This window comes from Micromonospora sp. NPDC048063 (genome assembly GCF_043202855.1).
GTDB lineage: Bacteria > Actinomycetota > Actinomycetes > Mycobacteriales > Micromonosporaceae > Micromonospora.
The window spans coordinates 904,370-960,606 of sequence record NZ_JBIDBG010000001.1 but is presented as its reverse complement, the minus strand read 5'-3'; the positions used below and the strand labels follow the sequence as shown (position 1 = coordinate 960,606).

General features: G+C 73.4%; 50 protein-coding genes and 6 pseudogenes (2 of these 56 running past the window's edge). 23 read left to right on the top strand and 33 right to left on the bottom strand.

Translation table 11 applies throughout. The features are described from left to right. The 3 genes from ACGFZ2_RS04305 to ACGFZ2_RS04295 all read right to left on the bottom strand — a co-directional run. Nucleotides 1–234 carry the 5' portion of a hypothetical protein gene (locus ACGFZ2_RS04305; protein WP_393261859.1) on the bottom strand. 225 nt of this gene lie to the left of the window's left edge, so only the first 234 of its 459 coding nucleotides appear in the window; the start codon lies at nt 232–234; the stop codon falls past the left edge of the window. 172 nt (nt 235–406) lie between these two features. Continuing rightward, nucleotides 407–1,054 carry a response regulator transcription factor gene (locus ACGFZ2_RS04300; RefSeq protein ID WP_350705562.1) on the bottom strand — a complete coding sequence of 216 codons (648 nt, stop codon included), beginning with the start codon at nt 1,052–1,054 and terminating at the stop codon, nt 407–409. After that, nucleotides 1,051–2,007: a HAMP domain-containing sensor histidine kinase gene (locus tag ACGFZ2_RS04295; protein ID WP_393450034.1), complete on the bottom strand. Its 957-nt coding sequence runs from the start codon at nt 2,005–2,007 to the stop codon at nt 1,051–1,053. The genes ACGFZ2_RS04300 and ACGFZ2_RS04295 overlap by 4 nt, the downstream gene beginning before the upstream one ends. Nucleotides 2,008–2,481: 474 nt before the next feature. Between ACGFZ2_RS04295 and ACGFZ2_RS04290 the strand changes: the two genes are divergently transcribed. From ACGFZ2_RS04290 to ACGFZ2_RS04275, 4 genes are all read left to right on the top strand, one after another. Beyond that, nucleotides 2,482–3,780 (top strand): SLC13 family permease, encoded by a 1,299-nt coding sequence (locus ACGFZ2_RS04290; RefSeq protein ID WP_393450031.1) that lies wholly within the window; start codon nt 2,482–2,484, stop codon nt 3,778–3,780. A 55-nt stretch (nt 3,781–3,835) separates the two neighbouring features. Beyond that, nucleotides 3,836–5,362 (top strand): potassium/proton antiporter, encoded by a 1,527-nt coding sequence (locus ACGFZ2_RS04285; RefSeq protein ID WP_393450028.1) that lies wholly within the window; start codon nt 3,836–3,838, stop codon nt 5,360–5,362. Next, nucleotides 5,362–5,847, top strand: a complete 486-nt coding sequence (locus ACGFZ2_RS04280; protein WP_393450025.1) for a cation:proton antiporter regulatory subunit — start codon at nt 5,362–5,364, stop codon at nt 5,845–5,847. Before ACGFZ2_RS04285 ends, ACGFZ2_RS04280 begins: the two co-directional genes overlap by 1 nt. Before the next feature lie 63 nt (nt 5,848–5,910). Next, the gene (locus ACGFZ2_RS04275; protein WP_393261874.1) at nt 5,911–6,282 is read left to right on the top strand and encodes a VOC family protein; all 372 of its coding nucleotides are present in this window, start codon (nt 5,911–5,913) and stop codon (nt 6,280–6,282) included. Between the two features lie 138 nt (nt 6,283–6,420). On the opposite strand, the gene ACGFZ2_RS04270 is transcribed toward ACGFZ2_RS04275, so the two are convergent. Beyond that, the gene (locus tag ACGFZ2_RS04270; RefSeq protein WP_393450022.1) at nt 6,421–7,419 is read right to left on the bottom strand and encodes a tyrosine-type recombinase/integrase; all 999 of its coding nucleotides are present in this window, start codon (nt 7,417–7,419) and stop codon (nt 6,421–6,423) included. Nucleotides 7,420–7,636: 217 nt separating this feature from the next. Between ACGFZ2_RS04270 and ACGFZ2_RS04265 the strand changes: the two genes are divergently transcribed. Beyond that, entirely contained in the window at nt 7,637–8,641 is a 1,005-nt protein-coding gene (locus tag ACGFZ2_RS04265) for a helix-turn-helix transcriptional regulator (protein ID WP_393450019.1), read from the top strand. 48 nt (nt 8,642–8,689) lie between these two features. Here ACGFZ2_RS04265 and ACGFZ2_RS04260 read toward each other — a convergent pair whose 3' ends face one another. From ACGFZ2_RS04260 to ACGFZ2_RS04245, 4 genes are all read right to left on the bottom strand, one after another. After that, nucleotides 8,690–9,121: an Hsp20/alpha crystallin family protein gene (locus tag ACGFZ2_RS04260; protein ID WP_393450016.1), complete on the bottom strand. Its 432-nt coding sequence runs from the start codon at nt 9,119–9,121 to the stop codon at nt 8,690–8,692. 70 nt (nt 9,122–9,191) lie between these two features. Continuing rightward, the gene (locus ACGFZ2_RS04255) at nt 9,192–9,704 is read right to left on the bottom strand and encodes a GNAT family N-acetyltransferase (RefSeq protein WP_393450013.1); all 513 of its coding nucleotides are present in this window, start codon (nt 9,702–9,704) and stop codon (nt 9,192–9,194) included. An 83-nt stretch (nt 9,705–9,787) separates the two neighbouring features. After that, nucleotides 9,788–10,306 carry a DUF2087 domain-containing protein gene (locus ACGFZ2_RS04250; protein ID WP_393450010.1) on the bottom strand — a complete coding sequence of 173 codons (519 nt, stop codon included), beginning with the start codon at nt 10,304–10,306 and terminating at the stop codon, nt 9,788–9,790. Between the two features lie 56 nt (nt 10,307–10,362). After that, nucleotides 10,363–10,860 carry a MarR family winged helix-turn-helix transcriptional regulator gene (locus tag ACGFZ2_RS04245; protein WP_393261891.1) on the bottom strand — a complete coding sequence of 166 codons (498 nt, stop codon included), beginning with the start codon at nt 10,858–10,860 and terminating at the stop codon, nt 10,363–10,365. 68 nt (nt 10,861–10,928) lie between these two features. Between ACGFZ2_RS04245 and ACGFZ2_RS04240 the strand changes: the two genes are divergently transcribed. Beyond that, nucleotides 10,929–12,149, top strand: a complete 1,221-nt coding sequence (locus tag ACGFZ2_RS04240; RefSeq protein WP_393450007.1) for an MFS transporter — start codon at nt 10,929–10,931, stop codon at nt 12,147–12,149. Between the two features lie 4 nt (nt 12,150–12,153). On the opposite strand, the gene ACGFZ2_RS04235 is transcribed toward ACGFZ2_RS04240, so the two are convergent. From ACGFZ2_RS04235 to ACGFZ2_RS04225, 3 genes are read right to left on the bottom strand one after another with little or no spacing between them, the layout of a single operon-like run. Continuing rightward, complete coding sequence (locus tag ACGFZ2_RS04235; RefSeq protein WP_393261895.1) at nt 12,154–12,549, bottom strand: cupin domain-containing protein; 396 nt, start codon at nt 12,547–12,549, stop codon at nt 12,154–12,156. 55 nt (nt 12,550–12,604) lie between these two features. Continuing rightward, nucleotides 12,605–13,237, bottom strand: a complete 633-nt coding sequence (locus tag ACGFZ2_RS04230; protein WP_393450004.1) for a response regulator — start codon at nt 13,235–13,237, stop codon at nt 12,605–12,607. Beyond that, nucleotides 13,234–14,433 (bottom strand): sensor histidine kinase, encoded by a 1,200-nt coding sequence (locus ACGFZ2_RS04225; RefSeq protein ID WP_393450001.1) that lies wholly within the window; start codon nt 14,431–14,433, stop codon nt 13,234–13,236. The genes ACGFZ2_RS04230 and ACGFZ2_RS04225 overlap by 4 nt, the downstream gene beginning before the upstream one ends. Nucleotides 14,434–14,612: 179 nt before the next feature. Between ACGFZ2_RS04225 and ACGFZ2_RS04220 the strand changes: the two genes are divergently transcribed. The 7 genes and pseudogenes from ACGFZ2_RS04220 to ACGFZ2_RS04190 all read left to right on the top strand — a co-directional run. Continuing rightward, on the top strand, nt 14,613–15,683 hold the full coding sequence (locus ACGFZ2_RS04220; RefSeq protein ID WP_393449998.1) for an ABC transporter permease: 1,071 nt from the start codon (nt 14,613–14,615) through the stop codon (nt 15,681–15,683). Further along, complete coding sequence (locus ACGFZ2_RS04215; RefSeq protein ID WP_393449995.1) at nt 15,680–16,360, top strand: ABC transporter ATP-binding protein; 681 nt, start codon at nt 15,680–15,682, stop codon at nt 16,358–16,360. The genes ACGFZ2_RS04220 and ACGFZ2_RS04215 overlap by 4 nt, the downstream gene beginning before the upstream one ends. Nucleotides 16,361–16,502: 142 nt before the next feature. Then, nucleotides 16,503–18,056 (top strand): ArnT family glycosyltransferase, encoded by a 1,554-nt coding sequence (locus ACGFZ2_RS04210; protein ID WP_393449992.1) that lies wholly within the window; start codon nt 16,503–16,505, stop codon nt 18,054–18,056. Nucleotides 18,057–18,195: 139 nt separating this feature from the next. Then, nucleotides 18,196–19,656, top strand: coding sequence for a hypothetical protein (locus tag ACGFZ2_RS04205; protein WP_393449989.1), 1,461 nt, complete (start codon nt 18,196–18,198; stop codon nt 19,654–19,656). A 150-nt stretch (nt 19,657–19,806) separates the two neighbouring features. Next, nucleotides 19,807–20,184 carry an SCP2 sterol-binding domain-containing protein gene (locus ACGFZ2_RS04200; RefSeq protein WP_393449986.1) on the top strand — a complete coding sequence of 126 codons (378 nt, stop codon included), beginning with the start codon at nt 19,807–19,809 and terminating at the stop codon, nt 20,182–20,184. Continuing rightward, nucleotides 20,181–22,214 carry a glycogen debranching N-terminal domain-containing protein gene (locus ACGFZ2_RS04195; protein ID WP_393449983.1) on the top strand — a complete coding sequence of 678 codons (2,034 nt, stop codon included), beginning with the start codon at nt 20,181–20,183 and terminating at the stop codon, nt 22,212–22,214. The genes ACGFZ2_RS04200 and ACGFZ2_RS04195 overlap by 4 nt, the downstream gene beginning before the upstream one ends. Before the next feature lie 226 nt (nt 22,215–22,440). After that, nucleotides 22,441–23,175: pseudogene (locus ACGFZ2_RS04190) on the top strand (class I SAM-dependent methyltransferase); the annotation flags it as partial. Nucleotides 23,176–23,407: 232 nt separating this feature from the next. Here ACGFZ2_RS04190 and ACGFZ2_RS04185 read toward each other — a convergent pair. Further along, a pseudogene (locus ACGFZ2_RS04185) lies at nt 23,408–23,680 on the bottom strand (endonuclease domain-containing protein); the annotation flags it as partial. Between the two features lie 75 nt (nt 23,681–23,755). Continuing rightward, nucleotides 23,756–24,043 (bottom strand): annotated as a pseudogene (locus tag ACGFZ2_RS04180) (hypothetical protein); the annotation flags it as partial. A 446-nt stretch (nt 24,044–24,489) separates the two neighbouring features. Between ACGFZ2_RS04180 and rox the strand changes: the two are divergent. Then, nucleotides 24,490–25,914: a rifampin monooxygenase gene (gene rox, locus ACGFZ2_RS04175; RefSeq protein ID WP_393450258.1), complete on the top strand. Its 1,425-nt coding sequence runs from the start codon at nt 24,490–24,492 to the stop codon at nt 25,912–25,914. 182 nt (nt 25,915–26,096) lie between these two features. On the opposite strand, the gene ACGFZ2_RS04170 is transcribed toward rox, so the two are convergent. Then, complete coding sequence (locus ACGFZ2_RS04170; RefSeq protein WP_393449980.1) at nt 26,097–26,873, bottom strand: TioE family transcriptional regulator; 777 nt, start codon at nt 26,871–26,873, stop codon at nt 26,097–26,099. Between the two features lie 88 nt (nt 26,874–26,961). Between ACGFZ2_RS04170 and ACGFZ2_RS04165 the strand changes: the two genes are divergently transcribed. Next, nucleotides 26,962–28,134, top strand: a complete 1,173-nt coding sequence (locus ACGFZ2_RS04165) for an erythromycin esterase family protein (RefSeq protein WP_393449978.1) — start codon at nt 26,962–26,964, stop codon at nt 28,132–28,134. A 177-nt stretch (nt 28,135–28,311) separates the two neighbouring features. Here ACGFZ2_RS04165 and ACGFZ2_RS04160 read toward each other — a convergent pair whose 3' ends face one another. After that, nucleotides 28,312–28,776, bottom strand: coding sequence for a DUF6194 family protein (locus tag ACGFZ2_RS04160; protein WP_393449975.1), 465 nt, complete (start codon nt 28,774–28,776; stop codon nt 28,312–28,314). A gap of 165 nt (nt 28,777–28,941) precedes the next feature. Next, the gene (locus ACGFZ2_RS04155) at nt 28,942–29,808 is read right to left on the bottom strand and encodes a nitroreductase/quinone reductase family protein (protein ID WP_393449972.1); all 867 of its coding nucleotides are present in this window, start codon (nt 29,806–29,808) and stop codon (nt 28,942–28,944) included. 291 nt (nt 29,809–30,099) lie between these two features. On the opposite strand from ACGFZ2_RS04155, the gene ACGFZ2_RS04150 reads away from it, so the two are divergent. Beyond that, nucleotides 30,100–30,675 (top strand): maleylpyruvate isomerase N-terminal domain-containing protein, encoded by a 576-nt coding sequence (locus ACGFZ2_RS04150; RefSeq protein ID WP_393449969.1) that lies wholly within the window; start codon nt 30,100–30,102, stop codon nt 30,673–30,675. A 6-nt stretch (nt 30,676–30,681) separates the two neighbouring features. Here the strand turns inward: ACGFZ2_RS04150 and ACGFZ2_RS04145 are convergent, their stop codons facing one another. Continuing rightward, a complete protein-coding gene (locus ACGFZ2_RS04145; protein ID WP_393449966.1) occupies nt 30,682–31,161 on the bottom strand; it encodes a DUF1992 domain-containing protein in 480 nt (159 codons plus the stop codon). A gap of 94 nt (nt 31,162–31,255) precedes the next feature. Then, a complete protein-coding gene (locus ACGFZ2_RS04140; protein WP_357698608.1) occupies nt 31,256–31,786 on the bottom strand; it encodes a GNAT family protein in 531 nt (176 codons plus the stop codon). A gap of 219 nt (nt 31,787–32,005) precedes the next feature. On the opposite strand from ACGFZ2_RS04140, the gene ACGFZ2_RS04135 reads away from it, so the two are divergent. Next, nucleotides 32,006–32,995, top strand: coding sequence for an NAD(P)/FAD-dependent oxidoreductase (locus ACGFZ2_RS04135; RefSeq protein WP_393449963.1), 990 nt, complete (start codon nt 32,006–32,008; stop codon nt 32,993–32,995). A gap of 38 nt (nt 32,996–33,033) precedes the next feature. Beyond that, complete coding sequence (locus ACGFZ2_RS04130) at nt 33,034–33,684, top strand: LysE family translocator (RefSeq protein ID WP_393261956.1); 651 nt, start codon at nt 33,034–33,036, stop codon at nt 33,682–33,684. Between the two features lie 67 nt (nt 33,685–33,751). Here ACGFZ2_RS04130 and ACGFZ2_RS04125 read toward each other — a convergent pair whose 3' ends face one another. Then, nucleotides 33,752–34,261, bottom strand: coding sequence for an NUDIX domain-containing protein (locus ACGFZ2_RS04125; protein ID WP_393449960.1), 510 nt, complete (start codon nt 34,259–34,261; stop codon nt 33,752–33,754). 105 nt (nt 34,262–34,366) lie between these two features. On the opposite strand from ACGFZ2_RS04125, the gene ACGFZ2_RS04120 reads away from it, so the two are divergent. Next, nucleotides 34,367–35,503 (top strand): hypothetical protein, encoded by a 1,137-nt coding sequence (locus ACGFZ2_RS04120; protein ID WP_393449957.1) that lies wholly within the window; start codon nt 34,367–34,369, stop codon nt 35,501–35,503. Between the two features lie 35 nt (nt 35,504–35,538). Here ACGFZ2_RS04120 and ACGFZ2_RS04115 read toward each other — a convergent pair whose 3' ends face one another. Both ACGFZ2_RS04115 and ACGFZ2_RS04110 read right to left on the bottom strand, forming a co-directional pair. Continuing rightward, nucleotides 35,539–36,456, bottom strand: coding sequence for a recombinase family protein (locus ACGFZ2_RS04115; protein WP_393449954.1), 918 nt, complete (start codon nt 36,454–36,456; stop codon nt 35,539–35,541). Between the two features lie 273 nt (nt 36,457–36,729). Beyond that, complete coding sequence (locus ACGFZ2_RS04110) at nt 36,730–37,326, bottom strand: TetR/AcrR family transcriptional regulator (RefSeq protein WP_393449951.1); 597 nt, start codon at nt 37,324–37,326, stop codon at nt 36,730–36,732. A gap of 124 nt (nt 37,327–37,450) precedes the next feature. Between ACGFZ2_RS04110 and ACGFZ2_RS04105 the strand changes: the two genes are divergently transcribed. Continuing rightward, nucleotides 37,451–38,650 (top strand): macrolide family glycosyltransferase, encoded by a 1,200-nt coding sequence (locus tag ACGFZ2_RS04105; RefSeq protein WP_393450255.1) that lies wholly within the window; start codon nt 37,451–37,453, stop codon nt 38,648–38,650. 358 nt (nt 38,651–39,008) lie between these two features. Here the strand turns inward: ACGFZ2_RS04105 and ACGFZ2_RS04100 are convergent. Beyond that, a pseudogene (locus tag ACGFZ2_RS04100) lies at nt 39,009–41,909 on the bottom strand (Tn3 family transposase); the annotation flags it as partial. A 470-nt stretch (nt 41,910–42,379) separates the two neighbouring features. Between ACGFZ2_RS04100 and ACGFZ2_RS04095 the strand changes: the two are divergent. Then, on the top strand, nt 42,380–42,970 hold the full coding sequence (locus ACGFZ2_RS04095; protein WP_393449948.1) for a pyridoxamine 5'-phosphate oxidase family protein: 591 nt from the start codon (nt 42,380–42,382) through the stop codon (nt 42,968–42,970). Between the two features lie 113 nt (nt 42,971–43,083). Here the strand turns inward: ACGFZ2_RS04095 and ACGFZ2_RS04090 are convergent, their stop codons facing one another. Then, a complete protein-coding gene (locus tag ACGFZ2_RS04090) occupies nt 43,084–44,565 on the bottom strand; it encodes a peptide MFS transporter (RefSeq protein ID WP_393449945.1) in 1,482 nt (493 codons plus the stop codon). Nucleotides 44,566–44,786: 221 nt separating this feature from the next. On the opposite strand from ACGFZ2_RS04090, the gene ACGFZ2_RS04085 reads away from it, so the two are divergent. Continuing rightward, entirely contained in the window at nt 44,787–45,128 is a 342-nt protein-coding gene (locus tag ACGFZ2_RS04085) for an RNA polymerase-binding protein RbpA (RefSeq protein ID WP_046564157.1), read from the top strand. 182 nt (nt 45,129–45,310) lie between these two features. Here ACGFZ2_RS04085 and ACGFZ2_RS04080 read toward each other — a convergent pair whose 3' ends face one another. The 4 genes and pseudogenes from ACGFZ2_RS04080 to ACGFZ2_RS04065 all read right to left on the bottom strand — a co-directional run. Next, nucleotides 45,311–45,835 (bottom strand): FxsA family protein, encoded by a 525-nt coding sequence (locus ACGFZ2_RS04080; protein WP_357698626.1) that lies wholly within the window; start codon nt 45,833–45,835, stop codon nt 45,311–45,313. Nucleotides 45,836–45,905: 70 nt separating this feature from the next. Beyond that, nucleotides 45,906–46,715, bottom strand: coding sequence for a polyprenol monophosphomannose synthase (locus tag ACGFZ2_RS04075; protein ID WP_393261966.1), 810 nt, complete (start codon nt 46,713–46,715; stop codon nt 45,906–45,908). Between the two features lie 8 nt (nt 46,716–46,723). Continuing rightward, nucleotides 46,724–48,419 (bottom strand): annotated as a pseudogene (gene lnt / locus ACGFZ2_RS04070) (apolipoprotein N-acyltransferase); the annotation flags it as partial. A gap of 342 nt (nt 48,420–48,761) precedes the next feature. Beyond that, a pseudogene (locus tag ACGFZ2_RS04065) lies at nt 48,762–49,007 on the bottom strand (winged helix-turn-helix transcriptional regulator); the annotation flags it as partial. A 234-nt stretch (nt 49,008–49,241) separates the two neighbouring features. Here ACGFZ2_RS04065 and ACGFZ2_RS04060 point away from each other — a divergent pair. Further along, nucleotides 49,242–49,943, top strand: a complete 702-nt coding sequence (locus tag ACGFZ2_RS04060; RefSeq protein WP_393449942.1) for an alpha/beta fold hydrolase — start codon at nt 49,242–49,244, stop codon at nt 49,941–49,943. A gap of 512 nt (nt 49,944–50,455) precedes the next feature. Here the strand turns inward: ACGFZ2_RS04060 and ACGFZ2_RS04055 are convergent. The 6 genes from ACGFZ2_RS04055 to ACGFZ2_RS04030 all read right to left on the bottom strand — a co-directional run. After that, nucleotides 50,456–51,793, bottom strand: a complete 1,338-nt coding sequence (locus ACGFZ2_RS04055; protein ID WP_393449939.1) for a glutamate mutase L — start codon at nt 51,791–51,793, stop codon at nt 50,456–50,458. Then, the gene (locus ACGFZ2_RS04050; RefSeq protein ID WP_350705426.1) at nt 51,790–52,182 is read right to left on the bottom strand and encodes a hotdog domain-containing protein; all 393 of its coding nucleotides are present in this window, start codon (nt 52,180–52,182) and stop codon (nt 51,790–51,792) included. The genes ACGFZ2_RS04055 and ACGFZ2_RS04050 overlap by 4 nt, the downstream gene beginning before the upstream one ends. Continuing rightward, nucleotides 52,179–52,880, bottom strand: coding sequence for an OAM dimerization domain-containing protein (locus ACGFZ2_RS04045; RefSeq protein WP_393262604.1), 702 nt, complete (start codon nt 52,878–52,880; stop codon nt 52,179–52,181). Before ACGFZ2_RS04045 ends, ACGFZ2_RS04050 begins: the two co-directional genes overlap by 4 nt. A gap of 89 nt (nt 52,881–52,969) precedes the next feature. Further along, nucleotides 52,970–54,532: a lysine 5,6-aminomutase subunit alpha gene (locus tag ACGFZ2_RS04040; RefSeq protein ID WP_393449936.1), complete on the bottom strand. Its 1,563-nt coding sequence runs from the start codon at nt 54,530–54,532 to the stop codon at nt 52,970–52,972. Nucleotides 54,533–54,599: 67 nt separating this feature from the next. Beyond that, complete coding sequence (locus ACGFZ2_RS04035) at nt 54,600–56,168, bottom strand: amidohydrolase (RefSeq protein ID WP_393449933.1); 1,569 nt, start codon at nt 56,166–56,168, stop codon at nt 54,600–54,602. 5 nt (nt 56,169–56,173) lie between these two features. After that, nucleotides 56,174–56,237, bottom strand: the 3' end of a protein-coding gene (locus ACGFZ2_RS04030; RefSeq protein WP_393450252.1) for a zinc-binding alcohol dehydrogenase. 986 nt of this gene lie beyond the right edge of the window; only the last 64 of its 1,050 coding nucleotides appear in the window; its start codon lies off the right edge, out of view; it ends in the stop codon at nt 56,174–56,176.

Genomic DNA, 56,237 nt, shown 5'->3' with positions numbered 1-56,237 from the left:
GGCGCAGAGCCGGTCGTACGCGCCGTCGGTGTCGCCCGCGGCGACGGAGCGCAGGAACCCGTCGGCGGTCTCCCGCACCGGACCACTGGCCTGCGTGACCACCTGCACGTTCCAGGCGCCCAGCCCGGCCACCCCGACGCAGCACAGCAGCACGGCGACGCCCGCGAACACCAGCCCGGTGCGCATCGGGCGGCGCCGCCGGGCCGGCCGGCTCCACGGCTGCTCAGCGCCCACCCGTCGACCGTAGAGAACCGGTGGGGCCGCCCGCAGGAAAAGCCGGCCCGGCCCGGACGGGCGCCCCGTCGTCCCTCCGTCGGCGCGTGCCCCGCGAGCCCGCCGACGCGCCCACCGTCGGCGCGTGCCCGCCGACGCGCCCACCCGGAAGGGCCCGCTCCGCCGGGCCGCCTCACGGCTCGATGAGGCCAGCCCGGATGGCGTAGCGGGTCAACTCGAGCCGGTCCCGGAGGCCGAGCTTCTGCAGCAGGTTGGCCCGGTGCCGTTCGACGGTCTTGACGCTGATGAACAGCAGGCGGGCGATCTCCTTCGACGAGTGGCCCTCGGCGACGAGCTTGAGGATCTCCTCCTCCCGTTCGGTGATGGCCCGCGCCGGCAGGCTCTCGCCCCGGGCGGTGCGTTCCAGATAGGTGCGGATGAGGGCGTTGATCGCGCCGGGATAGAGGAACGGCTCGTCGCGTACGGCGGCGCGGCAGGCCTCCACCAGGTCACGGTCGGCGACGGACTTGAGCACGTAGCCGTTGGCGCCGACCTTGAGGGCCTCGAAGAAGTACTGCTCGTTGTCGTACATGGTCAGGATGAGGATGCGCAGGTCCGGCTGCTGCCGGGACAGCTCCCGGGCCGCCTGCAGGCCGGTCATCCGGGGCATGGCGATGTCGAGGATGGCCAGGTCGGGGCGCTCGGCCTGGGCCAGGGCGACGGCCTCCGCGCCGTCGCCGGCCTCGGCCACGACCGTCAGGTCCGGTTCGCTGTCGAGGATGAGCCGGACCCCCCGGCGCACCAGGGCGTGGTCGTCGGCGAGCAGGATGCGGGTCGTCACGGCCGGCCGTCCCGGTCGGTCAGCGGCACCCGCAGCCGCACCTCGGTGCCGCCGGCCGGGCCGGGGGTCACGGCGAGCGGGGCGCCGATGAGCAGGGCCCGCTCGCGCATACCGCGGATGCCGGCGCCCTCGGCCGCGTCGCCGATGCCCCGGCCGTCGTCGCGGATCCGCAGCTGCACGTGGTCCGGCTGAGCGGCCAGGGACACCTCGACGGTGGTGGCCCTGGCGTGCCGGACGGTGTTGGTGAGGGCCTCCTGGGCGACCCGGTAGATCACCAGTTCGGCCTCGCCGTCGAGGGCCGGCAGGTCCGCGCCGAGGTGCAGGCGCACGGCCAGCTCGGTGTGCCCGGTGACCTCCGTCACGAGCGCCTTCAGGGCGCTGATCAGGCCGAGTTCCTCCAGCACCCCGGGGCGTAGCCGGCGGGCGATGCGGCGGATCTCGTCGAGGCTGTCGCGGGTGGTCTCCTGCACCTGGGCGAGCTGCGCGCGAACCGGGTCGGGCGCGTGGCGGGCGACCTGTTTCAGTTCGAGCAGGACCGCGGTCAGCGTCTGGCCGACCTCGTCGTGCAGCTCCTGGGCGATACGGCGGCGCTCGGCCTCCTGGGCGGACAGGGCGGCGGCCGCGCTGGTCGCCCGTTCCGCCTCCAGACGGTCGATCATGGCGTTGAAGGCGCGGATCAGCTCCGCGATGCCGGCCTGCCCGGCCGGGACCGGGCGCGGCTCGGGCTGGAGCAGGTCGATGGTGGTCATGGCCCGGGTCAGGCGGCGCAGCGGCGCCAGGCCGACCCGCAGCAGCGCGGCGTTGGCGACCAGCATCGCGGCGAGGCCCACGGCCAGGACGACGGCCTCGGTGAGCAGCACCGGGGTGGAGACCGTGACCGGGCCGAGCAGCAGCAACGTGGCGGTCACGAGCACCGCCGCGTTGAGCAGGAAGATCCGCCAGAACAGCGACACGACGACGCCTCCCCTCCCCGGTCCTGGTGCCCCGCCGGCCCGCGCCGACATCGGCAAATTGTTCGCAGGCCGGCGGGCGGTCACGCTCCGCAGCGGTCCCCTCTTCATGATCCAGCCTGCCCGGCGGCGCGCGTGGTGTAAATGCGTGCCCGCACCCATTTAGCCGCCGCGACCTGCCGCGACGTGCGCCGGGCGGGGCCGCCGGCGGGGCGACGGCGGCAAATGGGTGTCAGCCCCGATGTCGGCCCGCACCGGGCGAATGACCATGAAGACAGGCCCGGACGCCCGGGCCCCACTCCTGCGCACCCGGACGCACCGCCTGCCGGTGCGCTGCCCCGTTGCGCCGAACCCCTCCTGGGAGGACCCCGTGAACCGTCACCTGGTGCTGTCAGCACCCGTGCCACCGGAAGCCGCGATCCTCGCCTGTGGGCACCGGCCCACCAGCACGGAGAACGGCCCGCCGGGCGGGCGCCCGTGAGCGTCTGGCCCGCCCTGGCCGCGACCGCCATCTTCGTGGTCGCGTTCGTGTTCATCGCCACAGAGAAGATCAACCGGGTCGCGGTGGTGCTGGGCGCCGCCGGCCTGATGGCCCTGCTCGGGCTCGTGCCCGGGTCGCACGTGTTCTACGAGCAGCACGCCGGCATCGACTGGGACGTCATCTTCCTGCTCCTCGGCATGATGATCATCGTCGGGGTGATCAAACAGACCGGGGTGTTCGAGTTCCTGGCGATCTGGGCGGCACAGCGCTCGCGGGGGCGCCCGTACCGGCTGATGGTGCTGCTCATGGCGATCACCGCCGCCCTGTCGCCGTTCCTGGACAACGTCACCACCGTCATGCTGGTCGCCCCGATCACCATCTCGGTGTGCCGCCGGCTGGGCGTCCCCGCCGCGCCGTACCTGATCGCCGAGGTGCTCGCCTCCAACATCGCCGGCGCCGCGACCCTGATCGGCGACCCGCCCAACATCATCATCGGTAGCCGGGCCGGGCTGAGCTTCAACGACTTCCTGGTGCACATGGCGCCGGTCACGCTGCTGATGTTCCTCGCGTTCCTGGTGCTGGCGCGGGTCATGTTCCGCCGCTCGTTCGTGCACCACCCCGAACGGTTCGAGGCCGTACGTGACATGGACGCCCGCGCCGCCATCACCGACCCGAGGATGCTGGTCCGCTGCCTGGTCGTGCTCGGCCTGGTGATGGCCGGGTTCATGCTGCACACGGTGATCCACGTCGACGTGGCCGTCGTCGCGCTGCTCGGCGCCGGGCTGATGGTCCTGGTGACCCGGGCGGACACGTCGGCCTACCTCGCCGAGGTCGAGTGGCCGACGCTGGTCTTCTTCACCGGGCTGTTCGTGATGGTCGCCGGCCTCACCGAGACGGGGGTGATCGGGCTGATCGGGGAATGGGCCAGCGACGCCGTCGGCGACAACTACCTCACGGCGGCCACCGGCCTGATCTTCGGCTCGGCGGTGCTCGGCGCGTTCTTCGACAACATCCCCTACACGGCGACCATGGCGCCGATCGTGGAGAACCTCGTCGCCGGCGCCCCGGATCCCGTCACCGGCGAGGCGCTGTGGTGGTCCTTCGCCCTCGGCGCCGACCTGGGCGGCAACGGCACGGCCGTGGCGGCCAGCGCCAACATCGTCGTGCTGGGCATCGCGGCCCGCGCCGGCGAGCCGATCAGCTTCTGGCAGTTCACCCGGTACGGCATCGTCACCACGGTGCTGACCACGGTGATCGCCTGGGGTTACGTGTGGCTGCGCTACTTCGCCGCGTAGCCGGCCCCCCGGGCGGTCGCGACGACGCGCCCGGGGCGGGCGCGAGGGGGTCGACGTGAACCTCGGCGAGCTGTACGTGACGCTGGCCGTCGGCACCGGCGTGGTCCTGGCCAGCGTCGGCGCGGCCCGGCTGGCCACCCGGCTGGGCATGCCGGTCCTGCTGGCGTACCTCGGCGTCGGCCTGCTGCTGGGCCAGGACGTCGCCGGCTTCCCCTTCGACGACGCGGCCCTGGCGCAGGCCCTGGGCCTGGCGGCGCTGGCGGTCATCCTGGTGGAGGGCGGCCTGACCACCAGGTTCAGCGACGTACGCGGCGTGCTGGCGCCCGCGTCGGTGCTGGCCACCGTCGGCGTGTTCGTCAGCGTCGCGGTCACCGCGGGGGCGGCGTACCTGCTGCTGGACGTCGACTGGCGGATGGCGCTGCTGCTGGGGGCGATCGTGTCGTCCACCGACGCGGCGGCGGTGTTCTCCGTCCTGCGGTCGGTGCCGCTGCCCCGACGACTGACAAGCCTGGTGGAGGCCGAATCGGGGCTCAACGACGCCCCGACGCTGATCCTGGTGCTCACCTTCAGCGCCGCCACCCTCGACACCGTCGCCCCCCTGCCGCTGATCGGCACGATGGCCTACCAGCTGGTCGCCGGCGGCGCGATCGGCGTGGTGACCGGGGCGGCCGGCGTGTGGCTGCTGCGGCGGCTGACCCTGCCGACCTCCGGCCTGTACCCCATCGCGACGGTCGCCTGCGGAGTGCTGGCGTTCGCGGTCGCCGGCCTGACCCAGACCAGCGGGTTCCTCGCCGCCTACCTGGCGGGGCTGGTGCTCGGCAACGCCGGCCTGGCACACCGGCGAGCTACCCACTCGGTCGCCGAGGGACTGGGCTGGATCGCCCAGATCGGCCTGTTCGTGATGCTCGGCCTGCTGGCCACGCCCAGCGAGCTGCCCGCCGCGATCGTCCCCGCGATCGTGGTCGGCACGGCCCTGCTGCTGCTCGCCCGGCCCGCGTCCGTGCTGGTTTCGCTGGCCGCGTTCCGCATCCCCCTGCGCGAACAGGCCTTCCTGTCGTGGGCCGGGCTCCGCGGCGCCGTGCCGATCGTGCTGGCCACCATTCCGGTCGTCGCGGGAACTCCGGGCAGCGAGCAGGTCTTCAACATCGTCTTCGTGCTCGTCGTGGTGTTCACGGTCATCCAGGCGCCCACGCTGCCCTGGCTGGCGCGCCGGCTCCGCCTCGCGTCGCGCGACGTCGGGCCCGACCTGCAGATCGAGCTGGCGCCGCTGGACGCCATGGACGCCGACCTCATCCACGTCACCGTCGAGGCCGGCTCCCGCCTGCACGGCGTCTACCTGCCCGAGCTGCGGCTGCCGCCGCCCGCCGCGACCACCCTCGTCGTCCGCGGCGACGACACCTTCGTGCCCGACCACCACACCCGGCTACGCGTCGGGGACCAGCTCGTCGTGCTCACCACCCCACCCGTACGCGACGCCACCGAACGGCGCCTGCGGGCCGTCGCGCGCGCCGGGCGGCTGGCCACCTGGTTCGGCGAGACCGGCCAGGCGCACACCGCACCGTCCCAGGACAGGAGGCAATGATGCAGATCGAACGTGTCCCGCTGCCCGGCATCGGCGTCGGCTACACCGTGCACACCCGCGAGGGGCGGTTGCTCGGGGTCATCTGCCACCGCGGCGGGCGACGCGACCTCGTCCTGTACGCGCCCGGCGATCCGGACACCGTCGAGCGGTCGCTGTCGCTCAGCCCCGCGGAGGCGCAGGAGGTGGCCGAGCTGCTGCACCCGGTCGCCACCGTCGACCACGTCACGCACCTGGAGCGGCACCCCAAGGCGATCAGCGTCGCCGAGCTGCCGGTCACGGCCGCGTCGCCCTACGACGGCCGGCCCCTGGCCGAGGCCGTCGCGCGTACCGGCGGTGTGACCGTCATCGCCGTGCTCCGCGCGGGCCGGACGATCACGGCACCCGGGGACCGGCACGTCCTCGCCCACGGCGACGTGCTGGTCGCGGCCGGAACCCAGGAGGGCATCGGCGCGCTGAGCCGCCTGCTCGCCCTCGCGGACCCGTAGACCGCCGCGAGGTGGGCGCGTACCTGACAGTGGATGTCAGGTACGCGCGGCAGACTGTCGGGCATGACAGTCACCGCCGACCTCGCCATGGTCAACCTCGACAGCCCCGACCCCGTCGCCCACGCCGCGTTCTGGCAGCGCGTCCTCGGTGGGGAGATCACCCACAGCCAGCCGGAGTACGCGATGGTCACCGCCGGGGGCGTGGCCGTGGGCTTCGGCCTGGTCGAGGGGTACCGGCCGCCGTCCTGGCCGGACGAGGACGCCGGCAAGCGCTACCACCTCGACCTGTACGTCGACGACCTCGCGCAGGCCGAGAAGGAGTTCGTCGCCGCCGGTGCCACGAAGCCGGACTTCCAGCCCGGCGGCGACCGGTGGGTGGTGCTGACCGACCCGGCCGGGCAGCCGTTCTGCATCTGCCCCCGCCCGCAGGGCTGACCCAGTCCAGGCGGCGGCCACCCGCAGGGCGGCCGGGCCTTCCGTGCCCTCGTCCGACTGCGGCCCACGGCAGGCGCCCGGTGGTGCGGCGCGCGAAGGAAACGCCGCGCGGCACCACCGGGCGCGCAGACGTCGGTGTCAGCCGCGGCGACGGGCCCGGGCCGCCCAGATGGCGTACGCGGGGTCGCGGTCGAGGTTGTGCCGGTCCCGGTCGTAGCGGCGGGTGGTGCGCGGGTCGGCGTGGCCCATCGCGTCCTGCACGTCCTCCAGCGGGACCCCCTCGGCCCGGGCGGTGGTGGCGAAGGCGTGCCGCAGCGAGTGCGGCGACAGCTTCGCCCAGGCCGCGATGCCGGCCGCCCGGGCCAGCCGGCGCACCAGCCGGAACACGGCGTGCCGGTCCAGCCGGGCACCGGTCGCGGTGACCAGCAGCGGGCCGGTCAGCTCGTGCACCGCCACGCCCTGGGCGGCAGCCCGCTGGGCCAGGTACGCGTCGACCGCGTACGCGGTGCCGGGGGTCAGGGCGCGGCGGCGGGACTTGCCGCCCTTGCCGACGAACCGGACGCTGCGGTGGCCCCGCTCGGCGCCGAGGTCGGTCAGGTCGAGCGAGACCAGCTCCCCGACGCGCAGCCCGAGGTCGGCCAGCAGCGCGATCGCGGCACGGTTGCGGGCGGCGGTCGGCCCCGTGTCGGCCTCGGCGGCGGTGAGCAGCGCGTCCACCTCCTCCGGGCTGAGCCCCACCGTTGCCGAGTGGTCCCGGTCGATGCGGGGCCGATCGGCGCCGGCGACCGGGTTGGCGTCCACGGCCCGCAGCTTGACCAGGAAGTCGTACCAGCTCGACAGGGCCGAGAGCCGGCGGGCGACCGTGGCCGGGGTGAGCGGCTTGCCGCTGCGCGCGGCCAGCGTCGCCTCCAACCCCCGGGCGTACTCGTTGACGTGCAGGAAGTTCGCGTGCAGCGGGTCCAGCTCACGGGCGGCGCACCAGGCGAGCCACCCGGCGACGTCCCGCCGGTACGCGTCGCGGGTGTGCTCGGACAGCCGCCGGTTGCGCAGCCACGCCTCGGTGAAGTCGGTGGGCCCGACGGGCAGGGCCGGCGGGGGCGACTGGCGGGACCGCGCCGGGACGTTCGGGGACAGCATGTGAAAAAGGTTCCCAGCTCCGGCTGGCAAACGGGAGGAGGCGCGCCATACGTGATCGGCACCGCCGCCGGCTCGTCGACCATCCACCAGCGCCGGCGGAAGCCGACCGCCTCGGCGAGCCAGGCGCCGTTGCATGGCCATCACGAGGGTGCCCCGCCACGGCTCGACCGCCCCCGGCGACCGGTCTGCCGCCGCCCGGGGGCGGTACGGTCGGGCGGTGCGCGCGAGTCGGCTGGTCTCCCTGCTGCTGCTCCTGCAGACCCGGGGTCGGATGACAGCCCCGGAGCTGGCCGAGGCCCTGGAGGTGTCGGTGCGCACCGTCTACCGGGACGTGGAGTCGCTCGGCGCCGCCGGGGTGCCGGTCTACGCCGATCGCGGCCCCGCCGGCGGCTACCGGCTGGTCGACGGCTACCGCACCCGCCTCACCGGGTTGACCGCTGGCGAGGCGGAGGCGCTGTCCCTGGCCGGCATGCCCGGCCCCGCCGCCGAGCTGGGCCTCGGGTCGGTGCTCGCCGCCGCCGAGCTGAAGCTGCGCGCCGCCCTGCCGGCGGAGCTGGCCGACCGGGGCGGCCGGATCCGGCAGCGGTTCCACCTCGACGCCCCCACCTGGTTCCGGGAGCCCGAACCCACGCCGCACCTGGCCGAGCTGGCCCGGGCGGTGTGGGAGGACCGGCGCGTCGAGGTGCGCTACCGACGGTGGAAGGCCCCGCGGGAGGTGACCCGGACGCTGGCCCCGCTGGGTGTGGTACTCAAGGCCGGCCGCTGGTACCTGGTGGCCGACGCGGACGGGCAGGTGCGCACCTACCGGGTCGCGGCGGTCCTGGCGCTGACCGTCCTCGACGAACGGTTCGACCGCCCGGACGGCTTCGACCTGGCCCGCTGCTGGCAGGAGCACGCCGACCGGTACGAGCGCGGCGTGTACCGGGACGAGGCCCGGGTGCGGATGACGACGGCCGCGCTGGAGCTGGCGGCGCACGTCCTGCCGCCGGCGATGAGCCGGGCGGCGCGGGCGGCGGCCTCCGAGCCGGACCCGGCCGGCTGGGTGCACACGGCGGTGCCGATCGAGTCGGTGAAGCACGGCCACGTGGAGCTGCTCAAGCTCGGCGCGCAGGTGGAGGTGCTCGCGCCGGCCGAGCTGCGCGACCGGCTCACCGCCACCGCGCACGCCCTGGCCGCGCTCTATCCGCCCGCGGCGCGCCGCCCGGCCTGTCCCGGGTCGTGACGCGGGGGCGGGGCGGCGCGCGCCGGCCGCCCCGCCCCCGGCGGATGCTCAGGCGTTGATCTGCTTGCGGCCGTTGCCGTCAGCGGTGGCGGTGATGGTGACGCGGCGGGGCTTGGCCCGCTCCGCCACCGGGATCCGCAGGGTCAGCACCCCGTTGTCGTAGCCGGCCTCGAGCTTGTCGGTGTCGAGGGTGTCGCCGAGGAACAGCCGCCGGGTGAAGGTGCCCATCGGGCGTTCGGCGGCGACGAGCTCGACGGTGTCGCCGGTGGGCCGGTGCCGTTGCGCGCGGACGGTCAGCACGTTGCGCTCCACCGTGCAGTCGATGCTGTCCGGGTCGACGCCGGGCAGGTCGAACGCCGCGTAGAACCAGTCACCGTCGCGGTAGGCGTCCAGCGGCATGACCGCGGGGCGCGCGGCGGTGCCGAAGAACTGCTCGGTGAGCCGGTCGATCTCACGGAACGGGTCGGTGCGCATCAACATGGTCCTGCCTCCTCGGTTCTCCTGGCCGAAGGTCCTAAGTTGAGTCCTGGTGACTCAACTTGCCACTTCTCTATTTAGCGCGTGGCGCGGACGTCGTCAACTGGAGGACCTTCTCGAACCAGTGCTCGGCGTAGACGCCGTCGTTGTACGCCGGGATCTCCCGGTAGCCGTGCCGGGCGTACAGGGCTCGGGCCTCGACGAGGTCGCTGCGGGTGTCCAGCCGGATCCGGGCGACGCCGGCGGCGCGGGCCCGTTCCTCGACGGCGGCGAGCAGGAACGCGCCACCGCCGCGACCGCGGTGCGCGGGACGCACGTACACCCGGGTCAGCTCCGCCCAGTCCGGCCGGAACCGCAGCCCGGCGCAGGCGGCCGGGCGTCCGTCGCGGTGGGCGACGAGGAGGAACCCGGTGGGGGCGGTCAGGTCGTGGCTCGGATCGTCGGCCATCGCCGCCGCGACCTCGCCCGGGCGGACCGGCCGGCCGTGGTAGCGGCGGACCATCTCCTCGTAGTACGCCTCGAGTAGGACCGCCGCGTCCGGGTGGTCGGGACGGGTCGGGGCCACGGTCCAGTCTGTCGTCGTCACCCGTCGATCATCACGGGCCGGGCAAGGGAATATCCGCCGCCACGGCGGGTGGTCCGGGGGCAGACGGTTCGCGGCGCGGACGATCAGCCGCCGATGCGCCAGTAGACGCCCTGCTCCCGGGCCAGCAACTGCTCGTCGACCAGGTACCGCCGCAGCGTCACGTGGTCGGAACCCCCGCCCTCGCACCACCGCCGCAGCACCTCGTCCACCGCCCGCTCCGGATAGCGCACCCCTGGCTCGAAGGACGTCGCGACGTGCGCCAGCAGCACCCGCCGCCGGCCGCGCTGCGCCGGCAACCCGACCAGGGCGCCGTCGCGCAGGAACGTGCGCAGCACCCGGTCCGCGGGCTCCCCCGCCGGTCGGGGCTCCGCCGGCGTGCGGGCGGCCTCCCGCAGCCGGTCGGCGTCCACCCGCAGCTCGCCGTCGTCGTCGGCCACCAGGCCGGCGTCGACGAGCCGCCGGACCGCGGTGACCACCTGCCGGGCGGGCAGCCCGGTGCGCTCGGCCACCGCCGGGGCGTCGGCGCCGCCCAGCACGATCGCCGCGAAGACCCGCCGTCGTACGTCGTCGGCGAGCGCTCCCGCCAGAGCCTGCGCTGTCATGCCGGTCACCCTGCCAGCCGGCGTACGCCCGCCGCCACGGCATTTCCGCCCGCTGGTCAGTCGCCCGGGGCCTCGGCGCGCAGCACGACCCGGCGCAGCAGGTCGGACAGCAGTCGCCGCTCGTCCGGGGCGAGGGCGGCCAGCAGCCGGTGCTCCTCGGCGCCTCCGACGTCCATGGCCCCCCGCCAGGCGGCCCGGCCCGCCTCGGTCAGCTCCACGTCGACCCGCCGCCGGTCGGTGGTGGACGGGATCCGGTGCACGAAGCCGCGCCGGACCAGCGCGTCGACGCGGGCGGTGACGGAGGCGGGAGCCATCGCCATGTCACGCGCCAGGTCCGACGGGGCGGCCCGGCCCCCTCGGCCGGCCAGGGCGTGCAGGGTGTCGTACTCGTGGCCCTGCAGGTCCAGGTCGACGAGGGTCCGCTCCTTGACCTCGCGCAGGTGCCGGGTGAGGAACTGCATCCGCGTCACCGCGCCTTCGACGTCGGGGTCGAGGGTCGGCAGGATCGGCAGCCAGCGCTCGACGTGGCGGTCGACGCGGTCGTGGTCGGTCATGGACCCACCCTATGTCGCCGCCAAAATATTCGTTGTCGAAAGATTCGATGTCGAAGTATGGTGGTGCGGTGACTCATCCCCTCCGCGTACGCCCGTTCCGGCTGCTCTTCCTCGGCCGCACCGTCTCCGCCGTCGGCGACGCCGTCGTGCCCGCCGCCCTGGCCCTGGCCGTGCTCCGCGCGACCGGCTCGACCGGTGCCCTCGCCCTCGTGCTGGCCTGCGCGATGGTGCCCCGCCTGCTCCTGCTGCCCCTCGGCGGCGTGCTCGCCGACCGACTCGACGCCCGCCGCGTCGCGATCCTCGCCGACCTCGTACGCTGCCTCGCGCAACTCGTCGTCGGCCTCGAACTCCTCGGCCAGGCGTCGCTCGGCGTGATCGCGGTGGCCGCCGCCGCCGGCGGCGCCGCCGGCGCGTTCGCCCTGCCCACCGCCTCGCCCCTGGTCGCCGGCACCGTCGACGCGACGCAACGGCAACAAGCCAACGCGCTGATGGGCGTCACCGCCAATGCCAGCCGCCTCGCCGGGCCCGCCCTCGCGGGCGCGCTGATCTGGGCCGCCGGCCCCGGCTGGGCGTTCGTCCTCGACGCCGCGACGTTCGCGCTCAGCGCGCTGCTGCTCGCGGTCGTCCGGGTCCGCCACGTCCCGATGCCGAAACGAAGCATCCTCGCCGACCTGACCCACGGCTGGCGGGAGGTCCGCAGCCGCGACTGGTTCTGGACCAGCCTGCTCGGCCACGGCGTCTGGAACGGCGCCGCCGCCGTCCTGACGACCCTCGGCCCGGCGGTCGCCGTGGGACGCCTCGGCGGCGAGGGCGTCTGGGTGCTGATGCTCCAGGCCGGCGCGGTGGGCATGCTCGTCGGCTCGCTGCTCGCCGCCCGGATCCGCCCCCGCCGCCCAGTGCTGGTGGCCAATCTCGGCCTCGCCAGCTACGCCGCGCCGCTGGCCCTGCTCGCCGTCGCCGCCCCCGCCCCGCTGGTCGTCGTCGCCTACGGCGTCGCGCTGACCGCCCTCGGCTACCTCAACCCCGTGTGGGAGACCGTCGTGCAGGGGCAGTTCCCGCCCCACGTCCTCGCCCGCGTCACCTCGTACGACTGGCTGGTCTCCCTCGGCGCGATGCCGCTGGGTTACGCCCTCGCGCCGATCGCGGCGCGGGCCTGGGGCGAGGGCATGCCGCTGCTCACGGCCGGCGCGCTGGTCCTCGTCGCCTGCGCCGGCACCGCCGCCGTGCCCGGCGTACGACGACTCACCACGGCACCGCGCGACGGCGCCCTCGCGACCGCCGCGCGGTGAACGGTCACAGCGGGTGACCCGTCGTGGCGTCCACGTGGTCGGGGACCGGGTCGTGCCGGTCCCCGACGCTGGAGGTGCCCGACGGCTCGAACATCAGGATCGACGCGCCACCCGGCGACGACGGGCGGTGCTCCACCCCGCGCGGCACCACGTGCACCGCGCCCCGGGGCAGCACCACCTCCCGCTCGGCGCCGCCGTCGCCGTCGCGCAGGGCGATGCGCAGCTCTCCCTCCAGCACCAGGAAGAACTCGTCGGTGTCGTCGTGCGCGTGCCAGACGTGCTCGCCGGCGACCTTCGCGATCCGCACGTCGTAGTCGTTGACCCGGGTGACGACGCGCGGGCTCCACAGCTCGGTGAAGCTGGCGAGCGCGCTCGCCAGCCCGATCGGCTCGTTTCTCACCCGGTCATCCTCGCGGCGGCGGCGACTCCTGTCATCCCCCGACGTCGCCCGCCGGTCAGCGGCGGATCAACCCGCGGGCCCGGGCGGCGGCGACGGCGGCGGTACGGGAGTCGACCCCGAGCTTGCCGTAGACGTGGACCAGGTGCGTCTTGACGGTGGCGTGGCTGACGTGCAGCCGCCTGCTGATCTGCTGGTTGGACAGCCCGTCGGCGACGAGCTGGAGGACCTCGGTCTCGCGACGGCTCAACGCGGTGCCCGGGGCACGCATCCGGTCCATCAGCCGGTGGGCGACCGCGGGGGCGAGAGCCGACCTGCCGGCGGCGGCGGCGCGCACCGCCGCGGCGAGCTCCTCGGGCGGGGCGTCCTTGAGCAGATACCCCGACGCGCCGGCCTCGACCGCGGCGAGGATGTCGGCGTCCGTGTCGTACGTGGTCAACACCAGCACGACCGGGCCGCCCGCGCGCGCGGTGATGGCGGCGGTGGCCTCGGCGCCGTGCATGCCCGCACCGAACTGCAGGTCCATCAGCACCACGTCCACCCGGTCCGGTTCGGCGAGCACGACGGCCTGCTCTGCGGTGGCGGCCTCGGCGACCACCTCGAGGTCGGGTTCGGTGGCGAGGACGGCGCGCAGGCCGGCCCGGACGACCGGGTGGTCGTCGGCCAGCAGCAGCCGGATCGGATCGCTCATGCGCCCACCGGTGCCCCGTCGTACGGGTGGGCGAAGGCGACGGTCAGCGCGGTGCCCCGGCCGGGCGTCGACTCCACGGTCAGCGTGCCACCCAGTTCCTCGGCCCGCGCCCGCATCGCCGCCAGCCCGAACCCGCCGTCACCGCGACCGGCGACGGCGCCGGGGTCGAAGCCACTGCCGTCGTCGACCACGGCCAGGACGACGCCGTCCTTTTGGTATCGCAGCGTCACCTCGACACGGGTCGCCCCGGCGTGGTGCACGACGTTGGCCAACGCGGACTGGGCGATGCGCAGCAGCGCCACCTCGTGGGGAGTCGGCAGGCGCACCGCCGTCCCGTCGAGGTCACAGTCCACCGCCAGCCCAGAGCGGGCGGCGGTCGTGGCGCACAGCCGCCGCAGCGCCGCCGGCAGCGAGCCGCCGTCGAGCCCGGGCGGCGCCAGGGCACGCACGAACCGACGGGCCTCCACCAGGTTGTCCTGCGCCGTCCGGCGGGCCTGCTCGACGTGGTCGCCGGCGACGTCCACCCGCTCCGGCAGGGCCCGCTGGGCGGCGCGCAGCAGCAGTTGGATGCTGGACAGCCCCTGCGCGAGGGTGTCGTGGATCTCGCGGGCCAGGCGTTCGCGTTCGGCCAGGACGCCGGCGGCGTGCTCGGCGGCGGCCAGCTCGCCGCGGGTGGCGGTCAGCTGCTCGATCAACCGCCGGCGGTGTTCGCTCTCCCGGTACAACGCCTGGTAGCCCAGCACCGTGCCGACGGAGACGGCGGCGCCGAGGACCGGCCCGAGCACCACGCCCGGTGTGACGGCCCCCTGGTGGGCGACCACGCCACCCACCGCCGCCGCCGTCGTCGCCGCCACCGCGACGATCCCCCACCGGACCGGCAGCAGGTGCAGGTGCAGCAGGAACAGGGGGAACGCGAGCCACACCCCGTCCGGGGTCAGGCCGAGCAGCACCAGCCACCCGACGGTCAGCGCCGCCAGCCACGCCGCCGCCGCGCGACGGGACCGGCGGACCGGCGGCAACGCGGCACCGACGGCGTAGCCGACGGCCAGCGCCGCCGACACGGCGAGCACGGCGGCGCGGTGCGGGGCCTGCCCTGCCAGGGCACGTCCGGCGACCACCACGAGCAGACCCCCGACCAGCAGGTGCAGGCAGACGCGCAGCACGCGCAGCGGCCGGGTGAGCGATTCCGGGTTCACGATGACTCCAGGCTAGGGCGTGCACGGCCGCCGCCATCAACCAAAGGGTTGATCCTGACGTGCGCACTTCGACGCCACCGGCACGATCCGCAGCGCGATGCCGACCGGCGTGGATCGGGCGAGGGTTGGTGCCGGGCCGCCACCGCGGCCCCGCCCACCAACGGAAGGTTGCTGCGCTCGTGTTCGTCGCGTGGAGAGATCTGCGGTTCGCCAAGGGCCGGTTCGCCCTGATGGGAACGGTCGTGACGCTGATGACGCTGCTGGTCGTCCTGCTGTCCGGCCTGACCGCCGGGTTGGGCCGGGACAGCACCTCGGCCATCACCGACCTGCCCGCCGACCACCTGGTGTTCTCCGCTCCGGCCGACGGGCAGAAGCTCTCCTTCACCGAGTCGACCGTCACCCGGGAGCAGTGGCTGCGCTGGCGGGCCGTCCCGGGGGTGCGCAGCGCCGCCCCCCTCGGCATCACCACCACCAGGGTCAGCGCTGGCGACCGCACCGCCGCGCTGTCCGCGTTCGGCGTCGCGCCCGACTCGCACCTGGCCCCCGGCGCCGTCGCCGCCGGGCAGGCCGTGCTGTCCGAGGGGGCGGCCGAGGCCCTGGCCGCCCGGCCGGGCCAGGACGTGGTCGTCGGCGGTCGGCGACTGACCGTCGCCGCGGTGGCCGGCGACGCCTCCCACAGCCACACCCCGGTCATCTGGACCGACCTGGCCGACTGGCAGCACCTGGCCCCCGGCGCCGCCGACGACTCCGCCACCGTCATCGCGCTGACCACCGCCCCCGACGCCGACCTGGCCGACGCCGACCGGCAGCTGGACACCCGCACCGTGACCCGTACGGCGGCGCTGTCCGCGATCGGCTCGCACACCGCCGAGAACGGCTCGCTCCAGCTCATGCGCGGCATGCTGTTCGCGATCTCCGCCCTGGTCATCGGCGCGTTCTTCACCGTGTGGACCATCCAACGCGGCCCCGACATCGCCGTGCTGAAGGCGCTCGGTGCCACCACCGGCCACCTGCTGCGCGACGCCCTCGGGCAGGCCCTGGCGCTGTTGCTCGCCGGCACGGCCGTCGGCACCGGGCTCGCCGTCGCGATCGGCGCCGCGGCGGCCGGCGCCGTGCCGTTCGCGCTCACCGCCGGATCCGTCCTGCTGCCGGCCGCCGTGACGATCACGCTCGGCGCGGCCGGCGCCGCCCTCTCCGTCCGCCGCATCACCTCCGTCGACCCGCTGACCGCCCTGGGGAGTGCCCGATGAGCCTCGACCTGTCCGACGTCACGCTGACCTACCCCGACGGGGACACCCGCCTGACCGCGCTCGACCGGGTCAGCCTGAGCGTGCCGGCCGGCACCACCACCGCCGTCATCGGCCCGTCCGGATCCGGCAAGTCCAGCCTGCTGGCGGTGGCCGCCACCCTGATCACCCCCGACTCGGGCCGGGTCGTCATCGCCGGCACCGACACCACCGGCCTCAGCCGTCGCCAGACGACCGCCCTGCGACGCGCGAAGGTCGGAATCGTCTTCCAGCAGCCCAACCTCATCGCCTCGCTGACCGCCGCCGAACAGTTGCAGGTGATCGCCCACCTCAGCGGCGGTTCCCGCCGCGCCGGACGCGACCGCGCCGCCCGGTTGCTGGCCGCGGTAGGGCTGACCGGGCAGGCCGACCGCCGCCCGCACCAGCTCTCCGGCGGGCAACGCCAGCGGGTCAACATCGCCCGCGCCCTGATGAACGACCCGGCGGTGCTGCTCGTCGACGAGCCCACCAGTGCGCTGGACCACGAGCGCGGCGCGGCGATCATCAACTTGCTCACCGAGCTCACCCGGCAGCGCGGCACCGCCACCGTCCTGGTCACCCACGACCGGGGGCATCTCGACCGCGTCGACGAGGTCGCCGAGATGGTCGACGGCCGACTGCGCGTCCCGACGCGGACCTGACCCACCGCGGGAAGCCGGCGCCGCCGGGGGCGGATGCGGACCGCCGAGCGGGTACGGCCGGGTTCGACGAGGGCACGGACCCACGCGGGATCCACCCCCGACGGGGCAGCGCGGGCCGGCCGTGCGGGGCGATGATGTGCGGATGGCCGATCCCGTCGCCGATGTCGCCGCCCGGACACCCCGCCGCGCGACGCCCGCGGACGACCGTCCCCGCCCACGTGGTCCCCAGGCCACCGGCCCCTGGGCGGTCGCGGCGGCCACGACGGCAGTGCTCCTTCTGCTCTCCGGCCGCTACGGCTACCACCGCGACGAGCTGTACTTCCTGCTCTGCGGCCAGCACCTCGACTGGGGCTACGTCGACCAGGGCCCCCTGGTCCCGGCGCTGGCCCGGCTGACGGACACGATCGCCCCGGGCAGCCTGGTGGCGCTGCGCACCCCGTCGGCGCTGATCGGCGGCGCGGCGGTCCTGCTGGTCGCCGCGATCGCCCGCGAGTTCGGCGCCGGGCGAGGCGCGCAGACCTACGCCGCGTTTCTCGCCGCGACCGCCGGCATCGTCCTCGCCGGCGGTCACCTGCTCAGCACCACCAGCGTCGACCTGCTGGTCTGGTTGGCGGCCGCGCTGGGCACGGTGCGGATGCTGCGCACCGGGGACAGCCGTTGGGCTCTTGGCGTCGGGCTCGCGCTCGGCGTCGGCATGCTCAACAAGCTGCTGCCGGCCCTGCTCGCCGTGGGCCTGCTGGCCGGGCTCCTGATCGCCGGGCCGCGGCCGCTGCTGCGCGACCGGTGGGTGCTCGCTGCCGCGGCCGTCTTCCTGCTGCTCGCCGCGCCGACCGTGGCATGGCAGGCGGCACACGACTTCCCGCAGCTGTCGGTGGCCGCCTCGATCGCCGGCGGCGACAGCTCCTACAGTGGCCGGCTCGACGCGCTCGTCCTCCAGGTCGCCATCATCAGCCCCTTCACGGTGCCGATCTGGGTCGCCGGGCTGGTGACGCTGCTGCGCCGGCCGGCCTGGCGGGCTTACCGGGCCGTCGGGTGGGCCTGGCTGGTGGTGGTCGCCATCGTGCTGCTCGCCGGCGGCAAGGGCTACTACGACGCCCCGCTGCTGCTGGTGCTCACCGCCGCCGGGGCGATCGTCACCGCCGGCTGGGCCGCCCGGGGTCGCGTGCTGCCGCGCCGGGCCCTGCTGACCGTGGGCGCCGTGCTGACCGCTGTCAGCAGCGCGGTGCTGCTGCTGCCGGTCCTGCCCGCCGACCGGCTGCCCGGCTTCGTCGTCGCGGCCAACTACGACGCCGGCGAGACCATCGGCTGGCCCGCCTTCGCCGACTCGCTCGCCACCGTCCACCGTGGCCTCCCCGCCGACCAGCGGCAGCGGGCCGTCATTCTCACCGCCAACTACGGCGAGGCCGGCGCCGTGGCCCGGTACGGCCCGGCGCGCGACCTGCCGCTCGCCTACTCCGGCCACAACAGCATGGCCGCCTTCGGCCGCCCGCCGGAGACCGCGGACGTGGTGCTCGCGGTCGGGTTCACGCGGCCGGACCGGCTGCGCAGCTGGTTCTCCGAGGTCACCCTCGCCGGCCGGGTGGACCAGCGGGTCGAGGTCGACAACGACGAGAACGGCGGGCCGATCTGGGTCTGCCGCGGCCTGCGGCGTCCCTGGGCCGCGATCTGGGACACCGAGGTACGCCACCGCGGCTGACCGGCGACCGGGGCCCGCTCCGGCGACTCACGGCCCGTACGCCCGCGTCGGGCCCGCTCTGCGCCGCGCAACCGGGTAGGGCAGAGTGGCACCCGACGACCGAGGACGGCCCGACGGGCCGGGCGGAAGGATGGTGGCCGTGGAGGGTCCGACCGGGGTGGTGTTCCCCAAGACCGACGCGGGGCGCAGCACCTCCGCGCTCGGGCGGGCCGTCGTCGCCGACGCGCTGCGTGCCGTCGACGCGGTCGGCGCGCGCTCGGCCGAACACGAGACGAACTGGCGGCACGGATACCTCGGGCACTTCCGGCGGCTCGTCGAGGCCGGACTACTCTCCCGCGACGCCGCGGTCACCATCGCCCGGGACGGGCTCGCCGCGCTGCACCGCCGGATGACCGTGGTCCGCGCCGACGGCACCGAGATCGGCCTCGGCGAGGTGTTCACCACCGCCACCGACGTCGCGCCGCTGCACACCGCGACGGTCGCCGGCACCGGTGAGGTCGAGCGCGAGCTGTCCCTGCCGTACCGGGGCCAGCGGCTGCGCGGCGACGACCTGCGCCGCCGGCTCGACGCCTGGGTCACCGCCGGCGTCGTCGAGCCGTCCTGCGCCGAGGCCGTACGCGCCGTCATGGCGAACCCCGACTGGCTCGACCTGCGCGACCAGCGCATCGTGGTGCTCGGCGCGGGCGCCGAGATGGGCCCGCTGCCGTCCGTGCTGCGCTGGGGCGGCGACGTGATCGCCGTCGACCTGCCGCGGCCGGAGATCTGGCGGCGGCTGCTGCACACGACGCGCCGCTGCGGCGGCCGGCTCCACCTGCCCGTGCCCGCCGGGACCGGCCCCGACGACGAGGCGCTGGCCGCCCGCGCCGGCGCCGACCTGCTGCACAACCTCCCGCAGGTGGCCGACTGGCTGCTCGGCGTCGACGGCCGGCTCGTGCTCGGCAACTACGTCTACGCCGACGGCGCGACCAACGTCCGGGTCGCCACGGCCGTCGACGCGCTCACGCTGCGGCTGCAGGACCGTCGCGACGACGTGGCGCTCGCCTTCCTGGCCACCCCCACCGACGTCTTCGCCGTCCCCGGCGACGCGGTACGCCACGCCGAACGGGGCTACGCGGCGCGCGGGATCGTCCGCCGGTCGCTGCGGGTCGCCTCCGGGGGCAGGCTCCTGCACCGCAACTACCCGCCGGGCGTCGACCCTGGCGTCAACGACAGCCTCGTCCCCCAGCAGGGGCCCAACTACGCGCTGGCGAAGCGGCTGCAACGGTGGCGGGCGACGGTGGCCCGTGACGCCGGGTCGACCGTGTCGTTCGCGGTGGCGCCACCCACCCGCACCCGCTCGGTGCTGCGCAACCGCGCGCTGGCCGCCGCGTACGCGGGCGCGCACCGGTTCGGCATCGAGGTGTTCGAGCCGGCCACCAGCAACACGCTGATGGCCGCGCTGCTGGTGCACGCCCTGCGCACCGGCGGGCCGTCGCTGCCGCACCCGTGGCAGGACGAGGCGTACGCCGCGGCGCACGGCGGCCTGTGGCGGGTGCCGTACGCCCCGCGCAGCGCCCTGGGCCTCGCTGTCCTGCTGGGCTTCGGGGGCGCGCGCCCCTGACCGCTTCCCGCGGCGGCCCACCGCTCCTGGAACCGCGACCGCGAGCGGCGCGGGGAAATCATCCGATCCGGGTGATGCGGCCATGCCTCGCTCCCGGTCAGGGTGGGTACGCGGCTCATCCTGGCTCGGCACCACCGGAGGGAGGCGGACGTGTCGGATCCCACCACGAGCTTCTTTCAAGCGCTCGCCCGTCGCGGCCACGAAACCCTCGTCGAGGAAGCCACCGCGACCATGCGGTTCGACCTCACGCACGAGCACGGCGTCGACCGCTGGTTCGTGGCGATCGAACAGGGCGATGTCCACGTTTCGCGGGATGGGGGCGAGGCCGACTGTGTCTTCTACGGCAGCCGGGCCACCTTCGACCGGATCATCGATGGCCAGTTACAGATATACCCTGCGTGGTTGCGCAACGAGGTCAGAACGGAGGGCGATGTCCGGCTGTTCCGCATCTTCAATCGGCTCCTACCGGCACCGCCCGGAGCCCGTCACCCTCGGGATTTCGGCCGTGAGCGGAGACGTGCGGCATGAGCGACGGTCTCGTCCGGCTGCTGGACGGCAACACGTTCGTGGTCAGCGAGGAGACGGGCGACATCGACGCGTCCCCCACCTTCCCGACCGGTTTCTTCTCGTTCGACACGCGTTTCCTGTCGAAATGGATCCTGTCCATCAACGACGAGCGAGTCAAGGCGCTCACCGTCGAGGAGGTCGAATTCTTCGAGAGTCGAATGGTCGTCGTCCCGGCCCTCCCCAATCCGCTCGTCGACGTCGGTGTTTCGGCCGTTCGCGACCGCTCCATCGGTGGAAGCTTCACCGAGCGGCTGACGGTGATCAACCACGAACCCGAGCCCGTCGACCTGCGGATCCGGATCGACGTCGAGAGCGACTTCGCCGACCTTTTCGAGATCAAGGACGTGCGGAACAAGTCCGGGACGTACTACACCCGGGTTGATGCCGGGTGCCTACGTCTCGGCTATCAGCGGGAGGGGTTCTGCCGGGAGACCCTGGTCTCGTCCACTGTGCCGGCCCGACTCGACGAGCAGGGGCTGACGTACCACGTTCGCCTCGGACCCCACGGTCAGTGGACCACCGAGCTGCACGTGCAGGCGCTGGGCCTGGGCGGGCGCGACCTTCGGGAGAGCCTGGAGGGCAGACCCGGTCGGGCCCGAGCGGAGATCCGGCAGGACCTGGCCGACTGGCTCGCGGAGGCACCCCGCCTCACCTGCGACTCCCCCACGTTGGCGATGACCTACCGGCGCAGCCTGGCCGACCTCTCCGCGCTGCGTTTCGCGCCGCTGACCGCCGGCGCACATGCCATCCCCGCCGCCGGCCTGCCGTGGTTCATGGCGATCTTCGGCCGGGACAGCATCCTCACCAGCATCCAGGCGCTGCCGTTCGCGCCCGACCTCGCCGCCACGACGCTACGCATGCTTGCCCTGAGGCAGGGTGTCGTCCTGCACGATTTCCGGGAGGAGGAACCGGGGAAGATCCTCCACGAGTTCCGGTACGGGGAGACGACCGCGTTCGAGGAGCAGCCCCATTCGCCGTACTACGGCAGCGCGGACGCGACGCCTCTCTACGTCATCCTGCTCGACGAGTACGAACGGTGGACCGGCGACTCCGCCACGGTTCGGCGTCTCGAACGTTCCGCGAGAGCCGCCCTGAACTGGATCGACGAGTACGGCGACATCATGGGCGACGGCTACGTCTGGTACCAGCGCCGCAACGAGCTCAACGGGCTGGAGAACCAGTGCTGGAAGGACTCCTGGGACTCGATCTCGTTCCGGGACGGCCGGCTGGCCGGCCTGCCCCGGGCGACGTGTGAACTACAGGGCTACGCCTACGACGCCAAGATCCGCGGCGCCCGCCTGGCCCGCCAGTTCTGGCACGACCCCGCGTACGCCGACCGCCTCGAACAACAGGCGGCCGAACTCAAGGAACGCTTCAACCGCGACTTCTGGGTCTCCGACGGCGAGTACTATGCCCTCGCCCTCGACGGCGACGGCCGCCAGGTCGACGCCCTCTCCTCCAACATCGGCCACCTCCTGTGGAGCGGCATTGTCGACGGATCCCGAGCTGGAAAGATCGCCGAACACCTGCTCGGCCCCCAACTGTTCTCCGGCTGGGGCGTACGCACCCTCGCGCAGGGGCAGGGACGCTACAACCCGATCGGCTACCACGTCGGCACCGTCTGGCCGTTCGACAACTCCTTCATCGCCTGGGGGCTACGCCGCTACGGCTTCCACCGGGAGGCCGGGCACATCGCCGAGGGAATCATCGACGCTGCGGAACACTTCGACGGGCGGCTGCCCGAGGCGTTCGGCGGCTACGAGCGGACGTTGACCAGATATCCCGTGCTGTACCCCACAGCGTGCAGCCCACAGGCGTGGTCCACCGGCACCCCCCTGTTGCTGCTGCGCACCATGCTCGGCATGGAGCCACGCGGCGAGCACCTGGTGACCAGACCGGCCGTGCCCCCGAGCATGGGCCGGATCGAACTGCTCCACATCCCCGGGCGGTGGGGCAGAGCCGGTGCCCTCGGACGCGCCCACCCGAATTGACCCTGACCCGCGGCAGGGCGCCCGCCGGGCCGCCGCCGACGACAACGCCCGTGGCGCTGGTCGACACCCGCTACGTCGGGCTCACTCGACGCGCTGTCCGACACGCAGGACGCTCAGGTGACGGCGTGCTGCCCGGCGTCTATCGCTCTCGATCCAGGGCGGCGAGGCCAGACCACGCGCGGCGTGGGATGGTGACAGTCAGGGGGGCAGCGACATGTCCAGCGGGCAGTTGTACGACACCATCGGAGCCACTTACACCGTGACGCGGCGCACCGAGCCGCGGATCGCCGCAAGGATCTGGGCCGCGCTCGGCGATGCGCGGACGGTACTGAATGTCGGGGCCGGCACCGGCTCCTACGAGCCCCCCGACCGTGACGTCACCGCGGTGGAACCGTCGGCGCTCATGCGGGCGCAGCGCCCCGCCGGCGCAGCGCCGTGCGTGGCCGCCGCGGCGGAGAGCCTCCCGTTCGAGGACCAGTCCTTCGACGCCGCGATGGCTGTTTCCACCGTTCACCACTGGCCGGACCCGATCGCCGGGCTGCGCGAGATGCGGCGCGTGGCCCGCCGCGTGGTGGTGTTCACGCATGACGCCAGTGACACCGGATGGCGCCGCCGGTTCTGGCTCACCCGCGACTACCTACCCGAGGTCGCAGACCTTCTCGCCGGCCGACCTTCGCTGACCGAGCAGGCCCGCGCGATCGGAGCCCGCGTGGAGCCGGTGCTCATTCCGTGGGACTGCGCCGACGGCCTCTTCGAGGCCTACTGGCGTCGGCCCGAGGCGTACCTGGATGATCACGTACGCCGCGGAGTATCGGTATGGGCCAGAGTCGGCACGGAGGCCGAGCAGCGGGCCGTGCGCAGCCTCCGTGCGGAACTTGTCTCAGGCCGGTGGGCCGAACGCAACCGCGACCTCGTCGCTCTCGACGCAGCAGAGCTCGGCCTTCGCCTGCTCGTAGCCTGAACCCCGCCGCAGACTGGCGGTCGGCTGGGTTTCGAGCCATGAGCGGGCTGCTGCACTGCAATGGCCGTCTTGCGTGGCACCTGCATCTGGCGGTCCTCGGGCGCCGAGTCGGCGGTCTGGTGCTGCGCCTGTCGCTGCGCGGGCCCAGCCGCGGATGCGGCCGGGGTGATGTCGGGGCCGAGGGCGGCGGCGATCTCGGCCGCCGTCCCCCAGTGCGTACCGCCCCGCCAGATCACGCTTCCATCGCTGGGCTCGATTCCGGCATGAGCGACGCGTCCCGTGCGAGGAGGTAGCGGGCAGCCGCCATGAGTTCCTCGGGCGAGTCCTGGAACGCGCCGAGGCCAACGTTGCACTCGGTGCAGAGCAGGCCGCGCACCCGCCGGGAGTCGGGGCAATGGTCCACGACGAGGCGGAACGGCTCGGAGTTCGGCGTCCCGTCAAGTCTTGGCCGGCCTCGGGACCTGACCCTTAGTTCGCTCTCGTGTTTGCCGCAGATGACGCACCGGTAGCCCTGGGCCTTCTGTTACACAAGAACAGTCATTATGATGTGCGTCCGGTTTGCCGGCCTTGTCCGCATGGATTATCGGATTGCCATTACCGATAATCCGATAATCCGACCCGGGCGGCTCTGCGACGGGCGCAGGCGCTCGACCTCGTCGGCGGTCTTGGTCCAGACGAACGGGCGTGGATTGCTGTTCCAGTCGGTGGTCCACGCCCGAATGTCGGCCTCGAGGCTCTGGACGCTTCTGTGGGCGCCGCGGCGGATCTTCTGTTGCGTAAGGTAGCCGAACCAGCGTTCGACCTGGTTGATCCATGAGGATCCGGTCGGGATGAAGTGCAGGTGGAAGCGTGGGTGCCGGGCGAGCCAGGCGCGGATGGTCGCGGTCCCGGTCCGCCTCGGGAGCAGCCAGGATCAGACCGTCGACCGTGACCGGAACCAGCCGGACCGCCACGCCGGATTCGCCCTGCAACCGCACTGGCCCGTTCGGAGTCGTGATCACGTGGCGGGGAAAGGACTGGACGGGATGATGCTCGGCTTGTAGCTTGCAATTGCCCGTGACACCGCCCGAGGAGGTGAGACCCCATGAACGCTGTATCGATGTGGGTGCTCCCCCTTCCCGTCACGGTCGGGCGATTGACGTAGGTGTCGCCGGGAGCGCCTTGCCAACAAGGCACTCCCGAAGGGCAAAACCGATGCACTCTTCGCAGTTCACCGCCGAGCCGTCGTCGACCGATACGGTCGAGCGCGACTCCACCGTGGGCGACGTCCCCGGACTCCCATCGCCGGCCGCCGGCGCCGATCGCGCGCCCCTCATGTTCGACGTGATCATTGCCGGGTGCGGGCCGACTGGTGCGGTGCTGGCCGCCGAACTGCGGCTGCACGACGTGCGGGTACTCGTCCTGGAGAAGGAAACCGAGCCCGTGTCGTTCGTCCGCATAGTCGGTCTGCATGTTCGCAGTGTCGAGCTGATGGCAATGCGCGGACTGCTGGAGCGCATTCTCGAACGCGGAAGACAGCGTCCGGCCGGCGGCTTCTTCGCCGCCATCAACAAACCCGCGCCCGAGGGCCTGGATTCCGCGCACGCCTATCTGCTGGGCATCCCGCAGCCGGTCATCGTTCACCTGCTCGAGGAGCATGCGATCGAACTGGGTGCGCAGGTCCGGCACGGTTGCGCGGTGGCCGACTTCGAGCAGGACGACGACGGTGTGACCGTCGAGCTGGCCGACGGGGAACAGCTGCGTTCGCGCTATCTCGTCGGCTGCGACGGCGGGCGCAGTACGGTGCGCAAACTGCTCGGCGTCGGCTTCCCCGGCGAGCCCTCGCGGACCGAGACGCTGATGGGCGAGATGGAAGTGGGGGTGCCGCAGGAGGAGATCGCCGCCAAGGTGACCGAAATCGGCGAGACCGACAAGCGATTCAGCCTCAGGTCCGCAGGTGTTGGGGTCTATCGCGTCGTAGTCCCTGCCGCGGGAGTCAGCGATCGTGCGGAACCGCCCACCCTCGAGGATTTCAAACAACAGCTGCGCGCCATCGCCGGAACCGATTTCGGCGTTCACTCCCCACGCTGGTTGTCCCGCTTCGGGGATGCCACCCGGCTAGCCGAACGTTATCGGGTCGGGCGGGTGCTGCTGGCCGGCGATGCGGCACACGTCCATCCACCCACCGGCGGACAGGGCCTCAACCTGGGCGTTCAGGACGCATTCAACCTCGGCTGGAAACTGGCCGCACAGATCCGCGGCTGGGCGCCGGAGACACTGCTGGACACCTACCAGGCCGAACGTCATCCGGTCGCCGAGGACGTGCTGGACAACACCCGCGCCCAGATGGAACTGTCGTCCACCGAACCGGGCCCGCAGGCCGTGCGCAGGCTGCTCACCGAACTGATGGACTTCGACGAGGTGAACCGCTATCTGATCGAGAAAATCACCGCGATCGGCATCCGCTACGACTTCGGCGCAGGCCCCGACCTGCTCGGCCGCCGCCTGCGCGACATCGACGTGAAACAGGGCCACCTCTACGGTCTGCTGCATCGCGGCCGCGGCCTGCTGCTGGACCGCACCGAACGCCTGACCGTCGGCGGCTGGTCGGACCGGGTCGATTACCTCGGCGATCCCACTGCGGGACTGGATGTTCCGTGCGTCCTGCTACGCCCCGACGGCCACGTCGCCTGGATCGGCGACGATCAGCAGGACCTGGACGACCACCTCTCCCGCTGGTTCGGTAAGCCCGCCAACTGATTACGCCTGCGCAACCGAAATGAAGCCGACGCTCCCGTCGGCTCTGCTGGGCTGCCGACGTGCGTTCGGTCATACCGCGTTCGAGGCCGCGCGTAATCGGCCTCGTGCAGGTAGGGAGAGGTCGTGTCACGAGCGAGCACCGGTCGGGTCCTTCGATCCGGCCGAGCGCCACGGCTACCGCGTCAACGATCCGGAACTGGTGGCAAGTCGGCCTGGCTCCGGGCGGGGTCCGGTCGGCAGCCGAGGTAGGCGTCCAGTGCTGCGGCACCGGTGAGCATGGCGCGGCTGCGGGCCGAGAGGCGGGCATGCCAGTCGCGCAACATCGATTCAAGGGGCGCGACGCCTCCGGCGGAGCGGACTTGAACGATCAGCGGGGCGATCTGCTCCAGCAGGTAGCCGCCTCGTCTGAGCTGGTGGACGAGTAGGGCGTCACGCACGTCGGCCGCGCTGTAGACCCGGTAGCCCGTCTGCGGGTCGCGGCGCGGTTGCACCAAGCCGGCGCGTTCCCATTTACGCAGGGTGGCTGGGCGGATGCCCAGCCTCCCCGCCAGGGGCCCGACGAACGTGTCGCCGCGTTCCTGCGGTACGGGACTGAGGTCACGAAGCGCGGCTTCGACGGCCTGGAGGGTGCGGCGGTCGTCGAGAAGCTGGGCGTGACTTTCGTCGACGAGCCGCAGCGCGTCCTCGGTCGCGTCCCGGTTGATCGCCTGCATGATCGCCGTGGCGGTCTGGTGGCCGTGCCCGGCCACGAGGGCGAGGAACGCGCGCAGGGCGTGCGCGTGCAGTGACGTGTAGGTGCGGTAGCCGTGCGGGGTGCGTTCGGCGCCCGGAAGGATGCCGGCCGCCTCGTAGTTCCTGATCGCCTGCGTGGACAGACCGTGCCGGCGCGCCAGGTCAACCGGCCTGAGCTGTCTGCCGTTTTGAGGGTTCTGCCGCACTGTCCTGCCGATGTCGCGCATAACTTTCAACCGTCGGTTCAACGATACCGTCAAAGGCATGATCACCGGTATCACAGACACCGCTCATGTCGTTGACGCTGCCGCTGTCATGGGGCTGCTTCCGGCTCGGCCCCGACTGCTCGCCTTGGGCGAGCCCACCCACGGCGAGGACGCCCTGCTCGACGTGCGAAACGAGCTCTTCCGGCAACTCGTCGAGCGGGAGGGCTACCAGACGATCGCTGTCGAGAGCGACTGCCTGATGGGCCTGGTCGTGGACGACTACGTCACCTCGGGCACGGGCACCCTCGACGAGGTCATGGAGCGCGGCTTCAGCCACGGGTTCGGCGCGTCCGCGGCCAACCGCGAGCTGGTGAGCTGGATGCGCGCGTACAACGACGGACGGTCCGCGTCCGAGCGGCTGCGCTTCGCCGGTTTCGACGGCCCGCTGGAGATCACCGGCGCCGCGAGCCCCCGGCAGGCCCTCACCGCACTCCACGCCTACCTCACCGCCTGGGTTGACGCCGACCTGCTTCCCTGCACCCCGGAAACGCTCGACCGCCTGATCGGCGCCGACGACCGGTGGACCAATCCCGCCGCGATGCTGGACCCGTCCCAGTCCGTGGGGCAGACGCCCGAGGCCAGACAGCTGCGGCTGCTCGCCGACGATCTGGTAGCCCTGCTCGACGCGCAGACGCCACACCTGATCGCGGCGTCCTCGCCCGACGACTGGGACCGGGCACGCATCTACGGTCGTACCGCCACCGGGCTGCTGCGGTACCACTTCTGGATGGCCGACACGTCACCGAGCCGCATGGCGCGGCTGCTGGGCGGGCGGGCTTCGATGATGGCCGCCAACCTGCTCGCCATCGCCGAACGGGGCCCGGCGCTGGCGCACGCCCACAACGGGCATCTCCAGCGGGACAAGAGCAGGATGCAGATGGGCGGCCGGCCGGTGCGATGGTGGAGCGCCGGCGCGATCGTCAGCGCCCGACTGGGCGAGGGGTACGCCTTCCTGGCCACGGCCCTCGGCACGATCCGCCACCGCGGTGTGGACACCCCACCCCCGGACACCGTCGAAGGGCTCCTGTACGCGCTCCCGGAGGACCGATACGTCGTCGACGCCCGCCGGCTGGTCGTCGCCCTCGACGACGTGACGCCCGCTCCCCGCGTGTCCCCCTGGTTCGGCTACGCCCCGCTCGACCCGGCCCACCTGGCAAGCAATGACGGGATCGTGTTCGTCAAGGACGCCCCTGCGGGGCAAACGTGGTGGCCGGTGGCGTGAGCGTCGGCAGGTTCTTCCGGAAGCCGTCCAGCTAGGTCTCGATGGTCTGCGTGTTGCGCGACATGTGCGGTGTCCCCTCGTCCTCGGCGGGCCTGCCCCTACGGCAGACCCGCCGAAGCTGGCCCCGCGGTGCGACACCCGAGGCGGAACGCGCCGGCCGGCCCGGAGACCGTCCGGTCAGGACGGGGTGCGGCGGGCCCGGTGGTTGGCGTGCTTGCGGACCGCGAAGTCGTACGCGTCGGCCAGCAGCGTTCGCACCGTGTCCAGGGTCGCCTCGCCGGGGTTCACCACGCACACCCAGTGCTGCGCCGCGTAGACCGGATGCGGCAGCACGACGTCCGTCGCCGCGTGGTCGACGCGCGCGTCCGTCTCGCCGTGCTCACCCCGCGTCGACGGGGCCCCGAACAGGGCCGCGTACCCGGACCGGGTCAACCCGATGTTGAGCCGCCAGAAGCCCGGTCGGCTCAACGCGGAGGCGGTGTCGTAGTGGTCGCCGGTCACGATCGTCGCGAACGGCAACTGCCGCTCGGCCGGCAGGTCCCGTTGCGGGTCGTAGAGGAAGAAGGTGTCCCCGTTCGCCTCGGGTGCGGTCACCCCGGCGAAGGTCCGGCAGATGTAGTGCTTCATTTCGTCGACGTCCATGCCTCAAGTTTTTCATTGAAATGCTTATTGAGGCCTGCGTGCCATTTGTCTAGGTTCAGAGGCGCTAACCCTCAACTCGCGGCGTAGCCCGCCCGGGCGCCGCAGCGACCGCGCGCCCCCGGCGGCGGGCGAGGCCGCCGGGGGCGCGCGCACCACGGGCGGCCGCTAGCCGGTCGCGTCGAGGACGGGGATGAGCTGCTCCTCCTCGTACGCCAGATGGGCCTCCAGCTCGATGGTGAGCCGCGCGACCTCCCGGCGGACCTCGGCCGGGTCGGCGTCGGGAGCGCCGACGACCTGCTGGAGGCGTGCGACGCGCGCCGCGATCCGTTGGTGTTCCTCGCGCAGCCGCGCCAGGGTCGGGGCGAGGTCGGGGCGTTGCCCGTCGAGGGCGGCGAACATGCCGTCGTCCTCGTTGGTGTGGTGGTGGTGCAGGCCCTGGCAGACGGTCAGGCAGTTCACCCGCAGCTGCGCGCCCAGGCCCGCACCGGAGCGGTCGACCTCGTCGCGGATCAGCGCGAGTTCCCGCCGGAACGCGTCGTGGACCAGTTTGAGCGCCGCGCCCCAGGACGGCGCGTTCGGCGGCCCGCCCGCCACCTGGTGCAGCGCCAGCACCGGGATCACCCGCGACGTCTTCGCCTGGTACGCGGCCCAGCCCGGGTCGGCCTCCACGGCCCTGGCGAAGACCGCGTCGCGTTCGTCCCCGGTCAGCACCTCCGCGCGCGCCTGGTAGGTGAAGACGCCGTCCTCCACGGTGGCGAGCGGGTCGGCACGCAGGTTGTGGTACCAGTCCGGGTGTTTCGGGCCGCCTCCGGCGGAGGCGATGACCAGGATGCGGTCCGAGTCGGGCAGGTAGCCGACCGGGGTGGTGTGCGGGGCTCCGGAGCGGGCCCCGGTGGTGGTGAGCAGGATGAGCCGGGCGCCCTCGAAGGGGCCGCCGACGCGGCCGGCGTTGGCGCGGAACTCGTCGATGATCTGCTGGTTGAAGTCGTTGGGCATGCTCTGCTTTCTGTTGGGCAGGAGGAGTGCGGCCACAGTGGATCGCCCGCCCGGCGACCGGTGGCGGCGAAGGTGGGTCGCGCCGGCGTACGGCCGGCGTGGACGGTGGGAAGGGCGCGCGAGGCGGTGGACGCGACGTCGACACCGGAAGATGTGGCGCATCGGCGGGCCGCGGGCCCGCCCCCGGCTCACCGGATGGCCGGGTGCCCTGTCCGCTCGTGGCCCATGGCCGACCCGGCAGTCACGGGTCCGACCCTAGCGGCCCGCGGCGGCCGAGGGCAACGATGTTCGGTTGCGCCGTGCGTGGGACGCTGGCACGGTCGGGGAATGATCGAACTGACCGGCGCCGACGTGGACCGCGCGGTGGCCGAGATGACCGCCGTCCTCGGCCCGCACACCGGACGGGACTGGAGCGTGCCCGCCGGCGGGTTGGAGTGGAGTTGCTGGACCACCGCCGCGCACGTGGCGCACGACCTGCTGGCGTACGCCGGTCAGGTCGCCGGGCGACCCGAGGCGGCATACCTGCCGTTCGACCTGGTCGTCTCCCCCGCCGCCGGGCCGGCCGAGGTGCTGCGGGTCGTCGCGGCCTGCGGTGGGCTGCTGCGGGTGGCGGTCGACGCCGCCGCGCCGCAGACGCGCGCCTGGCACTTCGGCCCGTGCGACCCGGCGGGCTTCGCCGCGATGGGGGTGGCGGAGACGCTGCTGCACACCGACGACATCGCCCGTGGTCTCGGCGTGTCGTGGCAGCCGCCGGAGCGGCTCAGCGCCGGCGTCGTGCGTCGGCTCTTCCCGGACGCCCCCGCCGGGCCGGCGCCGCAGGTGCTGCGGTGGCTGACCGGCCGCGGTGAGTTGCCCGGCCGGCTCCGCCGCACCTCGTGGTCGTGGCGGGCCGCGGTGGCGTGACGCGGGCTACGCCGCCCGGCGGCGCCAGGGCAGGCGCCAGGCCCGCCGGGGCCTGGCGCGCGGCGGGGCGGGTGGCGCGGGCGCCGGTGCCGGCGCGGCGGCGAGGTGCCGCTCGGCTCGCCAGCGGCGTACGACGTCGTCGGCGTTGACCGGCCGCACGGTGACCCGCGGGCCGGTGGGCATGCGCAGCCAGGAGATGATCTGGGCGTTCAGGTCGGCGACGAAGGCGCGCACCGACTCCTCGGTGGGCAGGTCGCGCACCTCGTCGGGCACCTGCTCGACGCGGCGGCGCAGTTGCAGCGGGGTCGGCAGCAGCAGGTCCGTCGGGAGCTTCTCCCGTTCCAGGAAGCTCTTGATCCACCACGACTCGTCGTACGGCTCGCCACGGCCGGGGATCGGCTTGCCCGCGCCGGGCAGGTTGTCGAACTCGCCCTGCTCCTGGGCCGCGCGGATCCGCGCCTCGACCGTCGCTTCCCAGCTGTCCACCCGCCGACACCTCCCCGGCCCACGGTAACGCGGCCCCGGCCCTCGGGGCCGCCGGAAGGGACAGCGTGGTGGCGGTGCCGGGCATTCCCGGCGGTCAGGCCCAGCGGGCGTGCCGGTGGCCGTCGCGGGGAAACGGCGGGCGGGCCGCCAGCACCTCCTGGAAGCGGTAGCCGGCCTTCTCGGCGACGCGGCAGGACGCCGGGTTGTCGACCTGGTGCATCAGGTCCAGCCGCCGCAGGCCGGCGAACCGGGCGAACGCCCAGCCGGTGACCGCGTCCAGGGCGTGCGGGGCGATGCCCCGGCCCCGGGCGGGCGCGGCCGTCCAGTAGCCGACCTCGGCGTCCCCGCGCCCCGCGGCGACGTTCTTGAGCACCACCTGGGCGACCAGCGTCTCGCCGGCGGGGTGCGGCTCGACCACGGCGAAGCTGAACCGGCACCCGTCGTCCCAGTCGCGTCGGGCCGCGGCCACGAAGCGGCGCGCCTCGGTGGTCGTGGTCACCGGCGCCCGGGTCCAGCGGAGCAGCACCGGGTCCCGGTACGCCGCCACCAGGGCGTCGGCGTCGTCGTCGCGCCAGGGACGCAACGACAGTTCCGGCAGGGTCGGGGTGGCCGGTGCGCGCAACATCGGCCCAGTCTCCCCGCTGCGGCCGCCGCCGTGGGGCGCGGGTCGGGCACCCCCACGCGCTGCCGGCCCGGTCGCCGCCGTCGTCGGGCGGCGGGCTCGGCCCGGCCGTACCCCCGGTTTTGCCGTTCCGGCAACGATGTTTGCCACCTTCTTCGCTTCCGGTGGACAGTCGGGTCGGCGGCGGGCGTGGGGACCCGCCGACGACGGAGGGAGAGTTCCGTGCGTGAGACGTACGACGTGGTGGTGGTGGGCGGCGGCGCGGCCGGGCTGAGCGGGGCGCTGGCCCTGACCCGGGCCCGCCGCTCGGTGCTGGTCGTGGACGCGGGCGAGCCGCGCAACGCGCCGGCCGGGCACGTGCACAACTACCTGGGCCGGGAGGGCACGCCACCGGGTGAGCTGCTGACGGCCGGCCGGGCCGAGGTGGCCGGCTACGGCGGGGAGTTCGTCCACGGCGCCGTCCGCTCGGCGGCGCCGCGCGACGGCGGCGGGTTCCGTGTGGCCCTCGCCGACGGCCGCACGGTCGACGCCCGGCGGCTGCTGGTGACCACCGGCCTGGTCGACGAGCTGCCCGACGTGCCGGGGCTGGCCGAACGGTGGGGCCGCGGCGTGCTGCACTGCCCGTACTGCCACGGGTGGGAGGCGCGCGACGAGCCGCTGGTGGTGTTGGCCACCGGTCCGCTGGCCGCGCACCAGGCGCTGCTGTGGCGGCACTGGAGCGCCGACGTGACGGTCGTGCGGCACGGCGGGTGCGCGTTCACCGCCGAGGAGGACGAGCAGCTCGCGGCCCGCGGCGTGCGGGTGGTCGACGGCCCGGTCGCCGCGCTGGAGGTCGCCGGTGACGCACTCACCGGTGTGCGGCTGGCCGGCGGCGAGGTGCTGCCGTGCGGGGCGGTGGTGGTGGCTCCCCGCTTCCACGCCCGCGCCGACGTGCTGACGTCGCTCGGCCTCGCGGCGGTGGAGCAGGAGATGGGCGGCCAGGTGATCGGCAGCGTCGTGCCGTCCGACCCGACGGGGGCGACCGCGGTCCCCGGCGTGTGGGTGGCCGGCAACGTCACGGACCCGCGCGCCCAGGTGGTCACCTCCGCGTCCGCCGGTTCGGCGGCCGGCGCGGCGATCAACGCCGACCTGGTCGCCGAGGAGACCCGCGCGGCCGTCGCGGCCCGCCGGGTACCCGATGCCGGACGCCGGCCGGCGGAGGTCCGGGCGTAGGGTCGGCGGCAGCCGAGTGGGACGGGACGGGGGTCGACATGGTCGGTACGGGTGCGCTCGTGGGCATCGTGCTGGTGGCGTTGGGGCTGGTGCTGACCCCCGGCCCGAACATGGTCTACCTGGTCTCCCGGTCGGTGACCCAGGGCCGACGGGCCGGGCTGGTCTCGCTGCTCGGTGTCGCCGCCGGCTTCGGCGTCTACCTGGTCGCCGCGGTCGCCGGCATCGCCACGGTGTTCGTGCTGGTGCCCGCCCTCTACACGGCGGTCAAGCTGGCCGGGGCGGCGTACCTGCTGTGGCTGGCCTGGCAGGCGCTGCGCCCCGGCGGGCAGTCGCCGTTCACGCCGGCGCCGCTGCCGCCCGACCCGGCTCGGCGGCTGTTCGCCATGGGCCTGGTCACCAACCTGCTCAACCCGAAGATCGCGATCCTGTACGTGTCGCTGCTGCCGCAGTTCATCGACCCGGCCCGGGGCCACGTCGCGGCGCAGAGCCTGGTGCTGGGGCTGACCCAGATCGCGGTGGCGCTGACGGTGAACGCGCTGATCGTGCTCACCGCCGGCGCGCTCGCCGGGTTCTTCGCCCGCCGGCCGCTCTGGCTGAGGGTGCAGCGGCTGCTGACGGGAACGGTCCTGGCGGCGTTGGCGGTGCGGATCGCCGCCGACCGGTCCCGCGCCGCCGTCGCCATGCCCTGACGCCGCCGCCCGACATCGCCGTGCGCGCCGACGCGGTGGGCAGGTAGCCGGGGCGCTGACGGTCCGTTCAGAGCGCGTCGGGCTGGTCGAGCGCCGGGTGCCGCTCGCCGGGCGGGACGTGCCAGGTGGGGGCGTCCTCGCGCAGGGTGGTGTCGATGCGCAGCCGCGCCCAGTCGTCGAGCTCGGGCAGGTCGGCCGGGTCGAACCAGCCCACCTCGAGGGACTCGTCGTCGTTGACCCGTGGTTCGCCGCCCACCGCGTGGCACCGGAACCACACGTTCAGGTACTCGCAGGCGTCGCCGTTGGGGTAGACGACCGGGTGGGTGGCGACGCCACCCACCCGGTCGATGCGTACGTGCACGCCGGTCTCCTCGTACACCTCCCGCAGGAGGGCGTCGGCCGGCTGCTCGCCGGGGTCGATGAGGCCGGCGGGCAGGGACCAGCGGCCGTTGTCGGCGCGCCGGGCCAGCAGCACCCGGCCGGCGTCGTCGCGCACGACGGCGCTGACCCCGGGCAGCAGGAGCAGGTCCGTGCCGACGTGGGCGCGCAGCTTCGCGACGTACGGGGAGACGGCCACACCGGACACGCTAGTCGGCGTCGGCGCGGTGCCGGCGGACCATCCCTCACCGAGGTCGGTCGCCGCGCCGGCGGGGGCCGGGCAGCGCAGTAGACTCCGCCCTCGATGGACGCCCAGCCCGCCGCCGCCGACACCCGCCCCTGCGCCCACTGTGGTCGGGAGGTGCCGCAGCGCGTCGGCGCCGGCCGGCCGTTCCGCTACTGCCGCGACAACGACGGCGCCTGTCAGCGGGCCTCACGCAACAGCCGGATGCGGCACCGCAACGCCCCCGGCCTGCCCGGCCAGGTGGCCCGCACCTGGGAGGCCGTGGACCGGCTGGAGCAGGTCGCGGAGACCCTCGCCGAGGCGCTGCACGCCGAGCTGTCCCCGGTCGGCGTGGAACGACAGCTGGCGCAGGCCCGCGCCGACGCGGCGACCCAGGTGGCGGCGGCGCAGACCGAGCGGGACGAGGCCCGTCGCGACGCCGAGGACGCCGCCGCGGCGGCCGTCCGGGCCCGCGAGGAGGCCCGCTCGGCCGCCGCCGAGCGGGATGCCGCCCGCGTGGAGGCCCGACGCGCCGCCGAGCAGGCCACGACGGCGGCCGAGCGCGCCGACCGGGCCGAGGCGGCCCGCGACGAGGCCCGCCGGCAGGCCAGCGCCGCGGAGGCGCTGCGGACGCAGGCCGAACGCGACCGCGACGCGGCCCGCCACGAGCTGCGTGCCCTGCGCGCCGACCTGGACGCGGAACGCCGCCGGGCCGCCGACCTGACGGGCGAGCGGGACGCCGCCCGCGGCGACGCCGACCGGGCGGCCCGCGCCGCCACCGAGGCGCTCGACCGGGCGCAGCGCCTGCACGCCGACGCCGACGCCGCCCGGGACCGGGCCGACCGGGCGCGTGAGCAGGCCGACCAGGCGCGGGCCGAGGCCGAGGCGGCCCGGACGGCGGCCGCCGAGGCGGCACGGGCCCGGCAGGAGGCCGAGGCGGCCCGCGCGCAGGCCGGGGCGGAGGCCGACCGCGCCCGCGCGGAACTGGCCGCGCTCGCCGGCCGCCACGACACGCTGGGCGCGGAGCTGGCCGCCGCGCGGGACGCCGCCACCGCCGCGCAGGGCCGGCTCGACGAGCTGGCGGTACGGCTGCGCGCCGCCGAGACCGACCGCGACGAGGCGCACCGGCGGGTGGCCCAGCTCGCCGAGCAGGTGGGCCACCTCGCCGCCGCGCTGGCCCACCTCGGCCCCCGCGACGCGGGCCCGCCGACCACCTGAACCGTCCCGGGGTTCCGGTAGTCCTGGCGGAAAAATCAACGGATATGGCTGGCCAGGACAAACGCGTTTAGCCGGTCGGCGTAGATCCGGTACGCCTTGCGGTCGGCGGAGGACGCGCCGTCGGTGTCGAGTGCGGCCGCGGCGGCCAGCAGCGTCTGGTGGACGTGGGGCGGTGCGGTGACGTGCAGGCTGTAGCCGTGGCCACGCCGGACCATGCGCCCGCGTCGCAGAGCGTGCCGCTCGGCCTCGCCGAGATCGGTGCGGTCGGCGAGGTGACCGGCGACCTTGCCGGGGACTTCCACCCGCACCGGCTGCGCCGTCGTGGTGGTGGCGGCGGGTCCGGGCTGGTTGGGTAGCAGATCGGCGATCGCGGTGCGGATCGCGCCGCGGCTGACGCCGTGCTCGCGGGCCAGGGCCGCGATGCTGGCCCCGCCGCGGTAGCCGTGGCGGATCTGATCGGTCACGCCGAGTTGGGTGTGCCGGGGGCGCCGGCCGGAGGTGCTGCCCTTGGCCCAGGCGGCGGCCAGGCCTTCGCGGGTGAGCTCGTTTTGCAGGTCGCGCTGGAACTGACCGACCGAGACCAGCACGTTGACCAGCATGTTGGTGGTGGCGTCGGTGGCGGCCAAATCGGTGATGTTCGACAGCGCGCCGGACAGCACTCGCAGTTTCACCTGATGCTGCTGGCACCAGGCGCGTAGGGCGAGGATGTCGGTCAGGTCTCGGCACAGCCGGTACAGCTCGGAGACGGTGAGTCGGTCCCCGGGCCGGGCAAAGCGGGCCAGTTCCCGGAAGCCGACACGCTCCAGCGCCGGGATCTTCGAGGAGGTCGCCGGATCACTGAAGACCCGCACACCGTCGGCGCCGTCGGTGAGGCCGGCCTCGGCGAGCACGTGTGTCTGACGCTGGGTGCTTTGCTCGTCGGTGGAGACCCGCGTGTAGACAAGATCCGCCATGCCGCTGTCTCCTTCGTCCGTTTATTGTCGACACCCAAAGGGTCTACCTGTCAGTAAACCCTGTCGTCAAATCTGATTGGCCTGGATTGGATCGGCGGGCCGATTTTCCGGTGCTCGCGGCGGTCCAATGGACGGATGAGACGCCTGTCATCAAAGGAGCATTTGACGACAGCAACGGAGCTGCCACTACGACAGTTTGTGCCCCGGAGTCGGGGCAGTGCCAGCAGATCGGTGCTGTCCGGGCAGGCCAGCCAGATTTTCACGGCCCCAGCGTCACGCGCCAGGACGGGTGCCGGGAGGGGTAATGGCGGCGACGGCCAGGTCGACGATGCCGTCGGCGTAGTCGTCGGTCAGTGGGCCGTTGCGGAGTAGCCAGCGGTGGTAAAGCGGGCCGAACAGCAGCTCCACCACTTGGTCCAAGGGGGCGTCGGGGCGGACCTGGCCGGCCTCGCGGGCGGCCTCCAGGCGGGTGCGGACCGCGTTCAGCTGGGGACGGAGCAGGCGGTCGCGCGCCTGGTCGGCCAACTCCTCGTCGGCGAGTGTCTCGATGGTGATGGCGCGGGTGGTGGCGGACAGCCGTGGATCGGCGAACTCGGCTACCGTGGCCCGGAGGACCTGGCCCAGATCAGCCCGCAGGTCGCCGGTGTTGGGCAGGGCGAGGACCTCCGGCATATTGTCGGCGAGCGCGTCCAGGATGACCGCGCCCTTGCCGCGCCACCAGCGGTAGATGGTCTGCTTGCCGACCCCGGCGCGGGCGGCGATCGCCTCGATGGTCACGGCCGAGTAACCGGTCTCGGTTAACAGCTCCAGGGCGGCGGCGAGGATCGCGCGGCGGGACTGCTCGTTGCGACGGGCGGGCTGTGGAGTCACACCAACAGCTTACAACGAGACGAAACGTTTCGTCTTGACGCGCCCGTGGCGCTGTGCTCTTCTTGTCGCGAGACGAAACGTCTCGGCTCTCTAAACCTCAGGAGATTCCGTGCCGCACATCGCTATGGTCAGCATTCCGTTCCACGGCCACGTCAACCCGAGCTTGGAGATCATCCGGACCCTCGTGCAGCGCGGTCACCGGGTCACCTACGCCAATGACCCCGCCTTCGCCGAGGTCATCGAGGGCACCGGCGCCGAGCTGAAACCGTATGAATCAACGCTGCCCAGCGACGGTGGCTCCGGAACCGACAATCCGATCGAGCAGCTTACGCTTTTCCTCGACGATGCCATCGCCATGCTGCCGCAGTTGCGGGCCGCCTATGCCGGCGATCGGCCGGATCTGTTCCTCTACGACATCGCCGGCGCGCCGGCTCGGCTACTCGGCGAGCAGTGGGGGATTCCGGCCATCCAGCTGTCCTCGACGTTCGTGGCCTGGGACGGCTACGAGCAGGAGATGGCGCCCGTCGTCGAGGCGATGCGGGCTGATCCGCGCGGGGCCGACTATTACCAGCGGTTCAAAAAGTGGCTGACCGCGGAGGGTTCGTCGGTCACCGACAGCATGGCGTTCCAAGGCCGGCCGGTGCGCAGCCTCGTTCTGCCGCCGGAGGCGCTCCAGCCGAACGCCGACCGGGTGGACCGGTCGGTCTACAGCTTCGTCGGCCCGGTTCTGGGCGACCGCTCCCACCAGGGTCCCTGGGTCCGTCCGGACGGCGTCGAGAAAGTGCTGCTTGTCTCCCTCGGCTCCGCCTTCACCCGGCAGCCCGAATTCTACCGCCGCTGCATCGTCGCGTTCGGTGACCTGCCCGGCTGGCACACCGTTCTGCAGATCGGCAGCCACGTCGATCCCGCCGAGCTCGGTCCCGTCCCGGACAGCGTCGAGGTCTGCCCATGGGTGCCGCAGCTGGCCGTGCTGGAGCAGGCAGACGCCTTCGTCACCCACGCCGGTATGGGCGGCAGCAGCGAAGGCCTTTACTGCGGGACCCCGATGATCGCCGTTCCGCAGGCGGCCGACCAATTCGCGAACGCCGAGCAACTGGCCTCCCTCGGCGTCGCCCGGGTCGTCGACTCGGCCACCGTCACCGCCGTGGAGCTCCGCGAGACGCTGCTCGCCCTCACCGCAGACCCCGCCGTGGTGGCCCGCAGCGCCGACCTGAAGCGGCAGGCCCGCGAGGCTGGGGGCGCCGACCGGGCCGCCGATCTGATCGAGGCCGAACTCACCGCGGCGCGCGGCCGTACCGGGCAGCGTTCCGCGAGCGGCGGGTAAACCGCCGTACCTCACGCCCCTGACCAGCCCCGCTGTCAGGGGCGTGAGGTGGCGCGGTTGCCGGGCGGCTCGGGTGCTCGTGCGGCGACCAACCGGTCGATCGCCTCGACCATCGACCGCACGCTGCTCACCAGACCGCGATGTTGGCGGCGCGGGTCCTCGAACGTCGCGCTCGTCCGGTAGGTAAAACGGCCTTGCCCCGGCGGTCTTGCCGACCCTCAAGAGCCGCCGTCACGGCTGCTCGAAGCCGAACGGCCGCAGCGGGCGCAGGCCCTGCTCGTCGAGTTTGGCCAGCTCCGCCTCCACGTTCGACGGTGATGGTGCCGAAGAAGTTGACGTTCTCGCTGTGCGCCGGCGAGATGTGCGCCAGCAACTCGTCGGGGATGTCGCGGCCGGCGGCACGCAGCCGGCCGACGGCTATCGCGTAGTACTCGGTGGTCCAGGTGATCACGGCGTTGGTCAGCACGGTCAGGCACCACGCCTGCTCGGTCTGTTGCTCCAGGTGCCGGCGGCGGACAGTGCCGTGGTTCGCGTAGTGCAGGTCACGGCGCAGCGCGTGCAGCGACTCGCCCTTGTTCAGCTGCCGGGAGATCTTGCGGCGGTACACCGGATCCGACAGGTATTTCGCCGAGTGGATCGTGCGTCGCAGCGTTCCCCACTCCTTCAGCGCGGTGGCCAGGGTGTTCTGCCTCGACGCCGCCGACCACTTTCCGACGATCAGGGAAGCGGTGGCTTGGCCGAACTTCAGCGATCCGGCCATGCGCAGCAGGTCCGGCCACACCTCGATGATCAGATCGGCGTCGAGGCGGTCGGTCAGCAGCGGCCCGGCGTGCGGAAAGCGGGCGTTGACCACCGACGGGGTGTCGTCACGGCACAGTGTGACCTTTCCCAGGTCCCGGATCCGCGGGGTGAGTGCCTTGCCGACCAGGTCGAACAACGCGAAGTTGATCAGCGTGACGCCGTGGGTGTCGGTGGCGTGCTCGGCGATCGGCAGATCGGTGGCGTTGCCGAGGAAGTCGTCGAGCACGTAGTGGGCCTCGCGGGTGGTCGGCACGATCACCTTCGTGCCGTACGTGGAGTGCTGATCCGACACGTGCGTGTAGGTCGACAGGCCCTCGTCGGCGAAGAACGTGTTCATCGCCCGTGCGGTCAGCGACTTGCCCCGGGTCGGGAACCGCTGCCCGTCCGACGACGACATCGTGCCCCCGCCGAACACCCTCGCGAACTCCAGCCCGTGATGGTGGTTGACGATCACCGTGTTGGCCTCCCGCAGCGTCTCCTCCCGCACATACCACTCCTGGGTCCAGGCGAGCACGTCGTAGGGCACCCCGCACGCTTCGGCCATCTTCACCAAACCGAGGTTGGTGGCGTTCGCGATCAGGACCGCCAGAATGTTGCGTTTGACCTCGGCCGACAGCGTCCGCTTACGGCCACCGGCGTGAGTGAAACAGCCCAGGAACCCGGTGCGGTGATCCAGCTCGATCAACAACGACGCGATCGGCGCGAACGGCAGCATCCCCGCCAGTTCCTCCTTCACCGCGGTCGCCTCGGCCGGCACGTCCTCGGCCCACAACGGCGGGATGACCAGATTGCCCTGCTCATCCAGACGCACCGACCCCACCTCATCCGGACCCGTCGACGCGAGCGCCCGCTCCAGCTCGCCCAGCGTGGTATGCAACTCATCCAAGCCCTGCTCCAGACCGGCCCGCCCGTCGGCGGGCTTGCCGACCAGCGCGCAGAAGTCGTCGCGCCGCGGCTGCCACGCCTCGGGGGTGAACAGGTACGAGCCCGGGTCGGCGTACCGGCGGCTACCGGGCACGAACACATCACCCGAGCGCAGCCCGTCACGCACCCCGAGCAGCACACACAGCTCCCAGTAGTGCCGATAGGACACGTCGTCCTTCTGCCGCTGCGCCCGGTTCAGGTAGTCCCGGAAGCGGGCTGGCACGAACCCGTCCGGCGCCGACGCCGGCACCTTACGGGTCCCGGTCTGTGACAGCTCGGCCAGCACGGCCAGGGCCTGCATCAGCTCGTCGGCGCCCGGACCGCCGTGAAAGTCGATCGCGGCCAGCACGTGCGGCACGAACTGCCGCAGATAGTTGTAGGAGGCGTTCATCTCCGCCAGCCGGCCGTTGTCGCGCGGCAGCGCCGGCCAGCCCACCGCGGCGGCCTCCCGCAACCGCCCCATCCCGATCTGCCCCCGCAACAGCCCGCCGACCTGCTCGTCGGGGATACCCGGGTCGGCCAGCACCGGCAGGATCATGTCCAGCAGCGCCTGCCGCGACTCGCCGCGCTTGCCCCGCTCGGCCAGGGCCTTCTCGGTGCGCCCCTTCGCCCGCGCCGAGACCGCCTGGTCAAACAAACCCACCACCTCATCCAGCAGATCCGCCGCCGACTGCGCCACCAGGGTCAGCAGGATCGGATACCGCCGCTCAGGCTCGCGTCGTTCCAGGCCCTGCCCGGTCGACCGGCGCCCGATCGTGGCCAGGAACCGCCGCCGCTCCGCGGCCAGCATCGACAGGTCGATCAGGTGCCCGTCCATGGCCCGCACCCAGGTCAGCTTCTCGATCGACGTCTTGATCGACGTGGCCGTGGCGTCCACCGCGGGTTTGGTCAGCCACGCCAGCCGGGTCATCCCCAACCCCGCATCCACCTTCGGCAGCAGGTCCAGATCAGCGGTCATCTGCCCGGTCAGCAGCGGGGCGAGCAGATCATGGGTCACCGTCGTGGCCGTCGTCCGGGCGGTGGCCACCATCTCCAGCAGGCTGACCACCCCGGGCCGGACCGTCCGGTTCGCGATCAGATACTCGCAGGCCAGGTTGAACAGTGTCGTCGGCGAGTCGTGCTCCATCGCCCGCCCCAGCAGGAACTCCTCCAGCTCTTTCAGCGCGACGCCACCGGTCGGCGCGGTCCTCCACCCCAGGTAGTCGCAGACCAGCCGCAGATGATCCGTACGGGTCTGCGGACGCTCTCCGTAACGGGCCAGCACCACCGGATCGATACCGAGTCGTCCGGCCAGCCGCGCCACCGCCACCGGCGGCGCCGACCGCACCTCATCCGGCACGAACCCCAGCCACGGCAGCGTGCACAACTGCACAGCCAGCCCGAGCCGATCCGCCGGACCCCGGCCCCGGCCCGGGTCGACGAACGCCACATCCGCCGCAGTGAGCGTGAAGAACCGGATCAACTCGTCCATGCCGATGTCCGGGTACGACCTCAGCCGCTCCATCTGATCATCGGGAAACAACCGCGTCGCCATCGAACACTCCCTACAACCACCGGCCAGACGCGGTGAACATAGTGGAGATCATCACTGCGACGATCATCGACCCCTGCATTTTCGCAGGCCAGCCAAATCCGTTGATTTTCCGCGGTTGCTAGATCCGCAGGTCAGAGCCCTGCAACCCGGCTCCGCGCGGCCAGCGAGCTGCCACCGACGAATCCCCGGCGCCGAGTCCCGACGCGGGCCGTTTGCCCTGGTCAGCCATATCCGTTGATTCTTCCGCCAGGACTACCGGAACCCCGTCCCGACGGGCCGACGGTGTGGGGCCCGACCCGCCGACGATCTGGGCTGGCCCGGCCCGCCGACTATCTGGCCGGCCCGACTCCGGCGGGGCCGGCGGGCCGGCACGCCCTGCCCGGGGCGAAGGCCGCCCCCGTCGTCCGGGGTGTGGGACGCCACCGAGGGCGGGACGGCGGCGACAGTCGCGGCGGGACGATGATGGCCGGGTGGGAAAGACACACGAACGCATCGAGGGCCGGCTGCGCACGTTCATCGAGGAGCAGCCGCTGTTCTTCACCGCCACCGCGCCGCTCTCCGGCGACGGCACCATCAACCTGTCCCCCAAGGGCCTGCGTGGCTCCTGGGCGGTGCTCGACGCGCACACCGTGGCGTACCTGGACTTCGCCGGCAGCAACGCCGAGACGATCGCGCACCTGCGGGAGAACGGCCGGATCACGCTGATGTGGTGCGCGTTCCAGGGGCCGCCGAACATCGTCCGGGTGCACGGGCGCGGTGAGCCGGTGTTCCGCGACGACCCCCGCTGGGCCGAGCTGACGGGCCACTTCCCGGACGTCGACACCAGCGTGCACGGCCTGCGGGCGATCATCGTGGTGCGTGCCGAGCTGATCCGCGACACCTGCGGCTACGCGGTGCCGTTCATGACCTACGACGCCGACCGCGACCTGCACGGCAAGCGGTTCGCCCGCGAGGACGACGCCTCACTGAGCGACTACTTCGCCGGCAAGGAGCACATCGCCCGCAGCATCGACGGGCTGCCCGGCCTGCCGCTGCCGCTGCCCCCGACCCCGGCCACCTGACCCGGCCGCCGCACGCCCGGTCCCGGCCGCGCCGGGCCCCGGCGTGTGGCCTGGCCGTCCGGCGGCGCCCAGCCGGCCTGCCGCGGCGGCCCGGGCATGGCCCGCCGCCCGGGTCAGTGGATGCCGGCCATCAGGCCCCGGATGTGCCGGGCGAACATCACCGCGCCGAGCCCGAGGGCCGCCGAGGCCAGGCCGAAGGTGAGGAAGTACGTCGGCTCGGGCCAGGTGTCGGCGAGCCGGGCCACCTGCCCGCCGATCGCGTCGCCGACGGCGGTGGCGAGGAACCACAGCCCCATCATCTGGCTGGCGTACTTGACCGGCGCCAGCTTGGTGGTGGCGGACAGGCCGACGGGGCTCAGCGACAGCTCGCCGGCGACCTGGATGGCGTACACGGCCACGAGCCACCACGGCGAGACCAGGTCGCCGCCGACGGCGGCCTGGGCGGCGGCGGCCATCAGCACGAACGACAGGCCGTTGAGCACCAGGCCCACGGCGAACTTCACCGGTGTGGAGACCCGGTGGCCCAGCCGCAGCCAGAGCAGCGCGAACAGCGGCGCCCCGATGATGATCAGGATCGGGTTGACCGACTGGAGCCACGACGCGGGGAAGGTGAACCCGGCGACGTCGCGGTCGGTGTTGTCGGCGGCGAAGATGTTCAGCACCGACCCGGCCTGGTCGTAGATCAGCCAGAACGCGGCGGCGAAGACGAACAGCCACACGTACGCCTTCATCCGGCTGCGTTCGGTGGCGCTCAACTCCCGGTCCACCATGATCCGCACGAAGTACCCGATGGTGATCAGTACGGTGGCGGCGGCGAGCAGGTTGACCACGGTGTCGACGGTGAACGCCCCGGCCACGGCGAGGACGACGACCGCGAGCACGATCAGGGCGGTGACCGCGCCGACGCGGGTCAGCGCGCGACGGCGGTCGGCGCCGAGCAGCGGGTCGGCGGGCCGCGCGCCCGCGTCGCCGAGGTTGCGCCGGCCCAGCACGTACTGCAGCACGCCGAAGGTCATGCCGATCGCGGCGGCCCCGAAGCCCAGATGCCAGTTGACCTTCTCGCCGAGGAAGCCGGTGACCAGTGGGGCGGCGAACCCCCCGATGTTGATGCCCATGTAGAAGATCGAGAAGCCGGCGTCGCGGCGTGGGGAGTCCCGGTCGTAGAGGTCGCCGACCATCGTCGAGATGTTGGGCTTGAGCAGGCCCGTGCCGACGACGATCAGCGCCATGCCCGCGAAGACGCTCCACCGCGTCGGGATCGCCATCACGTAGTGCCCGGCGGCGATGACCACCCCGCCCCACAGGACGCTGCGGCGGGCGCCGATGAGCCGGTCGGCGACCCAGCCGCCCGGCAGCGCCATCAGGTAGACCATCGCGTTGTAGGTGCCGTAGACGGCACTGGCGCTGGCCTCGCCCATCGCCTGCCCGTCGTCGGCCACGGACGCGGTCAGGTACAGCACCAGGATCGCCCGCATGCCGTAGAAGCTGAACCGTTCCCACATCTCGGTGAGGAAGAGGGTGGACAGCGCCCGCGGGTGCCCGAAGAACGTCCGCCCGGAGGGCGGACGGGACTGCACCGGCGCGTCACCCACCATCGCAACCTCCGCTCCCCTCGGGCGGTTAACATCCCCGTTGGCAACGGAAACACTCCACCCAACCGACCCGGCCGGGGACGACCCCGCCGGGCGGCTGGCATGGCCGGCTACCCTTGTTCAGGCTCGCCCGGCGGCGCGGCAGCGCCCGGGGCGGGAATGGCCCGGCGGGAACGGACCGTTACACCAAGAAGACCAGCACCACCAACGAGGGGAAGTCGATCATGGGCGAGCGTATGCTGCGCGGAAGCCGTCTGGGCGCGGTGAGCTACGAATCCGACCGCAACACGGAGCTCGCGCCGCGTCAGACCCGCGAGTACCTCTGCGCCAAGGGTCACCAGTTCGAGGTGCCGTTCGCCGTCGACGCCGAGGTCCCCACGACCTGGGAGTGCAAGTTCGACGGCAGCGTCGCCCGGCTGGTCGACGGCAGCGAGCCGGAGCAGAAGAAGGCCAAGCCGCCGCGTACCCACTGGGACATGCTGCTGGAGCGGCGCTCCATCGCCGAGTTGGAGGACATCCTCGCCGAGCGGTTGCAGGAGGTTCGCACCCGCCGCGGCCGCGCCTGACCCGCACCGCACACGCCACGGCGCCCCGGGAGCCACGCTCCCGGGGCGCCGTCGTGTCTGGGCCGTTACGGCCGCCGCGTCCGCCTCCGGCCCGTTGCGGGCCAGGCGTCCCGGCGACGATGCCGCCGGCCGTCCTCAGGCCCGTTCCGGCCGTCGTGTCCGGGACAAGTCCGCTGCCCGGATCAGTTCCGGCCGGGCTCGACGATCTCGCCCTCGATGGCCCGGCCCCCGTCGACCACGGTCGGCGGCTCGGCCGTCGGGCGCGGCGCGGGCTGCGGGGCACCCCGGCGCACCCGCACCCGGCGGGGCCCGAACAGGTCACCGGCGACCATCGACGACACCCGGCGTTCCGCGGCACGCTGCACCCCGCCGCGGGCCAGCCGACGCACCGGCGGCACCAGCAGCAACAGCCCCACCAGGCCACTGACCAGGCCGGGGGTCGCCAGCAGCAGCGCGCCGACCAGCCCGACGAGACCGTCGGTGACCTGCCGTCCCGGCGGCTGGCCGGCCTCCGCGGCGGCCCGGAAGCCACGCCAGGCGCGCATCCCCTCCCGGCGCAGCAGCACCAGCCCGAGCAGCGACACCGCGAACACCGCCAGCAGCGCCGAGCCGAACCCGATCGCCCGGCCCACCACGACGAACACCGCCAGCTCCAGCAGCACCGCCAGCAACAGGCCCAGCGGCACGTACCTCAGTCCTCGGCGCATCTCACCTCATCCGCCATCCGCGGCGCGGTCGGTCCGCGCAGGCACTGCGTCCAGCATGACACGCCGACGCTCAGGGCCACCGCACCTGACCGTCGGGGGTGCCGTGCAGGCCCCGCCGCACCGCCAGCCGCCGGTCCTGCAGACCCCACGCGGTGATCCGCCACAGCGCCTCCGCCACGATCAGCGGGCTCATCTTGCTGCTGCCGCGTTCCCGCTCGGCGAACGTGATCGGCACCTCGACGATGCGCGCCCCGGCCCGGTGCGCCAGCCGCGACAGCTCCACCTGGAACGAGTAGCCCTGCGAGCACACCGACCCCAGGTCGATCTCGTCCAGGGCGGACAGCCGGTACACCCGGTAGCCGCCGGTGGCGTCGGACACCGGCATACCCAGCGCCAGCCGCGCGTACAGGTTGCCGCAGCGCGACAGCAGCAGCCGCCGCAGCGGCCAGTTCACCACCCGCGCGCCGGTGGTCCACCGGGAGCCGATCACCACGTCGGCGTCGCGGGCGGCCGTCAGCAGCGTGGGCAGGTCCTCGGGGGCGTGCGAGCCGTCGGCGTCCATCTCCACCACGGCGTCGAAACCACGCTCGCGGGCCCACGCGAACCCCGCCAGGTACGCCGCGCCGAGGCCCTGCTTGCCCTCGCGGTGCAGCACGTGCACGTGCGGGTCGGCGGCGGCCAGGGCGTCGGCGACCGCCCCGGTGCCGTCGGGGCTGTTGTCGTCGGCGACGAGGATCTCCACGGCCGGGGCGGCGCGGCGCACACGCGCCACGATCGACGCCACGTTGTCGGCCTCGTCGTAGGTCGGGATCACCACGAGCACCCGACCCAGCCCGGGGTGGCCGGCGCGTGGCCCTCGGGTGTCGGTCGTCTCGCCCACCGTCGCTTCCCCTCCGCCGGATTGCCGGCTGGTGTCATCCGGCGCGGTGCCGGCGGCGCAGCACGGCCGCGCCGACCAGGGCCGCCACCGCCAGGGTGGCCAGCGCCGCCTCCGGCCACAGGCCGACCCGGGTGGCCAGGGTGCGCCCGTCGTCCAGGCGCAGCTGCCGCACCACGACCGCGCGGGTGTTGAACCCGGTGGCGTCGCTTACCCGCCCGTCGGGGGCAACGAACCCGGACACTCCGACCGTGGAGGCCATCAACGCCGGCCGGCCGTGCTCGATCGCCCGCAGCCGCACCATGGCCAGCTGCTGCCGCGCCTCCGCCACGTCGAAGGTGGCGTTGTTGGTCTGCACCACCAGCAACTGCGCCCCGCCGGTGACAGTGTCGCGGACCACCTCGTCGTAGGCGACCTCGAAGCAGATCACGTCGCCGAGCACGGCCGCGCCGGCACGCAGCACGCCCGGCTCGGTGCCGGGCACGAAGTCGGCCCGCACCCGGTCCACCTGCTTGCTGACCATCCGGGCGAGGTCGCGCATCGGCACGTACTCGGCGAACGGCACCGGGTGCCGCTTGACGTACACCTGCTCCAGGTCGGGGCCGGTGCCGGGCCGCCAGAGGATGCCGGCGTTGCGGACCTCGCCGTCGCCGGGGCCGCGCAGCACCGCGCCGACCAGGATCGGCGCGCCGATCGCGTCGGCGGCCCGGGAGATCAGGGCGCCGGCGTCGGCGTCGCGCAGCGGGTCGATGTCGCTGGCGTTCTCCGGCCACACCACCAGGTCGGGGCGGCGCTGGGCGCCGTCGGCGACCTGCTCGGCCAGCTCGACGGTGGCGTCGACGTGGTTGCCGAGCACCGCCTTGCGTTGGGCGTTGAAGTCCAGCCCCAGCCGGGGCACGTTGCCCTGCACGATCGCCACGGTGACGGTGTCGCCGCCCCCGGCGGCGGCCACCGGCACCAGCAGCCCGGCGACGGGCACCGCGACCGCGCCGGCGGTCAACCCGGCGATCGGCGCCCACCGCCGCCGCCCGTCCCACGGCCGCCACAGCGCCGCGACGAGCAGCCCCCCGGTCAGCGCCACCGCGAACGTCACCAGCGGCGCGCCGCCCAGCGCGGCCAGCCGCAGCAGCGGCGAGTCGTCCTGACTGAACGCCAGCCGCCCCCACGGGAACCCGCCGAACGGGGTACGGTCGCGCAGCGCCTCCTGCCCCACCCACAGCACGCCGGTCAGCGCCGGCCAGGCCCACCGGAGGCGGTCGGCCAGCGGGGAGGCGTACGCGCTCGCCGCGCCCAGCAGCGCCAGGTAGGCGGCCTGCAACAGCGACAGCAGCGTCCACGGCAGGTAACCGGTGTGCAGGTTCGTCCAGCTCAGCAGCGGCGCGAACAGCGCCACCCCGGTCAGGAAGCCCAGCCCGGCGCCGGCCCGGACGCGGCGGCGGTGCGTCGCCGCGGCCAGCAGCGCCACACCGACCGGCGCGAGCGGCCACACCCCGTACGGGGGGAACGCCGCCAGCAGCGCCAGCCCGGCGGCCACCGCCATCGGCGCGGCCACCCGCAGCGGCAGCGCCCGCGGCGCGACGTCGGGCACGCGCGGGGCGTCGGCGCGCGGCTGGCTGCTGTCCACGGTCGTCACGGGCATCTCCACCTCGATCACAGAGCGGAAGGCTACCCGGCGGCCGGCGCGGCACCGGCGTCGCCGGCGGTCACCGGGCGGGTGAAGCAGCCGAGGAATCGTTCGGCGACCCGCCGCTCGCCGGTGACGCGCAGCGCGCCGTGGTGTTCCGCCTCGTCGCGGGGGCGGTAGCCGAACACGACCTCCAGCAGGGTGCGCGGGTCGGTGTCGACGACGGCGGCGCAGCGCTCGCCGCCGCCCCGGCTGATCCGCAGCCCGGCCCGGTCGGCCTCGGCGACGAACCGGTCGGCGCCCAACCGCAGCGCCACCGGCGCCGCCGGCCCGCCGGCGGGGCCCGGGTCGTACGTGGTGCGCAGGGCGAGCATCAGGGCGTCGACGCTCAACCGACCGGTGGCGGGCAGCGGCTGCCGGCTGCCCCACCGGCCCAGCGCCAGCAGGCTCTCCTCCAACTCCCGGCCCCGCGGGGTGAGCTCGTACACGCGGGCGCTGGCCGGGGGGCCCAGGGTGCGGCGGGTCACCACGCCGGCCCGTTCCAGCTCGCGCAGCCGCGCGGACAGCACGTTCTGACTCATGGTGGGCAGGCCACGGCTGAGGTCGGAGAAGCGTTTCGGGCCGAGCAGCAGCTCCCGGACGACCAGCAGCGCCCAGCGTTCGCCGACCACGGCCAGCGCGCGGGCCAGCCCGCACAGATCGTCGTAGGAACGCACCCGCCCAGCGTAGCCGTGGCGCTTGCCCAAACGAAGCGAGCACTCCTAATGTAGGAGCAGTCGGTTCGAGGGAGGCCCCATGACCGCGACCACCGCCCTGCCGCAGGGCGACGTACGACTGCTCGACCATCCGGTGGCCCGGCGCCTGGGCGACGGCACCGCCGAGGACTTCGCCGCCCGGGGCCGGTCGTGACCTACGTGCTGATCCCCGGCGCGGGCGGCAGCGCCGACTACTGGCACCTGCTCGTCGACGAGCTGCGCCGCCGCGGCCGCGAGGCGATCGCCGTGGACCTGCCCGCCGCCGACGACACCGCCGCCCTGCCCGAGTACGCCGCCACCGTCCGCGCCGCGATCGGTGACCGGAACCGGGTGGTGCTGGTCGCACAGTCCCTCGGCGCGTTCACCGCCCCACTGGTCGCCGACGACCCGCGGGTGACGATGGTCGTCCTGGTCAACCCGATGATCCCCGCCCCCGGTGAGACGGCCGGGCAGTGGTGGGCGGCCACCGGCCACGCGCAGGCCCGCGCCGACCACGCCGTCGCGCAGGGCCGCACCCCCGACGACCACGTCGACCTGGCGGTGGACTTCTTCCACGACGTCCCCGAGCCGGTGGTGGCGCGCCTCACCGCCGCCGACGCGCCCGACGAGTCGCCGGCGGTGTTCACCCGCCCCAACCCGCTGCGCCGCTGGCCCGACGTGCCCACCCGCGTGGTCACCGGCCGCGACGACCGGTTCTTCCCCGCCGACTTCCAGCGCCGCCTGGCCCGCGAACGCCTCGGCGTCGACGTCGACGTGCTGCCCGGCGGGCACCTGATCGCGCTGAGCCAGCCGCGACGCCTCGCCGACCAACTCGACGCCTACCACACCCCGGCCCCACCCGCCGACCGCTGAGACGCGGCGGTCAGATCGAGCCGTTCGCCGTTTGTTCATCGCCCACGGGGAAGCCCGTCCCGGCCGGCAGGCGACACCGCGCCGGTGGAACACGCTCCGCCCGCTGAACGGAGCCTGGCCGCAGAGACGAAAATCGGGGCGCGGCTTGCGCCGCGCCCCGATGCTCCCAGGCCCTTCCCGGCCGGTGGGGCGAGAACGAGCTACGCCGACCTTCGGACCGACCCGACGCGGACTGGCTGCCCCCGCCTGGCCGTTGTCTACTGGCCGTGCACCTCACCCTGCCCGTACACCGGTAACCGCGGCCGGTTCGCGCCGCCCCGCCGACCCCCGCCCGCTGGACCTGGCCGCCGCGACGCACTGCACATGTCGCTCGGCCAGCGGACGAAGGGACGAAGCGAACAACAGCCGCTTCCCGTAGTAGGACTCAAAGACGGTACGGCGTGGACCCCCGCCGCTGTCAACCCACCCGGGCCTGTCGTGTGTTGCAACACGGCGTGTCGCGTCGGCGAGTCTCAATCCGTGGCCAGGTGGCGGCGCAGCAGCGCCCCCGCCGCCGCCGGATGCTCGGCGGCGAGCAACCCACCGGCGGCCAGCACGTAGTCCACGTCGACGACCGGCCGGGCGGCACGCGGCAGCGGCCACCCGCCCGCGTGGTCGGTCAACACCGCGGAGAGCACACCCGCCGCGTCGGCCGGCGCGGCGTGCCGCAGCACCCCACCGGAGCCGACGAGCAGCCGCACGTCCCGCAGGTCCCGGCCGGCCCGCTCACCCGTCGCCGCGCCCCGGGCGTGCCGCCGCAACGCCACCGTCGCCGCCAGGGCCGCGATCCGGGCGTCCACAGCCCGGTCGACGTCCCCCGCGGGCAGGAACCCCGGGTCGTCGGCACGCACCACCGCCGCGGCCGCCAGATCGTCGCCCTCGACGTCGCTCAGCAGCCGCTCCTCGACGGCGGCCCGCACCACCCCCGGCGCGCTCCACCGCATGCCCAGGTCCCCCTCCACGGTCCGGGCCCGCCACAGCGAACCCGCCACCTCCCGGCCCGGCCCCGTGGCCCGCTCGTCGGGCGTCAGCACCGAGTACACGTCGGTGGTGGCGCCACCGACATCCACCACCACCAGGTCACCGCCGAGGGCGTCGGCGAGCACCTCCACGCCGGTCAGCACCGCGTCGGGCGTGGCAGCCCGCACCAGCCGCGCGAACCGGGGCCCCCGCGACAGCCGCTTCCCGCCGATGACGTGCCGCAGGAACACCTCCCGGATCGCCGCCCGCGCCGACGCCGGCGCGAGGACCCCGATGCGGGGCAGCACGTTGTCGGCCACCGTCACCGGCACTCCCGCGCCGGCCAGCAGGGCGTACAGGTCGTCGCGGACGTCGACGTTGCCCGCGAGGACCACCGGCACCCGCCAGCGGGCCTTAGCCAGCCGGGTCGCGTTGTGCGTCAACGTCTCGGCGTCACCGCCGTCGGTGCCGCCCACCAGCAGCACCACGTCCGGGCGGGCCGCCCGCAGCCCCGCCAGCTCCGCCGCGCCGAGCCGCCCCGCCGCCACGTGCACCACGTTCGCGCCCGCCGACAGACCCACCCGCCGGCCCGCCTGCGCGGTCACCAGGTGCTCGTAGCCCACCACGGCCAGCCGCAACCCACCACCGGCCGACGAGCACACGTACCACGGCACGTCACCCACCGGCAGGCCCGCCGTGGCCGCCCCGACCGCGGCGTCCAGGCCGTGCAGCACGTCCGTGCCCACCGTCGTGGGCGCCGCCGCCGCCGCGACCAGCGCGCCGCCGTCGAGGTCCACCACCGCCACCTTCGTGTACGTGGACCCGACGTCGGCGCAGACCGCGTGCCTCACGCCGCCGGCGGGACGACCACCGTGCCGGTCGCGGTGACCGCCACGATCGGTTCGTCGAGGACCTCCGCCGCCGACTCGCCCCGGTCCGGGCGGCCCCGGCACACCACCCGCGCCTCGAAGTCGATGGTGCGGCTGCGGGTGCCCACCCGGGTCACCGTCGCCGTCACCTCCAACACGTCCCCGGCCCGCATGGCACCGCGGAACTGCACGTCCGAGTACGACGCGAACAACCCCTCGTCGCCGTCGGTGCGGATGCACACCTCCGTCGCCACATCCCCGAACAACCCCAACGCGTACGCCCCGTCGACCAGGTTGCCCGCGTAGTGCGCGTGCGAGTAGGGCACGTACCGCCGGTGGGTGACGGTCAGACCGACCCGGGAATCACTCATGCCTTCGCCTTCTTCTCCGTGATCAACGCGTGCACCAGATAGCTCGCCACCTCGCCCGGCGTGGTGCCCCGGCCGAAGATCCGGTCCACGCCCAACTCGCCGGCCATCGTCTCGTCGAACCGCGGCCCACCCACGATCAGCAGCGGCCGGCGTCCCGCCGGCATCGCCTCCCGGAACGCCGCCGACATCTCCCGCGTGTTGTGCAGGTGCGCGTCGCGCTGCGTCACCACCTGCGACACCAGCACCGCGTCGGCCTTCTCCACCCGGGCCGCCTCCACCAACTCCGGCACGCTCACCTGCGCACCCAGGTTCGTGACCTTCAACTCCCGGTAGTACTCCAGGCCCTTCTCCCCCGCGATGCCCTTGACGTTGAGGATCGCGTCGATGCCCACGGTGTGCGCGTCCGTGCCGATACACGCCCCCACCACCGACAACTTGCGCCGCAACCGCTGCTTCACCACCGCGTTGACCTCCTTGGCCGACAGCAGCGGGAAGTCACGCTCCACCACCTGCACCGCCGACAGGTCCACCAGGTGGTTCACCCGCCCGTACACCACGAAGAAGGTGAAACCGTCACTCATCGGCTTGGCGTGCACCAGCATCGCCGGGTCGATGCCCATCTTGTTCGCCAACTGCACCGCCGCGCCCTCGGCCCGCTTGTCGTGCGGCACCGGCAACGTGAACGACACCTGCACCATGCCGTCGCCCGTGGTGTCCCCGTACGGCCGCACGATCTTCTTCTCGGCGGCCCCGCCGCCCGGCGCCACCGCGCCGACCTCGACGGCGCTCACGCCGCATCCCCTTCCAGGATCTCCGTGGCCGGGTTGAAGTAGTCGGCCTCGTGCGCGGCCACCCCCGCCAGACCCTTGCCCCGGTCCGCCGGCCGCTTCATGATCCCGAACGTGCCCTCGGCGATCGCCGTCAACAGCGACTGCTCCCCGATGCGCTCCAGCAGATCCACCGCCTCACCGAGCACCCGGTTGGCCCGCTGCTGGATGAACCCGCCCGGCGCCGGCACGAAATCCTCGTGCAACCCACCGGCCGCACCCAGCACGTACCGCACGTTCTGCAGCGCGATGTCCCGGTCCGACAACCACGGCGTCACCACCGCCTCGGTCATCATCCCCACCAGCAGGATCCCCTGACCCGTCATCGTGCCCACCAGGTTGAAGAACCCGTCCAGCAGGTTCCCCCGGAACACGTCCCCCGTCATGTGCTTCGTCGGCGGCATCCACTTCAGTGGCGCGTCCGGGAACAACTCCCGCGCCAGCAGCGCGTGCGCCAACTCCAACCGGAACGACCCCGGCACATCCGGGTTGATCTCGAACGCGTGCCCCAGGCCCAACTGCCAGTCCTGCAGCCCCGCCTCGTGCGCGAAGAACTCGTTCAGCAACTGCGACACCGTCACCGTGTGCGCCTCGTCCACCGCGTCCGCGGTGGTCAGGTAGTTGTCCTCACCGGTGTTGATGATGATCCCCGCCCGCGCGTGCACCTGCCGCGAGAACCGCTGGTCCACGAACGTACGGATCGGGTTGATGTCGCGGAACAGGATCCCGTACATCGAGTCGTTCAACATCATGTCGAGCCGTTCCAGGCCGGCGAGGGTCGCCATCTCCGGCATGCACAGCCCCGACGCGTAGTTCGTCAGCCGCACGTACCGGCCCAACTCCTTCGACGACTCGTCCAACGCCGCCCGCATCAGCCGGAAGTTCTCCTGCGTCGCGTACGTGCCGGCGAACCCCTCCCGGGTCGCGCCCTCCGGCACATAGTCCAGCAGCGACTGCCCCGTCGACCGGATCACCGCGATGATGTCCGCACCCGCCCGCGCCGCCGCCTGCGCCTGCGGAATGTCCTCGTAGATGTCCCCCGTCGCCACGATCAGGTAGATCCACGGCCGCTGCTTCGGATCCCCGTACCGCTTGACCAGACGCTCCCGCTCGACACGGCGCCGGTCGACCAGCCGGATACCGGCCGCCACGGCCTTCCGCGCCGCCTTCCGCGCCACCGTGGCCGCCTTCCCCGACGGCACCTCGAACCGCACCGACCCCGCCGCCGCCTTCTGCGCCAGCAACGTCACATCGGCGATCTGCTCCCGCGCCATGGCGTCGAACACCGGCACCGCCACCCCGTGCCCCAACCCCACGTCCGCGACCACCGCGTCGACGAGCCGGTTCACCCACGGAATGCCATCCGGGTCGGCGCCGGTCACCCCCGCCAACCGCAGCACCGCCCGCTCCACCGACACCGTCGTGTGGCTGCGCGCCAGATCCACCACCGGCTGCCCGGCACGGCGCGCCAACTCCCGCGCCCGCGCCACCAACCGCGGATCCAGGTCAAGCTTGCCCGTCACACCGTCACCTCACTCCGGCCCGCGACGACGCGACCCGCGCCCCCACCGAACCACCCGCCACGCTCGCTCACGCCGACCCTTCCTCGTAGATCACGTCACCACGCAGCACCGTGCGCCGACACACCGGCAACGGCGTCGGATCCTCCGGACCCCGCGCCTCCAGGTCCTCGGCCAACAACACCGGCAGACCCCGCTCCACCCCCGCCGGCGTCGACCACACCGCGAACGTCGCCGGCGCCCCCAACGCCAGCACACCCTCGTTGTCCAGGTGCACCGCCCGCCACCCGCCACGCGTGTGCGCCGCGAACGCCGCCCGCACACTCATCCGCTGCGTCGGATTGTGGTGCCACACCGCCGCCCGCACCGAACCCCACGGATCCAACGGCGTCACCGGCGAATCCGACCCGAACGCCAACGCCACCCCGACCCCGTGCATCGCCCCCATCGGGTTCGACTCCAACGACCGGTCCAGACCCAACCGCGACTCGTACATCCGGCCCGCACCGCCCCACAACCGGTCGAACGCCGGCTGCATGCTCGCCACGATCCCGTACTCCACGAACCCGGCGATCAGCCGCTTGTTCATGATCTCCGCGTGCTCCACCCGGTGCCGCGCCGCCCGCACCCGATCCGTGCCCAGCTTCTCCGCCGCGCCCGCGAAACCCTCCAGCACCGTCGAGATCGCCGCATCACCGATCGCGTGGAACCCGCCCTGCATGCCGTGCGCCGCGCAGTCCAACAGATGGTCCCGCACCTGCTCCGCCGAGACGTACCCGTGCCCGCAGCCCCCGTCGCCGTCCAGGTAGTCCCGCGACACATGCGCCGTACGCGACCCCAACGCCCCGTCGGCGAACAGGTCACCCCCCGCCCCGACCGCGCCCAACTCCCGGGCCCGCGCCGCACCCAGCAGCTCACCCCAGTACCCGTACACCTCCGCCACGCCGTCGCCCGACAACGCCAGCAGGCCCGTGAAGTCCTCCTCGTCGGAGATCTCCGGACCACCGCACTCGTGCACCGCCGCGATGCCCAACGACGCCGCGTGCGCCAACGCCGCCCGCTGCGCCGCCACCCGCTGCGCCCGCGTCACCGACCCGAACGCCGCCGCCCGCACCACGTGGTGCGCGTCACGCCGCAACCAACCCGACGGGTCGAACCCCACCGCCGACGCCGCCTCCGGACACGCCGCCAGCAGCGCCGCCGACACCAACGCCGAATGGATCGACGCCTGCGACAGATAAACCCGCCGCCCCCCGGCCGCACGATCCAGCGTCGCCGCATCCGGCAGATCCGGCACCGGCCAACTCGACTCGTCCCACCCGTGCCCCAGCACCACCGCGTCCGACGGCAATCCCGCCACGAACGCCGCCACCGCGTCCAGCAACTCCCCCGCCGACCGCACCGCCGACAGGTCCAGCCCCGACAACGCCAACCCCGTGTCGGTCGCGTGCACGTGCGAATCCACGAACGCCGGCGTCACCAACGCCCCGTCCAGGTCCACCACCCGGTCGGCCGCCGGCGCGTCCGCGTCCGCCCCCAACCACGAGATCCTGCCGTCGGTCACCAACAGGGCCGTCGCGCTCGGATCGGCCGGACAGTGCAGCACGCCGCCGCGGTACAGAGTCGAGGGGTTCGTCATGACAATCAGTCTGCCGCCAGCCGCGACTCGAACAGCGCCCGGACCCCCGGCTCCGACCGCAACAACCCC

What these genes read in the sequence shown, in the direction of transcription:
- ACGFZ2_RS04280 (WP_393450025.1), top strand. Translation starts at nt 5,362, where the DNA reads ATGCAGATCGAACGTGTCCCGCTGCCCGGCATCGGCGTCGGCTACACC.
- ACGFZ2_RS04275 (WP_393261874.1), top strand. Translation starts at nt 5,911, where the DNA reads ATGACAGTCACCGCCGACCTCGCCATGGTCAACCTCGACAGCCCCGAC.
- ACGFZ2_RS04270 (WP_393450022.1), bottom strand. Translation starts at nt 7,419, where the DNA reads ATGCTGTCCCCGAACGTCCCGGCGCGGTCCCGCCAGTCGCCCCCGCCG.
- ACGFZ2_RS04260 (WP_393450016.1), bottom strand. Translation starts at nt 9,121, where the DNA reads ATGTTGATGCGCACCGACCCGTTCCGTGAGATCGACCGGCTCACCGAG.
- ACGFZ2_RS04250 (WP_393450010.1), bottom strand. Translation starts at nt 10,306, where the DNA reads ATGACAGCGCAGGCTCTGGCGGGAGCGCTCGCCGACGACGTACGACGG.
- ACGFZ2_RS04245 (WP_393261891.1), bottom strand. Translation starts at nt 10,860, where the DNA reads ATGACCGACCACGACCGCGTCGACCGCCACGTCGAGCGCTGGCTGCCG.
- ACGFZ2_RS04230 (WP_393450004.1), bottom strand. Translation starts at nt 13,237, where the DNA reads ATGAGCGATCCGATCCGGCTGCTGCTGGCCGACGACCACCCGGTCGTC.
- ACGFZ2_RS04215 (WP_393449995.1), top strand. Translation starts at nt 15,680, where the DNA reads ATGAGCCTCGACCTGTCCGACGTCACGCTGACCTACCCCGACGGGGAC.
- ACGFZ2_RS04210 (WP_393449992.1), top strand. Translation starts at nt 16,503, where the DNA reads ATGGCCGATCCCGTCGCCGATGTCGCCGCCCGGACACCCCGCCGCGCG.
- ACGFZ2_RS04195 (WP_393449983.1), top strand. Translation starts at nt 20,181, where the DNA reads ATGAGCGACGGTCTCGTCCGGCTGCTGGACGGCAACACGTTCGTGGTC.
- rox (WP_393450258.1), top strand. Translation starts at nt 24,490, where the DNA reads ATGTTCGACGTGATCATTGCCGGGTGCGGGCCGACTGGTGCGGTGCTG.
- ACGFZ2_RS04170 (WP_393449980.1), bottom strand. Translation starts at nt 26,873, where the DNA reads ATGCGCGACATCGGCAGGACAGTGCGGCAGAACCCTCAAAACGGCAGA.
- ACGFZ2_RS04165 (WP_393449978.1), top strand. Translation starts at nt 26,962, where the DNA reads ATGGGGCTGCTTCCGGCTCGGCCCCGACTGCTCGCCTTGGGCGAGCCC.
- ACGFZ2_RS04160 (WP_393449975.1), bottom strand. Translation starts at nt 28,776, where the DNA reads ATGGACGTCGACGAAATGAAGCACTACATCTGCCGGACCTTCGCCGGG.
- ACGFZ2_RS04150 (WP_393449969.1), top strand. Translation starts at nt 30,100, where the DNA reads ATGATCGAACTGACCGGCGCCGACGTGGACCGCGCGGTGGCCGAGATG.
- ACGFZ2_RS04140 (WP_357698608.1), bottom strand. Translation starts at nt 31,786, where the DNA reads ATGTTGCGCGCACCGGCCACCCCGACCCTGCCGGAACTGTCGTTGCGT.
- ACGFZ2_RS04130 (WP_393261956.1), top strand. Translation starts at nt 33,034, where the DNA reads ATGGTCGGTACGGGTGCGCTCGTGGGCATCGTGCTGGTGGCGTTGGGG.
- ACGFZ2_RS04120 (WP_393449957.1), top strand. Translation starts at nt 34,367, where the DNA reads ATGGACGCCCAGCCCGCCGCCGCCGACACCCGCCCCTGCGCCCACTGT.
- ACGFZ2_RS04115 (WP_393449954.1), bottom strand. Translation starts at nt 36,456, where the DNA reads ATGGCGGATCTTGTCTACACGCGGGTCTCCACCGACGAGCAAAGCACC.
- ACGFZ2_RS04105 (WP_393450255.1), top strand. Translation starts at nt 37,451, where the DNA reads ATGGTCAGCATTCCGTTCCACGGCCACGTCAACCCGAGCTTGGAGATC.
- ACGFZ2_RS04090 (WP_393449945.1), bottom strand. Translation starts at nt 44,565, where the DNA reads ATGGTGGGTGACGCGCCGGTGCAGTCCCGTCCGCCCTCCGGGCGGACG.
- ACGFZ2_RS04085 (WP_046564157.1), top strand. Translation starts at nt 44,787, where the DNA reads ATGGGCGAGCGTATGCTGCGCGGAAGCCGTCTGGGCGCGGTGAGCTAC.
- ACGFZ2_RS04080 (WP_357698626.1), bottom strand. Translation starts at nt 45,835, where the DNA reads ATGCGCCGAGGACTGAGGTACGTGCCGCTGGGCCTGTTGCTGGCGGTG.
- ACGFZ2_RS04050 (WP_350705426.1), bottom strand. Translation starts at nt 52,182, where the DNA reads ATGAGTGATTCCCGGGTCGGTCTGACCGTCACCCACCGGCGGTACGTG.
- ACGFZ2_RS04045 (WP_393262604.1), bottom strand. Translation starts at nt 52,880, where the DNA reads ATGGTGCAGGTGTCGTTCACGTTGCCGGTGCCGCACGACAAGCGGGCC.
- ACGFZ2_RS04035 (WP_393449933.1), bottom strand. Translation starts at nt 56,168, where the DNA reads ATGACGAACCCCTCGACTCTGTACCGCGGCGGCGTGCTGCACTGTCCG.